Source organism: Erwinia sp. S43, from assembly GCF_016624745.1.
Classification (GTDB): Bacteria; Pseudomonadota; Gammaproteobacteria; order Enterobacterales; family Enterobacteriaceae; genus Erwinia; species Erwinia coffeiphila.
Map to the genome: position 1 here is coordinate 228,935 of NZ_JACVTX010000001.1, position 55,783 is coordinate 284,717.

The window sequence follows — 55,783 nt, forward strand, 5'->3', positions numbered from 1 at the left end:
TTCCGTGATGCGATGGAGATCCAGCAGGTGATTGATGCGGCGATTCGGTCTTCGCGGGAGCAGCGGTGGGTGGCGGTTTGATTTTGGGATGAAGGTATGGCGATGGCTGAAGGGATGGCAGGGCGATCGGCGACGCTGAACGCTGGACGTTTGGCGATCGGCTTGAGCGGCTGTGCCCTCGAACGGGCGGATCCTCGCGCCGCTTCGCGGTTCCCTCACTTCGTTCGTCAGCCTTCAGGACCAGTACAGACGGGGCGTCCTGCCCCGGCTGTACTTTTTGTCCGCGTCCATGCGGCCAAATCCTGGCTTCCTTTCTGCGTTCAGCGCTGCGGATTGCCCGTTCGAGGGCACAGCCGCTCAGCCTGATGGCTCAGCGTTGTCTGCGGGAAGGTCTGGGATTTTTGGTTTTTCCTCTGCGTCCCAGTGGTCAAAGCAAGATTCTAAAAGCGATGAAAATTTCAAAAGGGACAGCCTCTGCTGCTGCGTAAGGGCATCCGCAGCGCTGAGGTGGAGCCATTGAGCCAGGAAACGACAGCAGGGATGCTGGCGTCAGGCCGGGTTTGAACAGGGACGTTCAATCCTGGCCGATCCGTCGGCGCAATGGCGTAACCGAAGGCACCGTGCCACGCACGGCGCGAGGACCGCCCTGGAGCAGCAGCAGAGGCTGAACCTCAAACACCCATTTCACAGCACCCTCTGATTACCAAACTCAAGAGCGATAAAATTATCAAAGGCAGCAGTAAAAGGTGCACCAGGACATCAATTCCCCTGCGCAATCCGCCAGTGGTTCAGCCAGGGTTGTTTCATACCTGTTTCTTCCCATTAGTCGAGGCGCCTTCCAGTTTTAAACTGGCACTCAGCCCGATGAAGATTTAACCTTGTATTTTGTGGTGTTAATAAGGAGAAGTCATGCGCCAGAGGACGATCGTTTGCCCGATTATTCAGAACGAAGGTGAGTATCTGTTATGCAAAATGGCGGCGGACCGCGGAGTTTTTCCCGGCCAGTGGGCGCTTTCCGGTGGTGGAATGGAACCGGGAGAAACGATGGAGACCGCGCTGAGAAGGGAAATTCGTGAAGAGCTGGGGGACGAACTGGAAATCACGGAGGTCAGGCCGTGGGCTTTTCGCGATGACATTCGTACAAAAACCTATGCAGACGGCTCAACCGAAGAGATTTATATGATTTATCTCATCTTTGACTGCATCAGTGCTAACCGCACAATTTCGTTTAATGAAGAGTTTCAGGAAGTCCGCTGGGTGCCTGCGGAGAAGATAGGGGAGCTGGATCTGAATGAGGCCACGCGCGTGACCTTTAGCCAGAAAGGGCTGATTTAAATCGCGAGTCTGGGGTCGGTACCGCGCTATAATTTGCGCACGGGGCTGCTGAAGAAAACGCCGCGGCCATTGATACCGAAAGGGTTACATGCATACAAAACGGTGACACGGAGGAGAGCCTGTTATGTCATATTACATTAAGCCAAACAGGGGTGAGCGACTCGCACCGCTCGACGACGAGAAAACAGTGTTTCAGGCATTAGTTTGTGCGGAGCTGGAAATGTGCTCTGGCAATGCCCAGGAGCGTATAGTTCAGTATAAAGCCAGCCTGGCTAAGGCTGCGAAGCAATCTTCCGCGAGCTTATTAAGACAAAAGCTGAAAGGTTGTCTTGTGCGTGAACGACAGGAAATGTAACCCTGTTTTTGTTGGTACAAAGTTTTGTTGGTACAAAGGCCCATCTGCGGGCCTTTGTTGTTTTTAAATTCGTCTGAGCGAGTGTTGTTTAGCCAGGCATACGCTCAAGAAAGAAGTCGCGCCCTTTTTTAACCATGCGCATGCCTTCGCGGCCAGAAGCGCTGGCGATGCGGAAAAACTCATCACTGCTGATATCCCAGGCCAGACGGACGCGCTCGCCGCCGGACTTAATGAAATTCCTTGCTTCATCCACGTTCAGTGCGTTGGTTTCAATAGCCTGGGTTGAATGACGACTCATAATTCTTCCTTAGTGACGTATGCAATGCCGTTCTCTTCGAGTGGACAGCATCTGATTTAGCTACAGGAAAACGTTTGCTCTGCGCTAACTGTCAATTTCCTGAAACATTTCCTTCATCTTACTCAGAAAATTTATTGCCTCAACTGACGATAACCTGCTGAAACTAAGATTATTCCTACCAGTCTCTGAAAGGGGGTTGCAATGATAAGAGTAGCTCGATCAATTGTTATATTATAACATATCAAAAATTATCATCGCGGGCCGACTTATGCAGCGTATTCCCCTGACCATTCTCAATGGTTTCCTTGGCGCAGGGAAAACCACCTTACTGAAAAGTTTACTGATGCAGGCGCAGAATCAGCGGCTGAACGTTAGCGTAATCGTGAACGATATGAGCGAACTGGATGTTGACGGCGTGCTGATTGCCAACACCGAGCTGGTAGGGAAGCAGCGGCAGAATTTTATCTCCATCTCCGCCGACAGCATCAGCAGCCCGACCGGAGTTAACAAGCTGGCACAGGCACTGGAACAGCTCGCTGCAAATCAGCCTGATATGATCCTGCTGGAAACCTCCGGCAGCAGCCATCCGCTGCCGCTGATTAAGCTGTTGCGCGATCATCCGCTGGTGCAGCTAAAGGGCTTCCTTTCACTAATTGATGCCGTGATGCTGCAAAGCGACTATGACGGCGGTGAACAGCTGATCCCGCGCTGGCAGCGCAACCTTAACCAGGGTCGTGGTGGCGTTGAAAACCTGCTGGCAGGGCAGATCCTGTTTTGCAGTCATCTGATGCTAACCAAAGTCGATCGACTGAATGCCGATGCAGTGCTCGATATAGCTCATGCAGTGCATCCCATTAATCCTGCGGTGGCGGTGATGGCGCTGCCGTGGGGAAATTTGCCGATAAGCGAGCTGTTGGCGTACCCCGAATATGATTTTTATCGCGTGGCAAAACTCGTCGAGGAACTGGAGGAAGAGGTCGAACAGTTCACCGATGACGGCGCACCGTACGACATTGAATCGCGGGTGATTGCGGACGATCGTCCATTCCACCCGCAGCGGCTGTGGGACACTTATCAGCAATTTCTCGGGGCCGGAATCCACCGCAGCAAGGGCTTTTTCTGGCTGCCGGGACGGGACGATCTCGCTCTGCTGTGGAATCAGGCGGCGGGCAGTATCAGCCTGGAATTTATCAGCTACTGGAAAGCAGGCGTACTGCGACATGAAAACAGCCTGCTGAATAGCGAAGAACGACGCATTCTGCAGCAGCAGCTGGATGACATGCCTGGGCGTTTTGGCGATCGGCGATGTCGCCTGACGGTGATTGGTTTGTCCGGGCAGCTCGAGCCCTTTGTCTCGGCGCTGCAACGCTGTTTCCTCAGCGAGGAGGAAATTGACTGGTGGCAGAAGGGCGGCACGTTTGCTGACCCCTGGCCGAAACGCGTTGCCAGACTGAAGTCGTAAACCCGACCTGAATACTCATTATGGAGGCCCGCGTGCCACAGAGCAGTAAAGAAGAGCAGAAGCTGCTGGCGATGTCGCCCGCAGATTATATGAATGCCCAACAGCTGGCGTTTTTTCAGCAGCGTTTATTGCAGGATAAACAGGATCTTTTGGCGCATATCGACCAGCTGAAAGCCAGTTTACAGTGGGGGGATAACCAGGGTGATGAAGCCGATAAGGCAATGCGCGAAGAAGAACTGAGGCTGCTGCTGCGCCAGATCGATCGCGAAAGCCGCCTGCTACCGAAAATCGATGCCGCACTGATCCGTATCAGAAAGGGTGAGTACGGCTACTGTCAGGAGTCCGGCGATCCTATCGGCCTGCCGCGCCTGCTATTGAGGCCAACCGCCGAGCTGAGCATCGACGTGAAAATGACCCACGAAATGAAAGAAACCGCCTGGCGTAAATAGCGTTGGTCGACGGGTTTATTTTTGTGCGCCATCGTGTTCACATCCTGGTGCTGGTGGAACGGATGACTAAAGGCTTAAGGCTTAAGGCTTAAGCCTTCAGCTGCGTGCAGATCATTTCAGCTGCGCCAGATAATTAATCGTCGGGGTCAGCATCTGTCTGACCGCCATTTGTGCCTGCTGCGGATCGCGGGCGGCAATCGCCTCATAAACCGCAGTATGCGCCTGTAAATTGGGCTCGGGGAAAAGGTTCAGTGCCAAAAACTGCTCAATATGATGCCGCACCGAAACGCTGAAGTAGTGGTACAGAACGCGCATGGCTTCGTTGTGAGAAGCCTCAACCAGCGCCTGGTGAAAACGGCTGTCCAGCGTGACAAACTCCGCCATATCTCTGCCCGATGAGTAGTCGCCGCGCAATTTTAAAGCGCGCTTCATCGCGGTTAAATCCTCCCGCGTACGCCGCTCGGCTGCGTATTTAGCCGCTTCAGATTCAATCATGCACTGTAATTCAAAGTGATCGCGCAGGCTGCTTTTGTCGACCTGGCGCATAATTTCCGCCGGGTCCAGCACGCTGCGCACCCAGGTTCCATCCCCCTGGCGCACCTCCAGCATACCGGAGTGGGAGAGAACGCGGACCGCTTCGCGAATCGTATTGCGGCCGACGTTATACAGCTGCGCCAGTTCGCCTTCGGTGGGGATTCGCTCACCAACCGGCCAGCTGCCGTCGCCTATGGCGGCACGTAGCGCGTCGATAACCGTATTGACCAGCGGCTGGCGCATGATTGCCTGGGGTGATTTCATCGTTCGAAGCCTGATTGTTGATAAAAACATTATCCTATCATCCGATCAATTTCAGCACCATGCCGACGTAATCGTTATTAAAAATCATTCTCATTGTTAGTTTAAACATAGGATGATAGGATTTTAAACATCCCATGTTTAAAGGATCGATGACGATCACTTTTGTGATGTCGTCATAAAACATCCCCTTATCCGTTGTTCAACCTCTGTTCTAACGAGCTGAAAACCATGAATGATTTCAGGATTGACCCCGTACGCCGACCAATTGCGGCATTGATTGCCGCAGCGCTGGGCAGCACATTGCTTTCTCCTTTTGCCAACGCCAATAACAACGGCGATGAAACGCTGACGGTCAGCGCCAGCACCGAGGAAAGTGCCTGGGGGCCGAGTGGGAGTCTGGTAGCTAAACGCAGTGCCAGCGCCACTAAAACCGATACGCCGCTGGTAAAAACGCCACAGTCGGTATCGGTGGTTACCCGTGAAGAGCTGGATCTGCTCGATCCGCCCACCGTTAAGGATGCACTGCGGTTTGCACCCGGGGTAATGGTAGAGAGCCGTGGGTCGGTGTCCGGGTTTAACTCGGTGAATATTCGCGGTTTATCGCAGATTTCAGACAATGTCTGGCTGGACGGACTCAAGCTGGCGGGGGAGGGTTACACCAATTTTCAGGTTGATCCCTATCTTCTGGAGCGTGTTGAGCTGCTGCGCGGCCCGGCCTCGGTGCTCTACGGTGCCAGCGATCCGGGCGGTGTGATTGCGCTGGTCAGTAAGCGTCCGACGGCGGAGACGCTGCGTGAAGTGCAGTTCAAGATGGGCAATCATAATCTTTATCAGACCGGGTTCGATTTTGGCGGCGCGGCGGATGACAGCGGCGAATTTCTCTGGCGGCTGACCGGGGTGGCCAGCGATCGCGATGAACAGCAGGTGGGTGAAAAGGCGAAGCGCTATTCGCTGGCTCCATCTCTGACCTGGCAGCCGAACGACAATACGCTTATCACGTTCCTTAGCCAGTTCAGCGATGAACCGGACATTGGCTGGTTCGGCTATCTGCCAGCCGAAGGCACCGTCACCGGCGGGGCAGCGGGCAAACTACCAACGAGCTTTAACGATGGTGAACCGGGATATAACAAAATTTCCCGTAAGCAGATGCTGCTCGGTTATGACGCGGAGCATCAGTTCGGCAATGGCTGGAGCCTGCGGCAAAATCTGCGCTACGCCACCGCAGAAATGGATTATCACACGATCTATGGCAGCAAAATTTCCACCACCGATGCCACACAGCTCACGCGCGGTGCGCTGGAGATGAAAGAGCAGCTCAGCACGTTTTCGGTCGATACGCAGTTGCAAAACCGCTATCGCACCGGCGAGATCGAACACACCAGCCTGCTCGGCGTAGACTATCGCCACCTTCGTAATGATATCTGGCACGCTTTCGGCAGTGCATCAAATCTCAGCCTGACTCAGCCGGTTTACGGCAACACCGACGTGTCGTATTTCAGTCTGAGCAGCCAGGTGGACCATCAGCAGCAAACCGGTGTTTATGTCCAGGATCAGGCACAGTGGCAGCGCTGGATGCTCACGCTGGGCGGGCGCTATGACTGGGCAAAAAGTGATTCAGTGAACCGCTCCGCAAGTAACGCGCTGACTGAACAGAACGACAGCGAATTTTCCTGGCGCGGAGGGCTGAACTATCTGTTTGATAACGGTATTGCACCGTATATCAGCTACAGCGAGTCGTTTTTACCAACCAGCGGGACTGATTATTACGGTCATACTTTCCAGGCCTCCCGCGCGAAACAGTATGAGGCAGGCATCAAGTATATCCCTGCCGAAGGATTGATTTCCGCCAGCGCAGCGGTATATCAGCTGACCAAAGATAAAAATCTCAGCACCGATCTGGACCATATTTACAACTCAATTCAGAACGGCGAAGTCCGCTCGAGGGGGATTGAACTGGAAGCGAAAGCGGCGCTGACCTCCAGCGTCGATGTCATCGCCAGCTACAGCTACACTCAGGCAAAATTCACCCGCGACAGCCAATATCAGGGCAACCAGCCGTATGAAATCCCGAAAAATATGGCCTCGCTGTGGGGAGATTATACCTTCCATAACACTGTACTGAGCGGACTGACGCTCGGCATGGGCGCACGCTACATTGGCTCTACGTGGGGTGATAATGCCAACTCCTTTAAGGCGGGGGCGGTAACGATTTGGAACACCGCGCTGCGCTACGATCTGGCACGGTTCAATCTGCCGGGCTCATCGCTGGGACTTAACGTCAATAACCTGTTTGATAAGCAGTATGTCGCCGGATGTTATGCCACGACGGCCTGCTACTACGGTGCGGAGCGCCAGATTACCGGTACTGCCACCTTCCGTTTCTGAGTCATAAAAGGGAGGAGGCAATCCTCCTCCCCCAAACCGGGACAGATCCTTCATTGGGCAGATCGTCTATGGCGATTTTCTCTGCCCGGCCAGGGTCTGGCAGAGATTATTGCTGTGCCGATAGCAGGCGATCGGCCGTCAACAGCGCCTCCGTTTCGCTGGCGACAATCAGCATAGGATATCCCCAAAACTTGCTGTATCCCACGGCAAACTCCTGGGCCGCGTCGCGCAGGGCGACGTCCGGCTCGATAAAAATAGCCGCCAGTATCCGCTGACGCAGCAGCGCGCGGTGGGTTTTACGCCACTGGGCAACGTACTGCATTTCGTCCTTGCTTTGTGGATAAGCGGAAAAATCCAGTCCTTCGGCATTGAGTAGAACAAAAGATTCACCGCGTTCAAGCAGCTCCAGGTACAAAGCGAATCCTTCTTCCGTCGACTGTGTTTTGTCGATCAGATGCAGCCAGACGCGGGGAAAATGAGAAGCGTTAATTAACATATGGGTAATCCTAATGGCATCAGTTAAGCGCTTTAGTGTAAATCAACGGCTGCTGACCGGCATTGGCGGGTTCGGTCATTCCGTTGCCCGTTTCGGCCATGACACTTGTGTGGCAAGGGGAAGAAGGGATGGCTGATACTCTAATCCGCTCCTCGCCATTAATTTCCGGCGCGGACGGAAGTGCGATAACCGCCTGTGGCGTTACCCGCTGCGATAACGACTGGCGAATCCCTGGGCATCGCCACCGGTTCAGCCAGCTGATTTATGCCCTCAGCGGTGAACTGCGCTGTGAAACGGCGCAGGGGATCTGGTGGGTACCGGCACGCGGTGCGGTATGGATACCGCGCGGTGAGCAACACGCGGCCAGTGGCAGGGGTGAAATGGCCAGCTTTCACCTGTACGCGGACGAGTTGATGCCGCCACACTGCGCGACCCTGCAACTGACAACGCTGCTCGCCGAGCTGCTACATCACGCCGCACAATTTTCGCATCCTGCGTCGTTAAGTGCGCGGCAGGCGCGTCTGCTGGCCACGCTGCGGGATGAGCTGGCGGCCGCCCCGGTTGATGTCTTCCCGCTGCCGCTGCCGTCCGATACCCGACTTAATCGGCTGATCGCGCAACTGATGGCTTCACCGTCCGACAAGACACCGGCGGCAGAGTGGGCCAGGCGCATCGGCATGAGCGAGCGCAATATGTCCCGGCAGCTGCTGCGGGAAACCGGTATGAGCCTGGGCCGCTGGCGACGACAGCTGCACATCGTGCTGGCTTTACGCCAGTTACGGCTCGGTGATGCAGTACAGAATGTCGCGCTGACGCTGGGGTATGAAAACGCCAGCGGATTTATCACCATGTTTCGTAAAATTACCGGAAAATCCCCGGGGAGGTATTTAGCAGAAGAACGGTCGTCTCAATATTACCCGAGCTAACAGGGGGGCAGTGTAATGCTGAATGAACGATGCTTTTCACCGGATAACCGAACCGCAATTTTTAACCCGGCCAGGTATTCTCCTAAACTGTTGGCCATGGCTCTCAGACCTCTGAGAAATAGGAATTTTTACCTTTTACACTATTCGCACTGGCAGTAGATTTCAGCTATCGACAGCGCGGGTCAACACCGGGGATGCTGTCGGGAAAAAAACAATCATAAACACTATTTCTACCTGCCATTGTTGCTAATGGTAATGAGGTTAATCATGCTTTTAAAACGCAGCTTTTCTGTAGCAGTCGTGGTACTGCTGACGCTGTCAATCACTGCCTGTGGACATATGTCTAATCGGGGCAGAAACACGGCGATTGGTGCAGGTATTGGTGCGATTGGCGGTGCGGTACTGACCGGAGGAAGTTCTCTCGGCACCGTAGGCGGCGCGGCGGTGGGGGGCATTATTGGCCATCAGATTAGCCGCTGATTAATTCGCTTTGTCAGTTAGTTTGCAGAAAAAAACTAACCTGCTGGTTAACGCTGGCGGGTTAGGTTGCTAAAACCAGCAGCAGTTCAATTTCCCTTCTTTTTCGCCAGCGCTTCCTCAATAAGTTGATCGATACCGCGAGCAGCGGCCATATCCACCGCTTCGCTGCGGGTAATTTCACAGAGTCTGGAGAGGCGGTTGATTTTGCGCAGCAGCGACATGCGTAGCGAAAGCGATATTGCTTTTTTCTTATCCTTATCGAGAAAGACACGACTGACCGTTTCAGCGGGTTTTGCTTCGGCATTTTCAGCCAACGCTTCATTCATCCGGCGTAGTGCCTTTTTATCCAACTGGCCAATACCGGTTAACTGATAAGAGTGGCCTGCTTTACTGTATTTAATTTCAGCCGCGTAGGATTCGCGCAGTTCTTTCAGCGCACGAGTCAACGTGGGTTCGGAACAGTTCAGGGCAGTAATAATCGTCTCGGCAGCCACCGGTTTTCCAGAACCGAGAAGGATTGCCAGCTTATAAATTCGGGCCTGTCGCGTGCTGAGATGCATAATAAGTCTCTGCCTGGATTCATCATTATAGTTTTATGGCCTGGCAGCATAGCACGGGAAAGGCATTTGCTGGCAGTATCGTCTGAGGATTAGCTCAGCTTTTGGTCAGTGCGGTCATCAGCCTGATCGCATCCTGATTTTTCTCGCTAACAATGCCGTATACCTGGGCACGAGCAAGGATGGCTGAGGCCCAGCGGCGATGGGTGGCCGGTTCGCACATCGCGCCCTGCGACTTAAATACCGCCTGACTGGAATTAAGGATGCGCAATGCATCAGCGTGATCGCTGGCCGACACCATTAGCGCAGCTTCGATGATGCCAATCTGGCTGGGGTGAATGGCGGTTTTACCCACCAGTCCGTGCAGCATATCCAACGCCAGTTCACGATCCATGATTTGCCGATCGTCAATGTGCTCACAAACCGGCGCGGTCAGGGCAAAATCCCGCGTGGCAAAGACTGAAACCAGCATTTTAATCACGTAGCCCATCGGGCCGTCGTACAGGGTGAACTCCCGCGAACGGCGCTGTGAGACGACATTCATTAAATCATTACCGCCGATGCGCAGGGCAATAATACGCTGACGACACGGATGATTCGCCAGTGCAGCAGCCAGCTCTCGCATCTGCACCACGTCGAACACTTCCTCAGTTTCCAGCGTTGGCATCATGCACAAGTGAGAATCCTTGAGCATTGCCCACCAGACAGGCAGGCAGTGGCGCGTGAATTTGGGCAGTACAAGACCATCGACACCGCTCAGGTCCCAGTCGGCGGCCAGTTCCGCCCCCATAGTGATATCGCGCGGGCGGACAAATACCAGCGGCCAGCTTGCGTTACCCTGTAACTTTTTAGCTACTGCAAGGTGCGTCAAAACCTGGCGCAGGTTGCGGCGGGCCAGGGGAATATCGGCGTCGCTGACGGCATCTTCAAGACAGATAACCAGCGAACGCAACCCATCAATCTTATTGTGCAGCACGGCGTCAGCGATATCCGTGCGGGTAGCGGGCATGTACAGCGTTGCGCCCAGGCGCCAGGGAGAAAGCCGTTCGTTCATCAGAGTACCTTCTTGATAATGGTGACCGCCCGATACTGGCCAATGGCCTCGCCCACGGCGGCTACCGCGATGCCTTTCTCATGCGCCAGATGCAGCAGCAGCGCGACATCGGCATCGTCGGTCGAACGCACCAGCACGTGATCCGGCACGCGGCGCAGCACGGCTCGAGTGGCTTCAGCAATACCGGGTTTGATGCGATTAATACTGGTGATGTCGTACTGCTCCGCCAGTTGCTTAATGACCGCTTCACTCTGCTGCCGCAATCCGGCATTCTGCTCGGGATCCCACTCGCAGGCCTTCACCTCACCCAGCAGGCGGCGGCGAGCGGCGACCGTCTCCACCAGATGGCGGCTACATTCGAAGCGTTCGAGATGATGGCAAATCACGCAGCCGTGGAACCCTTCGCTTCGCCAGATCGAGCGTGAAATCATGCCGGAAACCGGCGCGCCCATAATGCCAAACGGAATCAGCCAGTCGTCGTCGCTGGCCGACAGCCAAGAGCGACCACAGGGATCGGCCAGCACCACAAGGCGCGGATAAGCCGGATAGCCAGGGCGATCCTTGAGTGAACGAATTAACTCACCGGTGATAGCCCCTTTGCCGGTCCAGCCGTCAACGAAAACAAGGCCTTCCGTACCGTGACGCTGTTCAATCCAGTCCAGCGCGGCGCTATCAATACCGCGATCGCGGATAATGCTGATACCGTAATGATAAGATTCCTTTCCGCAATCACGTAGCGCCTGCTGCAGCATCACACCCAGCGGCACACCGGCACGCACCAGACTTGCCAGCACTACCGGCGTATCGGGAAAACGCTCAATCAGCGCCTGCGCCAGCATCGCTACTTCTTTTGCCAGCCGCTCCGCTCCGTGCTCAAGCGCGCGGGCAAACAAATCCAGATGCCATTCGGTTGGCTCCGGCTCCTGGCTCAGCATTTCTGAATAGTGCTTCGCCCCGGACTGGATCAGCGCTTCTTTGCGGTCGACCGGCGTCATTTCCATTTCCACCGGCGTCAGCAGAAAATGAACGTCCTGCGGCTGGTAGGAGCCTGAAAACGGCACAAAATCAGTCATGGTCGGCCTCCCTGAACAGCGCCTGGTTAATATGATCTGCAAACTGACTCTGGCTCGGCAGGCCGTACCAGCTGCACAGCTTCATAAAGCGATGATCGCTCAGGCTGTCGCCGAGACCAATCACCGGAAACACGCCGCGCTCGGCGCGCAACCGTTCCAGCAGGAAACTGACCGCCAGCCCTTTTTCCACCACCACCGGCAGCCAGGCCACGTTGTTGCTGTTGCGATGGATATACCAGCCTGAGGTGGGGAACCGCTGCTCGATCTCATCGGCGATGGCGTACAGCTCGTCCAGTTTGGTGCTGTCGCGATGCTTCATGACCAGATAGATCGGCGTCTGCTCGTATTCATAGTTGATACGCGCCCAGCCGTTGATGTTGCGCTCCGCCATCAGCTCGGTGATCTGCTGCTGCATGGTTAGCAGCTGCGCCGCATACGGTGCCAGTTTTGCCAGCATCAGCGCCTGCCATTCGGCATCCGCTTCACCCTGTGGATTAAGGATCACCGCACCGTGGGTAGCAACAGCCCAGGAGCGGAAGGGGATTTCAACGCGGGCGATCTCTTCAGTGCCGCGTGCGGTGACGGGGATTAAGTCGCCGTGTTCCAGCATCCAGTCAACCAGCATTGCCTGTTCTTCGGTCATAAAGCTGCGCGGTTGCAGACTACGGTCCAACGCACCGGTACGAAACGGTTCCAGAGACAGCTCATCGACCATTTTGCGGCGGGTCTGAAACAGCGTGTCGTCAAGATCGGAGAAAATTACCGGCTTATTCATAGCTGAGTACCTCAACCTGAGGCGCAACCCGGGAGAGTGCGGCAATCAGCGCAGGATCGAGGCTATCGGCAGGCGTTTCGCTGCACAGCAGAATGCGGTCAAACTGCTGATGGGCCACGTTGTAAACATAGTTCGGAATGCCCAGGCCATAGTTATCGCTGAAAGCAATTGCCGACTGAATGGCAAATCCGGTCGCTATCGGCGAGCGGGTGGTGGAGCTGTAATTCACCTCGGCCCCCTGACGCTCCAGGCGTTCCGCCAGCAGGAAGGGTTCCCAGATAAACTCGCTGGTGCCGAGCACGAGGATCTTTTCCCCCACGGGCGCGACGATATCTTTGCCGAGATCGCCTGCCGAAGCATCCATGCCCAGACGGCCCCAGTTTTGCCGCCCGGTGACCGGTACGCTGCCGCTGGCGGTTACATTCACCGCCGGCATAATCGGGATCGGCGCATCCGGGTTTTTCTCCCAGTGCCAGTCGCCGCGCACCAGCGCCACGGTGGTCACCGGTAGCGGGCAGGCTCTGGCAATCGCTTCGCCGCTCCAGTCAGTGAGTGTCACGGTGATCACCCGCTCGATACCGGTCAGTCCGGCGTCGTTTCTCAGCGCGGCCAGCAGATTAATAAAGGTGTTGCCGGTGGTGGCTTCATCATCAATCAGTACCAGCGTGCGAGCGTTCTGTACCCGGCGGCGTAACTCAACGTCAACGGGTAAGTAGAGCAGGTGGTCGGTTGCGTGGCTGTGGTCTTCTTTAAACTCGCACAGCAGCTCGCCGCTAACCGGATGGCGCGTTGAACTGAGATAGACCGACTCCGGCGCGCGCTGGCGCATCTCATCAAACACGCCCGCCCCCAGACCCACGGCGGTTTCCGCCATGCCGATAAACAGCACCGGGCCTTCAGGCAGCGCGGGGAACTGCGCGGCAAGCTGGCGATAAACACCGCGCATGGTGGCCGGGCTGACCGGAATATGGCGACCCAGCACTTTACTGACAAACAAAAAAGCTCGTTTCGGATTACGGCGTTCGGCTACGTCGAACAAATCATCCAGCGGGATAGTGTTACCGTTTGGCGTTACGCTCAGCGTGCCGCAGGTTAAGGTTTTGCGCCACAGTGGCGAAGAGGTTGCAGTCATTCTCGTTTCCTTACGGGATCAGGTTGGTCAGCGGTTGATAACGCACGACGTCAGTTATCGATCGCACAGTGGCAGGTGAAAAATCACGGATGGCGCGGTCACGTACCTGCTGTGCGGTCATCAGACCCAGGCGTCGCATGGCGAACAGGCCGGGCAGATTGACGCCGCTAAAGCGGGTGTAGCCGATACCGCCGGAAGGGCGCATGTTGATTTCCAGCAGCAGTGGCTTCCCACTGGCATCATGGCGGGTTTGTACATTCACCAGCCCGTCGGCCTCCATCGCTTCGGCGCAGGCGCGTCCGAGTTCGTAAGCTTCACCACTGTTTTCCAGATGTTGCAGCGCGCCGTCCTTGCGTCGTGCTACCGCCGCCAGCACAGAACCTTTTTCAACCAGCATATCAACGGAATACTCCGGACCGGGCAGCCAGGGCATCAGCACCAGCGGCTCAACGCGATCGGCAGCGTCCAGCGCCTGTAAATAGAAATGCGGATGGACCCGGCGACTATCGGGGTGGGTAAATGCAGCCATCGGCGAGGCAGATTCATCAAAACGCCAGAAACCCATGCCATAAATACCTGTAACCGGCTTCACGCACAGGGGCGCATCGCCAAACGGCGAGTCCAGCAGCATCTGGCGCAGCTGCGATGTGGAGTCAATGCGCATGGAGGGGACGACCGGCAGCCCGCGCTGCGCCATCGACTCAGCAAAGCTGACTTTGTCATCGGCGAGATCCAGCATTTCAACCCGGGTAGCGCCGGTGGTCAGAGTGGCTCCACTGGTTTCAATCTCCGCGCGGCGGGATTCGAACCAGCGGGCATTGCGCCCGGTATGAATCGCCCGAATACCGTGCTGTTCGACCCTGGAAAGAATAAACGCCAGTCGCCGCTCGTCTTCCGCAGGTTCAATCAGAGCAAAGTCGGCCTGAGAAAGAATTTCATTACGTTGATGACGATGTGACGCGAAAACAGAAATCTGCTGCTGCGATGCTTCAGCCGCAGCGGAGATACCCTGAATAATATCGCGCTGTGAGGACAAACCTTCCATCAGCCAAATGTTCATTGTCATTCTGTATTTATCCACCGGGAGAAAAGTTGCACAGCAAATGAGCATCGAGTGTAGGGAGCCAGAAGAATGTTGTCAATCATATTATGATTAACGTAAAGACGTACCAGTTTCATCTAAAGAAGTGTAAATAATACGAGAGTATATTTATTTTTTAATCATTAAAATGATACAAATCAATATGTTAAATTAATGCCATAAATGAACAAAAAAAAGGATCTTGTGCAAGAACATCATCATGATATGATTTTCTACCTCAAGGATTGTGACGTAAAAGTCAGTCGCCTTTTTCATTACTCATCTTAAGGAATTATGACCATGGTTTCATTAAGCAAGAACCAGACTGTATCACTCAGCAAGCAGTCTTCCGCGATTAATAAACTGCATTTCGGCCTCGGCTGGGACCCAGTAAAGAAGAAAGGCCTGTTTGGTAAGATCTTTGGCGGCGATGGCGACATCGACCTCGATGCAGGCTGTGTTTTGCTGGATAAATCAGGTAGCGAAATCGACACCATCTGGTTCCGTAAACTCAAATCCGACTGCGGCTCAGTGGTTCACAGCGGTGACAACCTGACGGGCGAAGGCGACGGCGATGATGAAATCATTAACGTTGATCTGTCTCGTCTGCCTTCCGACGTTGAGTATCTGGCCTTTACCGTTAACAGCTTCCGCGGTCAGTCGTTTAACGATGTTGAAAACGCCTTTTGTCGCGTAGTGGATCAGGCGGGTAAAGAACTGGCGCGTTATCAGCTGACCGAGCAGGGCGCTCATACCGGTATCGTTATCGCCTCTCTGCACCGCAATCACGGCCTGTGGGACTTTACCGCTCACGGTAAAGCGTGCAGCGGCCGCACTATCGATGCGATGCATACCGACATTGTTGCCACAGTGGTGCGCTAATGAATATGACTCCGGGGGGCAATGCCCCCGTTCCCGCTCAGACCCTGACAGTGCGCGTGCTGTCGGGCGCATCGCTAGACGCCTCTGCTTTCCGCCTGTTTGAAAATGGCAAGGTGCAGGGTGACGCCGATATGGTGTTCTACGGCCAGCCTCAAAACAACGATGGCACTATCAGCCTGAATGCGCAGGGTAATAACACCGCTTTCACTGTCGATCTCAGCCGATTGCAGGCTGCCGTGCAGAAAGTGGCGTTTACCGTCACCTGCGACGGCACGCAAACCGTCGCGGGCCTGCAACGTCTGGCGATTCAGGTCGAATCTTCAGGCGAAGTGCTGCTGAACGGCAATGTGGATATCAGCGGACGTCAGGAAGCGGCTCTCATTCTCGGTGAGTTTTATCGCCGCAATGCAGAGTGGAAATTCCGCTTTATCGCCCAGGGCTTTAACGGCGGGCTGAAGCCGCTGGCCGAACATTTTGGCGTGGAAGTGGCGGATACCCCGGCACCAGCACCTGCTGCTGCTCCGGCCCCAACGCCCGCGCCCGCACCGGCCAGTAAAATCAACCTGAGCAAAGTCACGCTGACGAAAGAAAAACCGGCAATCAGTCTGACCAAGCGCGATAACTTCGGTGAGATCCGCATCAACCTGAACTGGCATCGTGCCCCGGCTTCATCGGGTGGACTGAAAGGGTTCTTCGGCGGCAATAAAGGCATCGACCTGGATATCGGCGCGTTTGTTGAGCTAAACGACGGCAGCAAAGGGGTAATTCAGGCGCTGGGCAACACCTTCGGTTCGTTTAACGACAAACCTTACGTGCACCTGAAGGGCGACGACCGCACCGGTTCGATCAGCGACGGCGAATGGATGCATATCAACGGCCGCGAGTGGAAGCATATTCGCGAGGTGCTGATCTATGCCTTCATCTATGAAGGCGTGCCGAGCTGGGATAAAACCGATGGCGTAGTGACGCTGCATATCCCGGACCAGCCGCCGATTGAAACGCGTCTGACCGAAGGGCAGGACCGTCGAAATATGTGTGCGATAGCCCGCCTGGTGAACGAAAACGGCAATATCAAAGTCGAACGTATTAACCAGTTCTTCAAAGGCCACTCCGACATGGATGAAGCCTTCGGCTGGGGATTTCGCTGGAAAGCGGGTTCTAAATAATTATTCACAGAGGAAAGTAGCTATGGGTTTCTTTGACAAGGTAAAAGGGGCGTTTAACGCCAGCCGCGACGAGCTGACCAAACAGGTTGGCCGTTTTAAAAATAAAAAATTCATGCAGGGGACCGTGGCCGTCTGTGCGCGTATTGCGGTTTCCAGCGACGGCGTTAGCGCGGAAGAGAAACAGAAGATGATCGGCTTTCTGCGTGCTTCGGACGAACTGAAAGTGTTCGATACCGCAGAAGTTATCGAGTTCTTCAACAAACTGGTGACCAGCTTCGATTTCGACATTGAGATCGGTAAAGGTGAAACCATGAAGTACATCCTGGCCCTCAAAGACCAGCCGGAAGCAGCCCAGCTTGCGCTGCGCGTGGGTATCGCCGTGGCGAAGAGCGACGGCAACTTTGACCAGGATGAGCAGCACGCCGTTCGCGAAATTGCTCTCGCGCTCGGCTTTGAACCGGCTGAATTCGGCCTTTGATGTCACACCTTTAAGGGTTAACTATGGTATCCACGCATATCGGCTTTCCGACAGAGACAGTCATTGTTTTCGTAGTACTGGCTGTCGGGGCCATTCTTATTGACCTGTTCATGCACCGCGATGACAAGCCAATATCGCTGAAAAGTGCAGCGTTGTGGTCTCTGTTCTGGGTTGCTGTTGCCCTGGGCTTTGCCGGCTTCCTGTACGTGCACCACGGCGCAGAAGTGGCCAGCCTGTTTGTTACCGGTTATGCGCTGGAGAAAGTGCTGTCGGTTGATAACCTGTTCGTGATGATGGCGATTTTCTCGTGGTTTGCCGTACCGGACCGCTACCGTCACCGCGTGCTGTACTGGGGGATCATTGGTGCCATCGTCTTCAGGGGTATCTTTGTGGCGATTGGTACCGGGCTGCTCAGCCTGGGTCCCTACGTTGAGGTTGTCTTTGCCATTATCGTGGCCTGGACCGCGGTCATGATGCTGAAAAGCGGCGATGACAGTGAAGAAATCGAAGACTATTCGCAGCATCTGGCCTACCGCATGGTCAAACGCTTCTTCCCGATCTGGCCGAAAATCAAAGGTAACGCCTTTGTTCTGAGCCAGAAAGAAGTGGATGCCGAACTGGCAAAACCGGAAAACAAAGACGTGACCATTGGTCGCGGTGCAAAAGCCTGGCGCTATGCAACGCCGCTGTTCCTGTGCGTGGCGGTGGTTGAACTTTCCGACGTGATGTTCGCCTTCGACTCTGTACCGGCAATCATCGCCGTCAGCCGCGAGCCGCTGATTGTGTACAGCGCCATGATGTTCGCTATCCTTGGTTTGCGTACTTTGTACTTTGTTCTGGAAGCGTTAAAACAGTATCTGGTACATCTGGAGAAGGCGGTTATTGTCCTGCTGTTCTTTATCGCGGCGAAACTGGGCCTCAATGCCACCGATCATATCTGGCATCATGGTTACAGCATTTCGGCGACAACCAGCCTGTTTGTGGTTCTGGGCGTACTGGCGGTGGGGATTATCCTCAGCGTGATGTTCCCGGGCAAACCCGACGCCGAGGAAGAAAAGTAAGGGCGGTAGTCCACGTCTACTGAAAACGAATTCGAAAATCTAATTATGAGGAAAATATAATGAGCGTTTCTTTATCCAAAGGCGGCAACGTATCCCTGAGTAAAGCAGCACCAACCATGAAAAATGTTCTGGTCGGTCTGGGTTGGGATGCACGTTCTACCGATGGTCAGGACTTCGACCTGGATGCGTCAGCGTTTCTGCTGGCCGCCAGCGGCAAAGTTCGCGGCGATGCTGACTTCATTTTCTACAATAATCTGACGTCTGCCGACGGTTCCGTTAGCCACACCGGCGACAACCGCACCGGCGAAGGCGACGGCGATGACGAATCACTGAAAATCAAACTGGATCTGATCCCGGGCGACGTCGACAAAATCGTCTTCGTGGTCACCATCCACGATGCGCAGGCACGCCGTCAGAGCTTTGGTCAGGTTTCCGGTGCGTTTATCCGCCTGGTTAACGACGACAACCAGACCGAAGTGGCCCGTTACGATCTGACCGAAGATGCCTCTACCGAAACCGCAATGCTGTTCGGCGAGCTGTATCGCCACGGCGCCGAGTGGAAATTCCGCGCGGTCGGTCAGGGTTATGCCGGTGGTCTGGCATCCGTGTGTGCCCAGTACGGTATCAACGCATCCTGATAGTTTTATTCATTGTTCCAACCGGGCAGTAAGACGCTGCCCGAATCACCCATTATCAGCAGGAGCATTAAAATGGCAGTTTCTCTCGTAAAAGGCGGCAACGTATCCCTCACCAAAGAAGCACCAACCATGAACATCGCCATGGCCGGTCTGGGCTGGGATGCTCGCGTAACCGACGGTCAGGACTTTGACCTGGATGCTTCAGTTTTTATGGTTGGCGAAGATGGCAAAGTGCTGAGCGACAGCGGCTTTATCTTCTTCAACAACAAGCTGAGCAGCTGCGGCTCCGTTGAGCACCAGGGCGACAACCGCACCGGTGCGGGTGATGGCGACGATGAGCAGGTGAAAGTTGAACTGAGCAAAATCCCGGCCGACGTGAAAAAGCTGGTCTTCGCGGTTACCATCTATGATGCGGAAGCGCGTAAGCAGAACTTCGGCATGGTCAGCAACAGCTTCATGCGTATCTACAACAACGATAACGGCAGTGAAATCGCCCGTTTCGACCTGTCTGAAGATGCCTCTACCGAAACCGCGATGATCTTCGGTGAGCTGTATCGCCACGGCGCAGAGTGGAAGTTCAAAGCGGTAGGCCAGGGCTTTGCCGGCGGTCTGTCCGCGCTGGCTTCCCAGCACGGCGTTAACGTCTGATAATCAGTTAATAAAAAACCCGGCGAGCCCGGGTTTTTTTTCGTCCGCCTGCGGTCAGGAGCGAGCCTGGTTTTCAGGCGGCGAATGCGGCAGGCAGTGTCACTCAGCGCAAACTTTCCCCCAGCCACGCCGCCAGCTGCAGCAACTCTTCCCGCTGCTGCGGAAACTCAGCAATCAATTCTTCCGCCTGGCGAGAAACGCTCTGCGGCTGATATTTCACGCCCTGTAGCTGCTCCTGCAACGCTTCCAGCGGGGCCGGATTCAGGCTGTCGGTGTAAATCCGGCAGCGCTGAATGATGCCGCGCTCAACGTCAACGTGGATCTCCACGCCGCCCCAGCTGAAGCGGGTATCCAGCTGATGGGCGAAATCCGGGGCCTGGCCAAAGTTCCACTCCCAGCTGCTCTGGCGGGCAAAGGTTTCGGCAAAGCCGGGGAGGTCGGGGAACGCTTCCGGTGAAATCAGCTCCGGCTCACAGCGGTCTCCGTAGTAGTCGAAGAAGGATTGTGTGACAGCGTCACAAATTCGTTCGTAGCTGATATCCGGCTGAAGCTCCTGCAGATTCGCCACGCGGGAACGTACCGAAGTGATGCCCTTGGCCTGTAGCTTTTTCTCGTCAGGGTTCAGGTAGTCGGCCAGCCGCGACAGGTCGGCATTCATCAGCAGGGTGCCGTGATGGAAACCGCGATCGCGGGTTTCACGATAGGCCGAACCGGAGACTTTGCGCATCCCGTCGGCGGTGCTGACCACCAGGTCGTTGCGCCCTGAAGCTTCCGCCGTCATGCCCAATGCTTCCAGCGCGTGCAGGATAATCCCGGTAGACACGCTTTTGTCGTACTCCGGCTTACCGGCCATAAAGGTAAAGCAGCAGTTGCCGAGGTCGTGAAACACCGCGCCACCACCGCTGCTGCGGCGCGCCAGGCGAATGCCATCTTCCTCCATGCGGCGGGTATTGCACTCTTTCCACGCATTCTGCGCCCGGCCAATGACCACCGTTTCCGCATTGCGCCACAGGAACAGCACCCGCTGGGTGGTAGGCATCTGGCGGAAGATGCACTCTTCCACTGCAAGGTTAAACCACGGGTCCCAGGATTCAGATAACAGCAAACGCAGTGAGGACATCAGTAACTCCATTTCCATATTAAGGCCGCCGGGCAGTGCGCGACGGCGGGAGTGCGGCGCAGGGATCATACTCTTGCGGCGACCGGCGTGTCACCTTCGTCCGTATGCCGGGCTGCACTGAAGTGATGCAACCTGCCTGATCGTGAGGCAGAAAAAGATAACTCGCGCGTTCTGATTATCGCAACTCATTGTTTAAAATGGAATTGAACTTCTGGCATAGCTTTTGCCTTTATCTCACTAAGCAGCAGCGTTACCCAGATAACTAATAAAAAATAGCAGGCTAGGGTTCCGGTCCACCAACGTGGATGTCTGGTCCGAGAGCTGGCGACCTCGGTTGAGGTTACACGGCGGGACAAAAGCCCGGGAGACAGCAACACCGCAGGTGTAGCGCTGCTCCCGTATTTTTTCCGCCGACACCGAGGTCCGATATGAAACTATCCCGTTTGCTGGGCGCCTGTCTCCTTACCGCCACCGCGCTTCTCAGCCTGCCGACGCAGGCCGCCGCCAAGAAAGAATTCAACGTCTGCTGGACCATCTATGCAGGCTGGATGCCCTGGGGGCAGATTTCCAGCTCCGGCATCATCGATAAGTGGGCCGCGAAGTACGGCATTAAAATCCACGTCACCCAGCTCAACGACTACATCGAGTCAATCAACCAGTACACCGCCGGGCAGTTTGACGGCTGCACCATGACCAATATGGATGCGCTGACCATTCCTGCTGCCGGCGGCGTGGACAGCACCGCGCTGATCCTCGGCAGCTATTCCGAAGGCAACGACGGCGTGGTGCTGAAGGGCAAAGGCAAAACCCTGAATGACCTGAAAGGCATGAAGGTGTATCTGCCTGAGCTGTCCGTATCGCATTATCTGCTGGTGCGTGGCCTGGAGAAAGCCGGGCTGCAGGAGAAAGACGTCACGGTAGTGAACACCTCCGATGCCGATATCGTTTCCGCCTTCGCCACCCCTGGCGTGCAGGCCGCCGTGGCCTGGAATCCGCAGCTTTCGGTAATCAAAGCCACTCCGGATACCACCGAAGTGTTCGGCTCGCAACAGGTTCCCGGCGAGCTGATCGACATGATGGTGGTGAACACCGCCGTGCTGAAAGACAACCCGGCGCTGGGCAAGGCGCTGACCGGTGCCTGGTTTGAAATGATGGCGCTGATGAAGGCCGGGGATAACAAAGCCCTGACTGAAATGGCGACAGCCTCCGGCACCGATCTGGTGGGCTATCAGGCTCAGCTGAAAACTACCCATCTGTTTTATACCCCGGCCGATAACCTGCAGTTTATAACCGGCAGCGAGCTGGCAAAAACCATGCAGCGCGTGGCGCAGTTCTCCTTTGATAAGGGGCTACTGGGCGACGGCGCGCAGAGTGCGGACTTTATCGGCATGCAGTTCCCCGGCGGCGTGACGCAGGGCGACAGCGGCAACCTGAAACTGCGCTTCGACGACAGCTATCTGCAGATGGCCGCAGACGGCAAGCTGTAACCGATGGCGCAAGGAGTAAACACAATGCGGCAAATTAATCGCAACCCGACGCCAGGCGCGCGCCTGATGCTGATACTGCTGCCGTTTGTGCTGGTGATCGCCGCGTGGCTGATCGGTTCGGCCATCCGTCTGGAGGCCAACCCGCAGGACAAACTTCTGCCGGGTCTGGGACAGATGATCGATGCCGTGCACCGTATGGCCTTCGTAGCGGACAAACGCAGCGGCGATTACCTGTTCTGGACCGATACGCTGGTCAGCCTGGCGCGTCTGCTGGTCGGGCTGAGCATCGCTGCGCTGTTGGGGCTGTGCTTCGGCATTGCCTCCGGGGTTTTCCCCATGCTGCGCGCACCGCTTTCGACCTTTATGACGGTGATTTCGATGGTGCCGCCGCTGGCGATACTGCCGGTGCTGTTTATCGTGTTCGGCCTCGACGAGCTGTCGAAGGTAATGCTGATTGTTATTGGCGTCACGCCGATGCTGGCGCGGGATCTGGAGCAGCGGGCGCGGGAGATCCCGGTAGAAATCCTGATTAAGGCGCAAACGCTGGGGGCCAGCAGCTGGACGCTGGTCCTGCGCGTGGTGCTGCCGCAGCTGCTGTCTCGACTGCTGGTCTCACTGCGGTTAATGCTGGGCGCGGCGTGGCTGTTCCTGATCTCCGCAGAGGCGATTTCCGCCACCGCCGGGCTGGGCTACCGCATTTTTCTGGTGCGCCGCTATATGGCGATGGATGTGATCCTGCCTTATGTGGTGTGGATCACTCTGCTGGCCTGGCTGATGGATCTCGGCCTGCGCTATCTGAATCGTAAATGGTTCCCGTGGTCGACAGGAGCACAGTCATGAGTTTTATCGTCATCGACAACATCTGGCAGGAGTATGGCCGCCATGTGGTGCTGGAGCGCCTGAATCTGCACATTGCCGAAGGGGAGTTCTGCACCATGGTCGGGGCATCAGGCTGCGGAAAATCGACCTTTCTGCGTCTGCTACTGGGCCAGGAAAAGCCCAGTCGAGGGCAGATTCTGCTGGACGGAGAACCGCTCAAACCGGAGCCGGATATCACCCGGGGCGTGGTGTTCCAGCGCTATTCCGTTTTTCCCCATCTCAGCGTGCTGGACAACGTCACCATCGGGCTGGAGCTGCCGCGCTCACGCTGGAGCGGCCGCCTGTTCGGCCAGCAAAAGCGGGAGGCGAGGGAAAAGGCCGCTGCACTGCTGGTACGGGTGGGGCTGGGGCATGCGCTGAACAAATACCCTGCCCAGCTATCGGGCGGCATGCAGCAGCGGCTGGCGATTGCCCAGGCGTTCATTATGCAGCCGCGCGTACTGCTGCTCGACGAGCCTTTTGGCGCACTCGATCCCGGCATCCGTAAAGATATGCACCAGCTGCTACTGGAACTGTGGCAGGAAACCCGCCTGACGGTGTTTATGGTCACTCACGATCTGAGCGAAGGGTTCCATCTGGGCACCCGGCTGCTGGTGTTTGACAAAGTGCGTATCGATCCCCACGAACCGGAAGCGTACGGCGCCCGGATCACCTATGACATCCCGCTGAACGAGCAGCGCCAGCCGCCACGCGATATCGTGACGACCGCTGCGTCGGCTTCAGCCATAAAGGAGCTTTCCCTGTGAACACCATTCAACACAATCATGCCGATACTGAGAGCGAAGTTCTGCCGGGCGGCGGACACACCTCATTTATCCTGCGTCGCGGGCAGGTCCTGCGCATCACCGATACCACCGGCGGTGCCAACGTCAGCCTGATGATGCTGAACGCCGCAGAGAAAAGCGACCGCCTGAATCTGCCGGATACCCTCAAAGCGCAGCACACGGCGAAGCTGACCACCGGCCACTGCCTGTATTCCGATATGGGCCGGGTTCTGGCGGCCATCGTGGCGGATACCTGCGGCTGGCACGACAGCTTTGGCGGCGTGCTCAATGCGGCTGAAACGTTGGAAAAATACGGCCAGGGTCGTTACCAGGAGCTGAGAAACGGCTTTTATCGCAACGGCACCGACAACCTGCTGGTCGAGATGGGTAAATGGGATTTGAACCTGCAGGATCTGCTGATGACCCTGAACCTGTTCAGTAAAGTTACGGTGGATGAGGAGGGCCACTTCCATTTCGAACGCGACTATTCCCGCCCCGGCAGCTATATCGAACTTTACGCGCCGCTCGACGTGCTGGTGATTATGACCGCGCTGCAGCATCCGATGGACCCGGCGACCGAGTATGCTCCGCGCCCGGTCAGCCTGAGCTTCCGGGAGGCGGACGCTCCCGCTGCGCTGCTGTCCTGTACCGAAATCCGCGCTGAGAACGCCCGCGCGCTGATCAACACCACACAGTTTTGCCGCCATGGAGCCCCACTATGAATCCCGTTGCCAGCACCCGAGATATCCGCGATGCGATATACCGCCATACCATTCCGGCGGGCGAACCGTTTCTGTTTGAAGTGCGCCAGGGACAGACGATGCGCCTGCTCGATCTTGAGGGCAATCAGGCGGTGGATACGCTGTTCTACAATGCCCGTAATCCGCGGGAACGCTACGATGCCCAGCGCACGCTGCGCCGCCAGAATAACGTTTACCTCACCACCGGCAGCGTACTTTACTCCAACCTCGGCAACCCGCTGTTGACTATCGTTGCCGATACCTGCGGCCGCCACGATACGCTGGGCGGTGCCTGTTCACAGGAGAGCAACACCGTGCGCTATGCGCTGGATAAACGCCATATGCACAGCTGCCGCGACAACTTCCTCTGCGCCAGTCTGCACGATGGTCGCCTGCAAAAGCGCGACCTCGCTGCGAATATCAACTTCTTTATGAACGTGCCGGTGACCCCGGACGGGGGATTGACCTTTGCCGACGGTATTTCGGCCGCCGGTAAGTACGTTGAACTGCACGCGGAATGCGATGTGATCGTGCTGATCTCTAACTGCCCGCAGTTGAACAATCCCTGCAACGGCTGGAACCCGACCGCGGCTGAGGTACTGATATGGAATTAATTTTTCAGCGCTTGCGATTAGTGATGCCGCTGCGTTTCTGGCAGAAAGCGGGGCTGCTATGCCTGCGGCTGCTGGAAGCCCGCACCGCAAATTATGCGGTGCTGTCCGATCCGTCGGGCCACCTCAGCGGGCGCGCATCATCCCGCTCGCGTTAAGGCGATTTTTCTCCGGTGGACGACCACAGGAGATCGGATTGATGGCGGGACGGCCCGCCAGAGTGTGAGTCTCAACCATGTTTACAAAAGTCCTTATTGCCAACCGTGCCACGCTGGCCTGTCGCATTCTGCGCACGCTGAAATCCATGAACGTCAGCGGCGTTGCGGTGTTTTCCGAAGCGGATGCCGGCAGTCTGCATATCAGCCAGGCCGATGAGGCCATCAGCCTTGGCGACGGGCCTGCGGCGCAAACCTATTTAGTGGTGGATAAAATCATTGCGGCCGCACGTGAAAGCGGAGCACAGGCCATTCACCCTGGTTACGGCTTCCTGTCGGAAAATGCGGCGTTTGCCGACGCCTGCGAAGCGGCAGGTATCACCTTTATCGGCCCGACCCCGGAGCAGCTGCGGCTGTTTGGCCTGAAACATACCGCCCGCGATCTGGCCCGCCGTCAGGGGGTGCCGCTGCTGGAGGGCAGCGATCTGCTGGACAGCGTTGATGATGCGCTAAACACCGCAGAAAAGGTTGGCTATCCGGTGATGTTGAAAAGCACGGCGGGCGGCGGCGGCATTGGTATGCGCGTCTGTGGTGATGCCCGCGAACTGGCCGACGCGTTTGCCACGGTAAAACGACTGGGCGAAAACAACTTCAGCGACGGCGGCGTGTTTATTGAAAAGTACATTACCCGCGCGCGCCATCTGGAGGTCCAGGTCTTCGGTGACGGTGCCGGAGACGCGATCGCTCTTGGCGTACGCGACTGCTCGGTTCAGCGCCGCAATCAGAAAGTCATTGAAGAAACCCCGGCACCGAATCTGCCGGAAGGGATGGCAGACGCGCTGTGCAGCGCTGCCTTACAGTTGGCGAAAGCGGTTAATTATCGCAGCGCGGGCACCGTGGAGTTCGTTTACGACAGTGACGCGCAGCAGTTTTACTTCCTTGAAGTCAATACCCGTCTGCAGGTGGAACACGGCGTAACCGAGCAGGTGTGGGGCGTGGATCTGGTTCGCTGGATGATCGAACTGGCCGCAGGAGCGCTGCCGCCGCTGGCGGAGCTGGCGGCAGGATTGCAGCCGCAGGGGCATTCGATTCAGGCGCGGCTGTATGCCGAAGATCCCGCCCGCCAGTTCCAGCCGTCGCCCGGGCTGCTGACCGAGGTCAGTTTCCCATCGGCAGACGGTCAGCGGTTGCGCATCGACAGTTGGATTGAAGCGGGCTGTGAAATCCCGCCGTTCTTCGATCCGCTGCTGGCAAAAGTCATCACCTGGGCCGACAGCCGTGAAGAAGCGACCGCCGCGCTGAGCGACGCGCTCGGCGACATCCGCCTTTACGGCGTAGAAACCAACCGTCAGTACCTGCAGCAGATCCTGGCCGATCGGCCTTTCGCCAGCGGCCTGCCGTGGACGCGCTGCCTGGAGCAGCTGGTTTATCTGACCGAAACTATCGAAGTACTCCAGCCCGGCACGCAAACCACGGTACAGGATTATCCCGGCAGGCTGGGTTACTGGGCGGTCGGCGTGCCGCCGTCGGGACCGATGGACGACCGTGCGCTAAGGCTGGGCAACCGGCTGCTGGATAACGCACCGACCGATGCGGCGCTGGAAATCACCCTGAGCGGCCCGACGCTGCGCTTTAATACCGCCGCCGTTATCGCCATTACCGGCGCAGAAATCAGCATCGAACTGGACGACGTGCCTCTGCCGATGAATACCACGCTGGCGGTTTCCGCCGGTTCCGTACTGAAGCTAGGCGAGATCGCCAGCGCTGGCGCACGTAGTTATCTGTGCCTGCTCGGCGGTATTGCCGTGCCGGAGTATCTGGGCAGCAAAAGCACCTTTACTCTCGGTCAGTTTGGCGGCCATGCCGGTCGTGCCTTACGTACCGGCGATGTGCTGCATCTTGCTGCCTGCGATGCCTATGCCGATAGCGGTGTCGCTGGAGCCACGCTTCCAGCTGAACTCTGCCCGCCGCTGCCCGATGTCCGGACGCTGCGGGTGATTTATGGCCCACACGGCGCACCGGAATATTTCACCGCCGAGTGGATTGATGTCTTCTTTGCTACCGAGTGGCAGGTTCACTTTAACTCCAGCCGCACCGGCGTGCGGTTGATTGGTCCCAAACCGGAGTGGGTGCGTGAAAGCGGCGGTGAAGCGGGGCTGCATCCGTCAAATATTCACGATAATCCCTATGCGGTGGGCGCGGTGGATTTTACCGGCGATATGCCGGTGATCCTCGGGCCCGACGGCCCAAGCCTGGGCGGATTTGTCTGCCCGGTCACCGTAATTGAGGCGGACCTCTGGCAGCTAGGACAGCTCAAGGCGGGCGATCGCCTGCGCTTTGTACCGGTCGATATCACTACCGCGCGGCGGTTGGTGGCCGAGCGTCGAACCGAACTGGCAACGCTTCAGCCGCAGGAGAACCGCTGGCTGACTGCACCGATTGCGTCCCCGGTGGTGCTGGACTGCGGCCAGGACGATCGTCGGCTGGTCGCCCGCCTGTCCGGCGACACGCATCTGCTGCTGGAAATCGGCGCGGCGGAGCTGGATCTGGTGCTGCGCTTTCGTGCACACGCCCTGATGCAGGCGCTGGAGACACTACAGAATCCGGCGATCATTGACCTCACGCCCGGTATCCGTTCGCTACAAATCCACTACCGCCCGGACGAGCTGTCACTGGAATCGCTGCTGGCGACGATTGCGCCGCTGTGGCAGGACGTCTGCCAGCAGCGGGATCTGCGCGTGCCGTCGCGCGAGGTCTGGCTGCCGCTCTCCTGGGACGATCCGGCGTGCCAGCAGGCGATTGATAAATACATGACCACCGTGCGCCGCGATGCTCCCTGGTGCCCGAGCAACCTGGAGTTTATCCGCCGGATTAACGATCTGCCGGATATCGATGCGGTTTATCGTACGGTGTTTGAAGCCAGCTATCTGGTAATGGGGCTGGGCGACGTTTATCTCGGCGCACCGGTGGCCACGCCGCTCGATCCGCGCCACCGTCTGGTGACCACCAAGTACAATCCGGCACGCACCTGGACTGCCGAAAACTCAGTCGGTATCGGCGGTGCCTATCTGTGCGTTTACGGGATGGAAGGGCCCGGAGGCTATCAGTTTGTTGGCCGCACCCTGCAAATGTGGAACCGCTATCGCAATGTGGCGGACTTTAACGGTAAACCCTGGCTGCTGCGCTTCTTCGACCGCATTCGCTTCTTCCCGGTCAGCGCCGCCGAGCTGGAAACTATCCGCCACGACTTCCCGCTGGGGCGCTATCCGCTAAGAATCGAGCAAAGTGAACTGGCGCTGGCCGACTATCAGGCGTTTCTGACGCAGGAAAGCCAGACTATTTCGGCATTCCGCGATCATCAGCAGTCTGCGTTTGATGCCGAACGCCAGCGCTGGATCGCTTCCGGCCAGGCACACTTCGACAGCCAGGAAGAAGCGGTCGTTGAGGATGAATACCAACCGCTGGCGGCGGGGCATCAGGCGGTGGAAAGCAGTATTGCCGGTAATCTGTGGCAGGTCAGCGCAAATGTGGGTGACGCTGTCACTAAAGGCGAGCCTCTGGTGATTCTGGAATCGATGAAAATGGAGATCCCACTGCTGGCCCCCTGCAACGGTATCGTCCGCGAGGTACGTGCCGCACCGGGTTCCGCCGTCAGGGCCGGGCAGTGCGTGGTGGTCATTGAGCAGGACTGACCGCGCAGGCATCCTGGTACAGGTGCCGTTCTGCGTGGCGCGGGTATTCACGCAGGAACGGCGATCCTGTCCCGTTCTGTCCGTTTGCTGTCCGAAAACGGTATTTCGCCGACGGCAAACGGACGGTATGCTGACTAAAAAACGACGACGAGGATGGGGTAAATGCTGGAACTACGACCGGGATGTGAATACTGCGATATCAACCTGCCGCCGGAATCTCTGGATGCGGTAATCTGTTCGTTTGAATGTACCTTTTGCCGCGACTGCGCAGAGAAACATCTACAGGGCAAATGCCCGAACTGCGGCGGTGAACTGGTGCGCAGACCCATCCGCCCGGCGATCAAGCTGGAGAAGTTCCCGGCTTCTACCGTGCGGGTGCTGAGGGAAGGATAAAGCGAGGAGACCTGTGGCTAAAGACAGCTTACATGATGAGGCCATGATTGAAATTCTGCGCGAAGATCCTAGCTTTGCTCAGGACTATCTTAATCAGGCTTTGCTGGATATTGATGAAGAGGGTGGGCAGGCATTTCTGCTGGCATTACGCCATGTTACAGACGCGCTTAAAAGCGCGGATGCTTATATTTCGGCACGCCGTTGAGCACCAGTCGCCAGGAATCATTCACCAGCTGTTCGACCAGCCCGGCGGTGATTTTCTCGCCCGGATGAACCGAAATCCAGTGGCGTTTATTCATGTGATAGCCCGGGTGGATCGAGTCATAGATCGCCCGGTGCAGCTCGCCCTGTTCCTGCTGGCACTTCAGGGTGATAATTTTTTCCCCGCGCAGCTCGGTAAGCAGCAGAAACATTTTATCCGCCACCTTGAACACCTGATGCTCCGGGCCAAAAGGGTAGCTGCATTCTGAACCGGAGAGCAGTTCAGCGGCCGCAATAGCCGCCGCATGAATTTGTCCACCGTCCATGATTAAGACTTCCGATGCTGTTGGATAACCGCCACGATATCTTCAACGGTGTCCGCCAGACGTTCGCCCTGCTTATAGGAGGACAGGGTGTCTTCATCACCGTTGAGCACCGACTGCGGGCGCTCAATAAAGGTGCCAAGCGGATTCAATTCTGCATCAAGGATTGCCGCAAACGGAATCTTCACTCTTTCCACGCCAAACTGCTGTTGGAACAGCACCGTCGCCTGGTCGCGGGTAATGATACTCATCTTCACATCGGGTGCCAAACGGCACAGCGCCTGAAAAGCAGGCACGTTGCGCAGGCAGTCCGGGCACCACATTTCTGCGGCAACCAGCAGCGTGTAGCTGCCGTCCAGCCGTTCGATTTCGCCTTTCAGCTCGTCAGAGAGAAAGCCGACTCGTTCGGTTTTCGCCTGCTCGCGCAGCAGATGCTGGATCTGCTCATCATTGCCCTGGCGGATAAACTGCGGATAGTCGACGCCAAGTTCGATCAGTGTATTGAAATCTGTCACCTGCTGCTCCCAAAGGTAAATTAGTATGGTATCAACGTGCTGGACCAGGCTGAAATATCAGCCTGGCGTTGGGTATTGCCGTTATGACGCTGCCGTCTCTGAAGATGCCTGTCGCTGAAGCAGGTACACCTGCAAATTGACCCATACCGCATTCAGCAGCGGCGTCGCCAGCTGATGGCGTTGGGCGCGCTGAACCAGATCGCCAATAATCTGATCGGCTTCAATATCATATCCCTGCATTAAATCGCGATACATCGACGATGTCAGCGGGGTATCCGGGTTGCTGAGCCAGGTTAAAATGCCGTCCGTCTGCGCCTGACGATGCTGATAACCTTCAGCAATCAGGGTAGAAAGTACCTCATTAAACAGCCCGGTTAACATGGCCTGACCGCCGCCGGAGGCGACGACCTGGCGGGTATCACCGCGGGCCAGGCAGGTTACCGCCCCCAGGGTACTCAGCAGCAGCCATTTTTCCCACAGCTCACAGGCGATAGCATCGCTGAGGAAGGCGTCAAAGCCGCAGTCACGCAGGGTAGAATCCAGCTGCTGTAGTCTTTCGCCGTTATCGCCGTTGAGCGCGCCGTAATAGAGCTGATGCAGCGGCGAGAGCTGGACAATCTCGCCCTCTGCCCCCAGCGTAGCGTGGATTTTGCACAGTCCGCCGATAACATGACGATCGCCAAAGCGCTGGCGAAGTAAATCGATATGCCGCATGCCGTTGAGGACAGGGAGGATCAGCGTATTCGGACCGACTGCCGGTGCAATATCCTCCATGGCCTGCTGCAAGCCGAAGCCCTTCACCGTCAGCACGATGAGATCGTAAGGGCTGCTGATTTCAGCGGCGAGGAGGGTTACGGGGTTCAGGGTTTCACGCCCCTGCGGGGTTTGCAGGATCAACCCGTTTTTTTGTAGCTGCTGGCTGCGACGCTCGCGCAGCAGGAAGGTGACATCACGCCCGGCCTGCGCCAGCCTTGCACCAAAGTAACCGCCGGTTGCTCCCGCGCCAACAATCAAAATACGCATAATCCACTCCATCGTTGCGAAACATAAAGGTTCAGACTCCGTGAACCGACATGCTATCAATCTCTCGCCGAGATGGGCAACAAAAAAGCCGGTGACATTGCTGTCACCGGCTTTCAGTTAAGTCCCTGAGCGGGCGAAAATTTACGCCGCGATCTGCTCGGCGGTTTTTTCTACCAGCGCCAGCAGCACTTTGATGTCTTCCAGCGTGACCGTCGGGTTAAGCAGCGTCAGCTTCAGGCAGGTTACGCCGTCCGCTTCGGTTACACCGACGTTAGCGCGGCCAGATTCCAGCAGCACATCACCGATTTTCTGGTTGAACAGCGCCAGGGCAGTATCACCCGCGTCAGAGAGCTGCTGCGTACGGTAGCGGAACAGCACGCTGGCCAGCTGCGGCTGCATCACCAGCTCCAGCGCCGGCTGCTCGCTGACGTACTGAGCCACGTCCTGCGCCAGCGTTACGCCGTGATCGATGATCTCCGCGTACTGTTTCTGGCCTAGCGCCTCCAGACCCATCCACAGCTTCAATGCATCGAAGCGGCGGGTGGTTTGCAGCGATTTAGACACCAGGTTTGGTACACCCTGGGCTTCATCAAACTCGGAGTTCAGGTAAGCCGCCTGATAGCGCATCAGCTCGTAGTGGCGCGCTTCCTTCAGCAGGAAAGCACCGCAGCTGATGGTCTGGAAGAACTGCTTGTGGAAGTCCAGAGTAATGGAATCCACCAGCTCCAGGCCGTCCAGGTAGTCGCGATACTTTTCGGACAGCAGCAGCGCACCGCCCCAGGCCGCATCAACGTGAACCCAAATCTGGCGCTCGGCAGCCAGCTCGGCAATCGCCCGCAGCGGATCGATTGCACCCGCGTCGGTAGTACCGGCAGTGGCGACGATAGCCAGAATCTGCTCGCCGTTAGCCTCCGCCTGCGCCAGTTTCTCCTGCAGATCGTTAAGATCCATACGGGAGAAGCGATCGGTTTTCACCAGCGTAACCGACTGATAACCCAGACCCAGCAGCGCCATGTTCTTCTGCACGGAGAAGTGCGCATGCTCGGAGCAGAGAACACGGATTTTCTTCAGGTTGCCAACCAGGCCATCCTGCTGAATTGAGTGTCCCTGGCGGGCAAAGAAGGCATCGCGTGCCAGCATCAGGCCCATCAGATTGCTCTGAGTACCGCCGCTGGTGAATACCCCGGCATCGCCGGGCTGATAGCCAACCTGGGTGCGCAGCCATTCAATCAGCTTCATCTCGATGATGGTCGCTGACGGGCTTTGATCCCATGAGTCCATGCTCTGGTTAGTGGCGTTGATCAGCACTTCCGCCGCCTGGCTTACCACCAGGCTAGGGCAGTGCAGGTGCGCCACGCACTGCGGGTGATGGACCGCAAGGCTGTCTTTCAGGAAGTACTCAATTGCACGCTCAATCGCGGCCTGATTACCCAGCCCCTGCGGATTGAAATCAAGCGTAATTCGCTCGCGCAGTTCGGCAACGGTTTTACCCTGATACATCTCGGGCTGCTGCAGCCACTGGGCTACTGCTTCGCTACTCTGGGCAATCGCCTGGCGATAGGCTTCAGTGCTTTGCGCTGAACCTGCCAGAATCGGGTTTAACCTGGACATCGAATTCACTCCACTCAGACCGGTTTTACGCCGCTGGCAAGCAGGGCGTTTTCAAATTTATCCAGGAACACTTCCAGCTCACTGTCGCTGATCAGCAGGGAAGGCAGCAGGCGCAGTACGCAACCATCGCGTCCACCACGTTCCAGGATCAGACCGTTTTCAAAGCATTTTTTCTGCAGCAGCGCTGACAGCGCGCCGTCAGCCGGGTAGCAACCCATGTGATCCTGCGCTTCATTTGGCTTAACGATCTCAATACCGATCATCATGCCCAGACCGCGAATGTGGCCAATGACCGGGTAACGCTGCTGCATTTCAGCCAGCTTACCTTTCAGCCATTCACCCTGAGCTGCCACTTTACCGGCAATGTTGTGCTCTTTCAGATGCTTCAGCGTGGTCAGGCCGGTGGCCATTGCCAGCTGGTTGCCACGGAAAGTACCGGTGTGGTGGCCAGGAGACCAGGCATCGAACTCTTTCTTAATGCCCAGCACGGCCAGCGGCAGACCGCCGCCAACGGCTTTCGACATCACAATGATGTCTGGCTCAATGCCAGCATGTTCAAAGGCAAACAGCTTACCGGTACGGGCAAAGCCAGCCTGAACTTCATCAAGGATCAGCAGGATGCCGTGCTCGCGGGTCACCTTACGGATACGCTGCAGCCACTCGGCAGGAGCCGGGTTCACGCCGCCTTCACCCTGAACGGCTTCCAGAATCACCGCCGCAGGTTTACGCACGCCGCTTTCAACGTCGTTGATCAGGTTGTCGAAGTAATAGGTCAGTGCTTTAACGCCTGCTTCACCACCGATACCCAGCGGGCAGCGGTATTCGTGAGGGTAAGGCATAAACTGCACTTCCGGCATCATGCCGTTGACCGCTTCTTTCGGTGACAGGTTACCGGTTACCGCCAGCGCACCGTGGGTCATACCGTGGTAACCGCCGGAGAAGCTGATCACGCCGGAACGGCCGGTGACTTTTTTCGCCAGTTTCAGCGCGGCTTCAACGGCATCAGCGCCGGAAGGACCGGTGAACTGCAGGCAGTACTCTTTACCCTGGCCTGGCAGTAAAGAAAGCAGATATTCTGAGAAGCTGTCTTTCAACGGCGTCGTCAGATCGAGTGTATGTAACGGCAAGCCGCTGGTAATGACATTTTGGATGCTTTGCAGGATATCAGGATGGTTGTGGCCCAGAGCCAGCGTTCCCGCACCGGCCAGGCAGTCAAGATATTGATTATTCTCAACATCGGTAATCCACACGCCTTCTGCTTTTGCGATTGCAAACGGCAGCTTACGTGGATAACTCCTAACATTTGACTCAAATTCAGCCTGGCGCGCCAAATAGGTTTCATTGTTTCCTTTTAATGAATCTGCACCGAAAGTATCAATACGGACTTTATCCGTCATCATATCTCTCCTACAACCGTGAGTTTCAGAACGTCACAGTTGAATAAATGAATGAAAAGTTAACTGCTGTGAAAAAACGCGGCCAATATAGGCCATTTTAAGTCGCTACTCAATGATTAATTTTAATTAGTTGCGCTTATGATTTTATCATAGGAATCAATACGTTGTTGATTTGCTGAACAATCGCCTTTCAGGGGATTTGTTCCGGTCGCTTTATGCATAAATTTTCGATTTATGAATATTTAAGGCAATAACGGAGGAGGGGGTATTGTTTGCAAAAACCACAACAAGAGCAAAAAGTGAACAATATCAAGGCGAATTGCTCAGTTAATCAGCAAATAAAGCGCGGGAATTACGTAGATTTACAGATGATGATGTTGCTGGATTTGCATAATCCACAGCACTTTTGCTGTCTCAGAACCGTGATTAAATACGCTATGGGTTAAATGACTTTTAAACTGGAAACTATCGCCCGCCATTAACGTGACACTGTCACCTGATACGGTAAGCGACAGTTCACCTTCCATCAGCAGGCCCGCTTTTTCCCCGTTCCCCATCAGCATTTCCCTGGGGCCGGAGCCGGGTGGAATGGCGATCAGCATAAACTGTAAGTCATGTTCACCGCTTGGCGACAGCAGTTCTTTGGCAACGCCGCTTTCACCAACGTGAAAATGAGGACGGTCCTGTCGCCGCCGCACAAAATGCTCCGGCCCGCCAGCGGGCGGTTCGTCGGCATCCAGCAGGGCGGTCAACGGCACGCCCAGGGCAATACGCAGCTGTTCCAGCATCCGCACCGTGGGATTGGTCTGGTTGCGTTCTATCTGGCTGATGGCTCCGGCTGAAACACCGGCCTTTGCGGCAAGCTCATTAATTGTCAGGCCGCGCTGCTTACGCATCTGCCGCACCCGCAGCCCGATATTGGCCTCAAGGGATAACGTGGGTGACTGACTCTGTTTATTCATTTGACCGAATCCCGTAGCGCATCAGAACTGCGATTGATATTCAGTATAATGAATTAACCCCAGCCTTTGTCAATCCTGAATCGCTTTACCTTCCTTATAATCCACAGATTAAATAATTCATAATAATAAATAGCTTAAATAACTTACGCATGATTCTCCGCGCGGGTTTGAGGGCAATAAGTATTCCCTATGCTCCAGCCTCTGTCGCGCGTTGACATCTTTTTTAGTGAAGCAGATATTCAATATGTTGAATATTTGCTGGCTATTTGAGCGCTAACACTATCGCCGGGGAGAAAGAATGGACTGGAGCAGCGTGCATAATTATCTGCCTTTCTTGCTGAAGGGTGCCGAAATGACCATTACGATTACCGTGCTGGCGCTGATCATCAGTACACCGCTGGGCCTGCTGTGGGCTGCCGGGAAGATGAGCGGGCTGCGTATTATTGTCTGGCCGGTATCGATTATTATTAACATCACCCGCGGTCTGCCAATGATCGTGGTGCTGTTTTATATCTACTTCGTGTTTCCCGATATTGGCATCACGCTGACCGCATTTCAGGCCAGCGTGATCGGTATTGCCTTTTGTTTTTCCTCCTATATTGCCGAAATCTTCCGCGCCGGGATCGAATCCGTCGATCGCGGCCAGCTGGAGGCCGCGCGTTCCATGGGCATGGGATTTGGCAAAGCCATGGTGCGCGTGGTGCTGCCGCAGGCGTTTCACGTCGCGCTGCCGCCGTACAGCAATACGCTGGTAATGATGCTGAAAGACTCCGCCCTGGCTTCCACCATCGCCGTCACCGAGATGACCCGCCAGGGGCAGCTGATGGCCTCATCCACCTTTGATAACACCACCATTTATACGCTGGTCGCCATTCTGTATCTGGCGATGTGTCTGCCGCTGATGGCGCTGACCAAACGCCTGGAAACCCGCCGCCTGAAAGGAGCCTGAGATGATCGAAATTAACGATGTGCATAAACGCTTTGGCCCGGTTGAGGTGCTGAAAGGCGTCAGTTTCAACGTCAAACAGGGGGAAGTCGTCTGCCTTATCGGGCCGTCCGGCTCCGGTAAGTCGACCATTCTGCGCTGCATCAACGGTCTGGAAAGCTATCAGGGCGGCGAGATCCGCGTGCTCGGTCAACGCGTGGATAATCAACAGCGTTCGATTAACGATCTGCGTCGCCAGGTGGGGATGGTGTTTCAGCGCTTCAACCTTTTTCCCCATCGTTCTGTGCTGGAAAACGTGATGGAAGGGCCAATTCACGTCAACGGTGAAGCACGCGCCGTTGCCGAGAAGCGGGCGAAATCGCTGCTTGATCTGGTCGGTCTGGGCGAAAAAATAAACGCCTGGCCGCAGCAGCTCTCCGGCGGTCAGCAGCAGCGCGTAGCCATCGCCCGTACGCTGGCGCTGCAGCCGAAGGCCATTTTGTTTGATGAGCCCACCTCCGCGCTGGACCCGGAACTGGTGGGCGAAGTGCTGCAGGTCATGCGCAACCTCGCGCAGGAGGGGATGACCATGATCGTTGTCACTCACGAAATGCAGTTTGCCAGCGAAGTGGCCGACCGCGTGTGCTTCCTGCACAGCGGCAACATCGTTGAGCAGGGAACCACCGATCGGGTGCTGGGAAATCCGCAGGAGCCGCGCACCCGGGATTTCCTGCGCCGCGTACTGCGCGAACCGGCCATTCATCACTGCGAGCACTGCCGAAAAATTGCCTGACCTTCACTCTCAATGGGACGATAAAAATGAAAATGATCTCCAACCTCAAGCGTTCACGCCTGTCTTCTCTGCTGCTGGCCGGTGCACTGTGCTGCGGAACATTTGCCAGCGTTGCACAGGCCGAAACGCTGAAGCTGCTCGCCGGTTCCACGCCTGCAAGCCGTCCGACCTGCTTTATGGATCTTGAAACCGGTAAGTTCCAGGGCTTTATGCCGGAAGTGGCGGAAGAAGTGGCGAAGCGGGCCGGATTTGAAGTGAGTTTTAACGCTATTCCGTTCTCTGCGCTTTTGCAGTCCCTGCTGTCCGATAAAATCGATATGATCGTGGCGGGCATGTCGCCGACCGACCAGCGTAAAACCAAAGTCGACTTTTCCGAAGGGATCACCGGCATCGGCGAGGGGATTTACGCCCGCGATGATAATAAAAAGGTCTACCGCACGCCTGCCGATTTCAAAGGGGAAACCATTGGCATCATGGCCGGTACCGATTACGGCCGCCGTATTTCTGAAATGAACATCGCGAAAGAGGTGAAATTCTATGAAAATGCGGCGGATCTGGCACGCGATGTGTCACTTGGCCGGGTCAGCATCGGTATGAACGATTATCCCATCCTGAAAGGCCAGGCCAGCATCGGCAATCTGAAGGGCATGCACGTGGTGGAAACCTATCAGGCTACAAAAGTCTCGCCGGTGGCGTTTGCCGTGCGCAAGGGTAATGGTCCGCTGCTGGAAAAAATCAACGCGGCCCTCACCAGCATGAAACAGGACGGCACGCTGGAAAAAATCCTGAATAAGTGGGGCATTCAGTATATCCCGGCCTGATTGGCTGATTGGCTGATTGGCTGATTGGCTGATTGGCTGATTGGCCAGGCTAATGTGTCGGCGCGGGCTTACAGGATTGTTGTCGCCACCTACAGGTGGCAGGCGGCAGGCGGCAGGCGGCAGGCGGCAGGCGGCAGGCGGCAGGGAATCTATCTGCCGCCTCTGGTGGAAGGCAACCGGCAGCGTTAATATGTCCGAAAAAAACGACAGGGTTTTTTATGTCCCGCCCCGAACTGCAAGACAGTCTCAAATTTGCCGAGCATTACACCCATCCTGATTTTCCTTTATATAAGGCAACCTCGCTAAGCGCCGATGCCGACTACAGCGAAGCGATCGCCTTCTTCGTTAATGGCGTTGAGGATGATCCGCTGTGCCAGAACAATCTGGCGATATTTTTCGCCCTCGGCATTCACTATCAGCAGGATCTGGAAAAAGCACGTACGCTGCTTATCTCGGCTATCGAGCTCAAACTGCCGCAGGCGTACTTCAACCTGGGCCTGCTGGAGCACTACCGCCTGATACCGCGCACAGCATCGACGCTACATCGCTTTACCAGCGCGCTGTCACTGGGCATAAAAGAAGCCAGCTATTATCTTGGCCAGCATGAAGAACGGAACATCAGCCATGCGGATTTCGATGGCAATGCCATGGACCGCTCCGAAGCGTTTGGCGATGCGCGAGTCAGATCGTTGAGATACTACGCCGTTGCTGCGGACGTCGGGCACGTTCTGGCGCTGACCCGCATGGGGGATATTTATCATAGCGAAATGGAGGTGAGAGACGATGCGCTGGCGATGAAGTATTACTCGCAGGCGGCGCAGAAGGATCATCTTCCCGCCATGTTTTCGGCGGCAACGTTATTGACCCGTGGCTACAGTCCGCGGCTCAGCGTGACTGAAACGGATAAGTCCGCGTTTTACATCCATGAAGAATGCGACCCGGAGCGCATCACGGCATTACAGGCGATAATTATTGAAAAAACCCGCGATCCAGAGGCTGCAATCACGCTGCTGAACCGAGCCTGGAATATACACCGGTCCGTAGAAGCGCTGGAAATGATGGGGGATATCCGTAAAGAAGAAAAAGACTATCGCGCGGCGGGGGCGTTCTACATGACGGGGATGCATAAAGGCAGTATTCCCTGCCTGGCGAAGTGCGGCGAAATGTTTTTAATCTGTGATGAAATACGCAGTAAAACAATAGCGAGGGATCTGTTTAAACAGTTCAAAACGCGGCTGGCCGAGTCACGAATTCTCAATACTAAGATGCTGGAGCTGACCGAAATGATTAACAGCTATAAGGAAGCGCTGAAGCCAATCCCGAGGAAGAAAAAAACGGTCGACGGAGATCGCGATAACACCGCCGAATGAAGCAATCAAAGGCTCAATCTGGCTATTGATGAGAATAATGCGGCTACTGTTCATGCCGGACAACTTATCACAAGATTCCGGCACATTGAGCTTGGGGATTTTACTCCCCCGGCACAAGTTCTCAGGGCAGCTTTCTGATCAAGCGCGCCGGGTTCCCGGCATAAATCCCTTTTACCGTCACCGGACGGATCACCACGCTACCGGCTCCAATCACCGCACCGCTGCAAATCGAAGTGGTCAGCACGGTAGCACCGCTACCAATGGTGACGTTGTCACCGAGGGTAATGGTGATCCAACTGCTGGCATCCGGGTCCGGCGCGCCGCTGCGGAACAGATCGTTGGCGAAGGTAACGTTATGGCCGATAAAGCAGTTTTCACCCACGGTGACGTTTTCGCAGAGAAAGCTGTGTGACTGGATGCGGCTGCCGCGACCAATCACACAGCCTTTCTGGATCTCAACAAACGGTCCGACAAAAACATCGTCGTCCAGCCGGCACTGGTAAATATTTGACGGGGTGATGATTTTGACGTTTTCCCCGGTTTTGACATCACGAATGCTGCACTCAATGGTTTTCATCTGCATTTCATCCTTAAAACTGCGTTGATACGTTAGCGGTTAAGAAGCCGATACTAACACCATCTGAAGCAGGTCGTCAGGCGCGACCTTTACCCTGCTGGCGCAGCAGATAAATAAACCAGGGGGCACCGATAAAGGTGGTCAGCAGCCCTGCCGGGATCTGGTTAGGGAACATCACGATGCGGCCGCACCAGTCGGCGATCAACATCAGCAGCGCACCGATAATCGCCGCCATCGCCAGCTGCGGCATCGCCCGGCGGAATCCCATAATGCGCGCCATATGCGGCGACATCAGGCCGATAAAACTCAGTGGCCCGACCGTCAGCGTGGCACCCGCGGTCAGTATCGACGCCAGTAGCAAAATTGTCATGCGGGACCCTGCCAGCGGTACGCCTAACGACCTGACCGTATCGTTGCCCAGCGGCAGCATGGCAAGCCAGCGTCGGCAGAGCGGCATCACCACCAGCAGCACCAGAGCGAGCAGCATACTGGAGGCCGCCTGCACAGGCTCCACGCCGTAGGTAGAGCCGGAAATCCAGTTAAGCAGATTGCCCAACCGCGGATCGCCGCTGGCCAGTAGCAGGGAAACGATCGCCGAAAACAGCGTGCCCAATCCCACCCCCGCTAACAGCAGGCGCTGGGAGGAGAAATGCTGCCGCCCGGCGACGAGAAGAATGGTGGCCAGTGTCAGGGCCGCACCGCCGCTCCCGGCGTATAGCAGAGTGGCAAAACCGGCGGCGGGCAGGAAAAACATCACCGCAATAACCGAAGAGGCCGCACCAGCACTGATGCCCAGCACTTCCGGGCTGCCCATCACGTTGGCGGTTAGTTTTTGAATCAACGTGCCGGCGACGGCCAACATAATACCGGCACTTAAGGCAGCAAGCGTGCGCGGCCATCGCCACGGCAGAACGTGCCACAGATTATCACCCGCCCAGCTCAGCCCGTGACTGTTGCGGCCGACCATCAGCACAATGGCTAACGCCAGCAGCAGCAGCCCGGCCGCACCGGCTATCCACAGCCAGGGGCGCGCACGTTCAGCGCCAGGTGCTGAAACCGAAGTGGCAGGCGGGGCGGAATGCCGCAGGCGCGGCAGCAGCCACAGCAGGATCGGCGCACCGATCAGCGCGGTTGCGGCCCCGGTCGGGACCTCCTGCCAGAGCTGCGCCAGCAGCACCATCGACTGATCGGACAGCCACAGCAGCAGCGCCCCGACCAGCGGAGCCAGCAGCAGGCGGGGGATCAGGCGACGCGCACCCAAAAGCCTCGCCAGCAGCGGGGCAAACAGCCCGATAAACCCAATAACGCCAACGGCGTTAACCAGCAGGGCGCTGAGCGTAATAGCCAACCCAAGCGCCATCAGCCGTGCCAGGTTAAGCCCCAGGCCAAGGTTGCGCGAAACGTCATCATCCACACCCAGCAGCGTCAGTGGCCGCACCAGCAGCAGCGCGATTACCAGCGCGATAGACAGGCGGGGAGCCAGTGAAATGACCTGCTGCCAGTCAGTCTGATTCAGCGCACCGCTACTCCATAAAAACAGGCTTTGCAGGTCCTGATAGTGGAACAGCGCCAGCAGGCTGTTTATCGCGCTGCAGTACAGACTGAGAACCAGTCCGGCAAGAATTAATGTCACCGGCGAAAGCCGTTTTCCCCAGGCGGTGCCGAAAACCGCCGCGCCGATAACCAGCGCGCCGAGCAGGGCGGCAACCGGCTGCATCGCCGCGCCGCCGGGTAGCATGCCCAGACTGAAAAGCGTGATTCCCAGCTGCGCGCCGCTGGCCACACCGAGCGTAGCCGGTTCCGCCAGCGGATTGCGCAGCACCTGCTGGAACAGCACACCCGCCAGCGCCAGCCCTGCACCAACCAAAAGCGAAACCGCCACCCGCGGTAGCGTTGTGTAATAAAAAATGATCTGACGGATATCATCGTGGTCAGGATGAAAGAGGGCATCAGACCATAATTGCCGGGGCAGAACCTGCTGCGCGTTATACAGACTGAGCAGCAGCGCAACAAAGCCCACCAGTGCCAGCAGCGAGAGGGATTTGTACTGAATTCTTACCATTGTTTTTCCTGTTGCTGCAGCATCCGGCAGAAACGCAGTGCGGAAAGGGTGGCACCGAAAATCCACAGGGCGGGCACGGTTCTCAGCATCTTTTCCCTGACGAAGGGAATAGCCTGCCACAGCGGTGTGGCGGCTACGCGAGCCCTTGCCTGTTCATCGCGATGGTCCAGACAGATGGCGCGCAGCGGCGCAAGGCTCGCCAGGCGCTCAAGGCCAACCATCGCCGTACCCCAGCCGTTATCATCGCCCTGCCAGGCGTTTTCAATGCCCAGACGGGTCATGACATTACCAAACAGGCTGTTTTTACCGAGGATCATTACGTGGCGATCGTCAACCAGGGTGAACACCAGCAGCGGCTGGCGGCGAAATCCTGCAAGCTGCCCGCGCGCTTCTTCTAACTGGCGATCGAACCAGGCTAAATGATCATGCCCTGCCTGCGTTTTATCCAGCCGATCGGCCAGCTTAAGCAGACCGTCACTGACGGTGCGCAGCGGTTCTCCCCGTTCACTGGTAAAGCTAAATTCCATTGAAGGGGCGATGGCGTTCAGCTGCGATGAGCGTGGCCCGTAGCCTTCGGAAAACAGCAGCAGGTCCGGCTTCAGTTCGGCGATGTATTCCAGGTTGGGTTCGGAACGGCGGCCAATATCCAGCACCGACGCTGGAATAGTCGGCTCACCTACCCAGATGCTGTAATCGTGGGTATCGGCGGCACCTAACGGCGTAACGCCGAGGGCAAACAGCATCTCCAGCGGCAGCCACTCCAGCGCAATAATACGCTGCGGTACGGTGGCGCTTGCTGATGCCAGCGGCAAGAGCGGTAAAAGGGCCAGCGCCGTCAGCAAACGACGGCGCGGCAAATCAACCCAATGCGGAGACTTCCCGGCGAACCGCCGGGAAGAAGAAACATCAGAAGGCATAGGAAACGCTGACCGAGTAGTTACGCGGCGCACCGTACACGGCGTAATCGCTCAGCCAGGAATAGTAGCTGCGGTCGAACAGGTTATTGACGTTGGCCTGCACGGCTACCTGCTTGTTAACCTGGTAGCGGGCAAACAGGTTCGCCAGCGGGTAGCTGCTCTGATAAACGCGGGTGGTTTCGCCGTCCGGCCCTGTCGCATCCTGGAAGGTGCGGCTCTGCCAGTTGACGCCGCCGCCGACGGTCAGCTCACGCAGCATCGGCAGCTGGTAGCGGGTGAACAGTTTGAACGAGGTCTGCGGCATATTACTGTTGAAGCGGCCTTCCGTATCTTTCGCGACATAGCGCGTGGCACCGAAGGTCATTTGCAGATTGTCGGTTACTGCACCGTTGATCTCAAACTCGGCACCCTTGCTGACTGCACCTTTGGTCGAATAGTACGCCTGTTCGCTTGATCCGTTAACGAAGTTGTCGCCGTCGGCCTGCGCGGCGTTTTCCTGCTCGATGCGGAACACGGCGAAGGTGGCGGTCAGACGGCCGTTGTACCAGTCCGATTTCAGGCCGGTTTCATAGTTTTTACCGGTGACCGGCGACAGATACTTACCGTCGCGATCGCGGTAGGTTTGCGGCTGGAAGATCGAGGTATAGCTGGCGTAAGCCGACCAGGTATCGTTAATGTCGTAGACCAGGCCACCGTACGGCGTAATGTTGTTTTTACGTACGTCGCCGCTGCTGCCCATGGTGCTCCATTCGGTATAGCGCGCACCCAGAATCAGCGCTAACGGGTCGGCCAACGAGAAGCGCGCGGCGGTATAGGCAGATTTCTGGCGAACAATGTCATCGGCGTTCTGATACCAGTCGCCCCATTCTGGCTCCTGCGCGCTGCCGTCCCAGCTGTTAAAATCGCCCATCTGGTCATAATCCAGTGAGCCATCGGCGCTGTAGGTGGCATTATGCTGGCGGCTGTAGCTGACGCCTGCCACCAGCTCATGCTGGCGACCGGCCAGTTCAAACGGACCGCTGGCGTAGGTATCCACCGACTCCAGCTTGCGCTTGCCGCGATCCTGGCTACCGAAGCCGGACACGCCCTGGCCGGTGGTCACATCCGGGAATTCCATCACGTACAGCAGTTTATCGTTAAAGGTTTCTTCCGCGTGGGTGGCATTAACGCGGAACGACCAGCCGTTATCAAAGTTATGGCTGACGTTGGCAAAAATTTTACGCGAATCGGTGCTGTAGCGCGTCCAGTCTGCCGCCGGGTTGGTACTACGGTTAAAGTGGGTGCGTGAACCGTCGCTGTACCAGGTCGGCAGACCGCCCCAGGTTGGATTGCCGGTATTACTCTGCTGATAATCGTAGCCGAGCGACAGGGTAGTGTTGTCGGTGACGTCGGCATCAATCACGCCATACAGGAACTTTTTGGTTTTGTGGTAGCGATCCAGCCAGCTGTCCTGATCCTGATAACCGGCTACGATTCTGCCACGTACCGTGCCGGCTTCGTTAAACGGGGAGGAGACATCGGCCACATATCGCTGCTTGTCCCAGCTGCCATAGCTGGCGGTGAGATTGCCGGTAACCTCTTTGCTGTCCGCATGCTTACGTACCATATTCACCGAAGCACCCGGGCTGCCCGCGCCGGTCATCAGCCCGGTCGCACCGCGCACGATTTCAATGCGGTCATAGATTGCGGTGTCTTCAGCGGCATCGCCGTAGTTCCAGGTATCGCTGACCGAGGTAGGAATATCGTCATAGGTGTAGCTGCTGATCTGGAAACCTCGGGCGAAATAGGCTGACCGTTCGCTGTCGATCAGTTCGGTGGCGACACCGGTGGCGTTATCCAGCACGTCGCCCACCGATTGCAGATCCTGATCCTGAAAGCGCTGTTTCGTCACCACGCTAAGCGACTGCGGTACGTCACGCGGTGCCAGCAGCATTTTCGTGCCGGCATGGGTGGTTTTCACCTGATAGTCCTGTTCTTCGCTGGCATCGCCATCGTCTGCCGTCGCCGTTACCACCAGGTCCTGCTGCGCTTTATCCTTTTGCGACGGGGCCGTTGAATCTGCTGCGTACGCCGGGTGGGTCAGCGTATGAATCGCCAGCGCCAGCAGTGAAACGGTAAAAGTATGTTTAACAACCGATGCGCGCTTAGCGGCACCGTTTTCCCTGCCAACAAAAGACATAAAAGCATTCCTCATGCGGAATAGTGGTTTAAATGATTATGATAATCATTTTTCTTTGCAGGCTCATTGTAAAGATTTCATTGTCTTGTGTAAAAAAATATAAAACATTAGATTTCAATGAATTAAAAGACAGTTAAACGAAAACATGCGCCGCACAATGGATGCCAGTGTAAGGCCCCGGATCTGTGGAGTCGGCAAGACATCAAGGATGATTAATTCGCTGATTTCTCTGCAACATTACGATGAAAATCGGAAACAGTAGCGCCGCCACGGCAGCGATAATTAACAGCCTGTCAAGATGCCAGGCTGCCCCGTCTTCACCAAGCAGCAGCGGAACCAAAAAGAATGCAACGGTGGTAGCGAGGTGCATTAATGACGTTTGTAGTGCCACAAATTGGGCACGCTGCCCCTCGGAGGGATACGAAATGGTGACCGCCGATGACACCACCAGACGACTATAGGATGCGGCGAGAAACAGGACAATAAACAGTCCAGACAGCGGGGAACCGGACGCAGCCATGCCGAGACTGAGCAGAAAAATAAGCGTTGAACTAACGGACAGTTGTCGTGAATTAAAGTGCACCAACAGTTTCCCGGTTATTTTGGTGGCCAGCAGGCCTGCAATGCCTCCGGCAAGAAACACCCAGGGTAATAGCGGCAGTGTCAGCCCCATCTGCCGTGTCAGCAACGGAACCAGAATCGGAATAATCAGCATCGGACTGAACTGCACCAGGGCATTTGCTGAGGCAAAGAGCAGTGTATTTTTACTTAACGTCAGCGGAGCAGGAGCATACCCAATCGATGTCTCCGCGGGAACGAAGAGGGTAACCAGTGGAATAGCAAGCAGGCACAGCAAGCCTATGGCGTTCAGTGAAAGATGCCAGCCGAAATGGGTACAAATCAGTAATATCAGCGGCATTCCAGCAATGCTTACCATCGAAAACGCGGCAATGACCGTCGCCAGCATCTTCCCACGCATATCGGGTGGGGTTTGATTGATCAGCAGACCGATGGCAACACCCATCGTTGTACCGCCAGTCATACCGGCTAAGAACCGGAGTATCAGCAGCACGCCGAAACTCTGCGTTAGCGTAGCCATGACCGTCAACGCGCCCAGAAATGCCATATTCAGCATTAAAAAACGTTTTTTATTCACCCGACCCAGCCAGTAAAAAGCGGAGAAGCCGGAAATAACTGCACCTGCGGTATACAAACCCGAGACATAACCTGAGTATGAGACGGGGACGGAGAAATCAGCGGCCATAAATGCGAACAGTGGATTAAAAACCATATATTCCAGCGCATTAGCAAACTGAACAAGTGCGATAACCAGTGCCATATGGCGCAGTTGACGGGGATGAGGATTCGACATGGCAGATAACCTGAATTGAAAGAAGAACCCAGCTTAATCCCTATCAATAATGATTATTAGCCGCTAAAAATTAATCATTGCGTTATCAAAAATGGGATGATGAACGCAAGATTATTACCCGGATGGTGCACGATGCCGCTCGAATTTACACCGTTGAAATGAGCAAAACGAATTCAATTTATGTCAGGCGAAAAACCTGTTTACTGATAATCGGTGAGGGCAACGGGCCACTAAGGGCCCGTATATTCTCAGGCAGAAAGCGTCGCCAGACGGGCAGCGAAGCCCATAAACAGCAGTGCAATAATACCGTTTCCAGCGCGCGAGACATTCTGACGCTGACGGAAAAATGTTGCCATCGCTGCGCCGCCAAATATCAGCAGGGAGAGATAAATAAAGCTGAAGGCTTCCAGGATAGCCGCCAGCAGGAAATAGGACAGGCCGGTATGTGCATAGTTATAATCAATAAACTGCACAAAAAACGAGATATAAAACAGAATAGCTTTAGGGTTGGTCAGGCTCAGGGTCAGCGACTTTCTGAAAACATTTTCCTGACTAAGGCTGACCGTTTCGCTGCGATGACTTTTAGCAAAAAAATTGGCGTGAATAATTCTGACACCAAGGTAGAGCAGATAAAAAGCCCCCAGTAAACGCACCAGGGTAAATAACAGCGGCGACGCTTTGATAATCGAGGCTACGCCGATAAAGGACAGGAAAATCAACAGGGCATCGCCGGTGAACACGCCCAGCGCAGCGCGATATCCGGCGACAACACCTCTGGATGCGGCGGTCTTCAGCACGTAAATCGAGTTCGGGCCTGGCGCAATAATAATTAACAGCAGGCCCGCAATATATGTCCAGAGATTGATAACACCAAATTGTTCCAGTAACACCCCGACCTCCATGATAATCAGACTTGCACAGACCTTTACAGCCAGACGCAGATTGCAGGTCAGTATTCTAGCGCCTGATGTCGTCAGGGTTAACTTCTTTCGCAAAATCAGTGATGCAGCGTGTCAAGATCCTCTGCCATCAGTCCGGTAACGGCAAGAACTGAGTCAGCATCCATTCCACGGATAAGAAGTGAGCGGGCAATGGTCAGTGCGGCTTCACGCTTACCTTTAATCACTCCCTGTTCTTCACCAAGGAGAATACCTTTCTTAACGCCAATCTGTTCAAGCTGTTGGGCAATAGTCATCAGTCCGTCCTTATGCTGAGGCATCCTTTGTGCCAGTTCCCGTACGAAAGCAGACGCATCCGGGGCTTCCCCTGTCTGCACCAGGTAGTTTACCAGCGAAACTAACTGCTGTCCTGTGAGATAGCCTGCAATTAAAACGGTACAAAGCCGATCGAGTAATTCTGTCAGATCGCGCTGGTGGATATGTTTCTGCAACAGTGTCAATGCGGCCATACTGCGGTGGTGCATAATGTCGTCGTCGGGGATTACCGTAACATCAATTAGAGGAAAATCTTCGCGATACAGTTTTTCCGCCAGACCGGGATCGTAAAATTCCTGCAGCCAGTTGGTCGAATACGGATAGGGGCTACGTCTGCCGTTATAAAACAGAAACGGAATAACCAGCGGAAGACGGCTGTGACCTGCATCAAGATGGCGCTGCATTGCCGCGATGGCATAGCGCATCAGACGAAACGCCATATGTCTGTCGGGTGATGATTGATGTTCAATCAGGATATGAATATAACCTTCACCGGAGGTGGTTTTTACGCTGTAAAGCACATCGCTGTAAAAGGCGCGCAGGTTTTCTTCAACAAAGCTGCCTGATTCCAGCTTCAAGGTGCTGAGATCGCAAAGCGCGTAAATTTGCTCAGGCAGGTGCAGCGCGATAAAGTCTCGCGCCGTATCTGGATGGCTTAGGAATGTTTTAAATACCGCATCATGCGGAACGGATGTCGTCCGTGTCATCGTCCTGGTCGCTGGCTGTTGAAATATAAAACTCTACATCAGCGCCAGGCGTGTTTCCGATTGGCTAGTAAATTTCTGGAGGTACCTTCAGAGATTATTTTGTGGATGTAACATTGCCGATATTGGCGCAGGTTTAGTTAAACCCGTTCTCCATAAAATCAACCATCGCACCTTTGTGTGCATCGACATTCCGGATATAACGCATCAGGGTTTCCGGTTTTTTCCACGTGCCTTCCTGCATAATTTGCGGAACGGAATAGCCCTGCCGGGCCATATCCTGGGCGGCCCCGACGCGGGCACTGTGTCCGCTCCATCCCTGATAGCGACCTTTATTTTTCTTCGCGGGCGTAGCCGGACCTACCTCGCGCCACGCCTGCAAAAAAATATTTTCCAGCGCCGGGAGCGTTAACGGCCTGGCACTGTTGATCCTGGCCGAATTAGAACGGTGAACGGGGCAGAACAGGTAAGCATCCGGTTCGGCTGCCAGCCCGGAAATCATCAGCCATTCCGTCAGACGCTGCGAGGAGTGGCTGCTCAGCGCTTTAATCAGCCCGCCGGTCTGAACAATGGTTTTGGTCCACGCCACGTCCAGAATAATTCGTCCATCCTCCGTCCGGCTAATATCGCCCACCCGCAGGCGGGCAAGTTCACTGACGCGCAGCAGGGTGTTGTAGGCAAGATGCAAAAAAGCCAGGTCCCGGACCTGCTGCAGTCGGTCCGATCCTGCCCAGCGTGCATCCAGCCGGGAAAGATCGCTCAGCCGAAAAGGCACGGCCTGGCCGGTGCGTTCGCCGCTGACGACCGCACTGCGGTTAATCTTTTTGAGGGTGCGAAACACCAGCGGCGAAGTGCCGGGAGACACCAGACCCGCATTTCGATGCAGCATAGCGATCAGCGCGGCATGGCTGGCAATAGTTGAAGAAGACCGACCGCTGCTCTGTAGCCAGGACAGGTAGTCACGCAGATCGGCAGGGGAGATCGGGAAAAAAGTTCGGCCATGTTCTTCCGCCCAGCGATAGCAAATGCGCATCACGCTGAGCAACTGCCGCCAGGTGTTTGGCGAGAAGGCATCTTTGTCCTCGACGAATTCTTCAAGCGTTGTTCGCATCGCATCGCCAGCTGTTGAAGAAAGAAAAAAGGACTGATTCTGAATGGGTTTGGTCATTTTACTCTCTGCCTTCCCGTGACGACTTAAGACCGGCCATCCGGTCAAATGTACCGTCACGCAGAACGAACCGGTGGTAAAGCGCCGCCAGAATATGCACGGCCATGATGCCGCAGAGCACCCATGCCAGCAGGGCGTGCAGCGCATTGGCCGGTGCGATCATCCAGCCGATTTCCGTGCCGGTTTCCGGAATGAGGGGCAGTCCCCAGGGGCTCCATCCCTCGCCGCTGCCGTACACGCGCAGAAGAGCAATCGCCGGGATGATAAACATCAGGGCATACAGCATCAGATGAGCGACGTGGGCGGCGGTGCCCATCCATCCCGATGAACGGGGCGGGCGGCGGCGACGGTTGATGACTCCCCATGCGGCACGCACGACGACGAGCGCGATGGTCAGCAGACCAACCGTGCCATGATCGGGACCGAACCTGGCGATGTTTTCGACAGTTTCTGAAGGGCTGAACGCCTTCCAGCTCAACGCCATGATCAACTGCCAGAGAAGCAGGTAAGCCATTCCCCAGTGCAGGATGCGGGTGACCAGGCCGTAACGTTCGGGCGTGTCCATCCACTGGCGGCCGGTACGATTGGAATCTTTCATGCTGCACCTTCCGGGGTAGCGGGGAGAAAAGAGGGCAGGTATTGGATGAATTCTGTCATATTTGCTGAATAAATCGCCTGTCATTACCATCGATCGCGCTACGTGAATTCTGCTGAATCGGCAGAGGGATTATGCGCAATCTTTCACGTAGCGACGCCATTTTTTACTGTAGAATTGCCCGGTTGCAGCCCGGGCAAAATCAGGTGCTCAGACGGACGGCAAAGTCCGATCCCGCAGCGGATCGTATGATAGCGGAATTTTGATCCCAGATCCTGACTTTATATAATGCCTATTATATAAAGTTAGAAAACGATCCGATAGATCTTCTTTATAATTATTGATATTTATCATCAGGTTAGATTGTGAAGGGCGGCTGCGGTTTTATCATCGCGATCCCGTGAACAGAATGCGAATCTGCATTAGCGGAATCCCGAGGGTTCAATACCGTATCGATCGCTGAACTGCCTGCTAAAGCTGGTCACGGAACTGTAGCCGACGCGGCCCGCCACCGTTTTTACCGGAAGATCGGAGGACATCAACAAACGCAGCGCTTCTGCCACGCGGGCCTCGATAATAATCGCCCGCAGGCTGGTGGATTCAGCGGCCAGACGGCGGCGCAGCGTGGCTCCACTAAAACCCAGCTGCTGTTCTATTTCAGCGGCATGCCATAAATGGGCAGGATCTTTTGCTACCATTCGGCGAATCTTCATTGCCAGGCCAGGATCTCGTGCGCGCAGCAATCCGTGGCAGCCCATGGCATAAAGCATCAGCACCACTTCGACCATGGCATGGAGAGAAAGAGGGCGTATACCGCCAGTCATCGCCTTAACCCAGCGCTTAAGCGGTGCAAGCAGATCGCCGACGGACACGGCAACCACATCGCCAATCTCCTGTGGCGCGGGGTCGGCAAGCAGCAGCCGCGCGGCCTCCAGCTGTTCCTCCGCCAGCGACAGGCTCAGCGCAACAAATTCTCCGCTGATTTTGCAGGGGGCATACTCGATGTCCAGGCTTCTGGCATTCGGAACCACCAGCATCTCACCGGGGTGTACGGTTACCCAGTCACCGTTTTCCCGATAGCTGAAAGTGCCCTGAAGTGGAAAAGAGAAGGTCGCGACTTCCGCCTCAAAGCGTTTTACCTGATGGGTTTTCACCGCGCGCAGGCAAACGCAGGGCAACGGCGACTGAGAGCGCGCAAGCTGGAGCAGCTGGTGAAGCAAATGCTGCACCTCAACATCATGGGTTTCAGAAACCTGCATAGGACCGTCAAAAGGGAAATGGAGTTTTTACTATATGCCGCCCGGGTCTGTTTTCTCAAGCGGCCTGTGCTTTCATCGCGTTTTAACCTCAGATCGCTGGCGACCAGAGGTCGTAGTCCAGCGCAAATGTTGCGCCGTCACGTTTTACTTTACCGGTTGTGGGCAGATTAAAATGCATCCCGCTGACCGACAAATTATCACTGACTGCGCGGTCAAGCAGCTGATGACGCACCGCCGATGCTGAAACCGGATCGCTATCGAAGGCAATAGTCACCTCTGGCTGGGCAATCTGAATATGAGGGAAATGCACAATATCTCCCCAAATCAGCAGCGATTCGCGCTCATCTCCCAGTAAATAACCGCTATGGCCCGGCGTGTGACCAAACAGAGGAACTGCCTGAATGCCTGGCAGAATCGCTTCCTGACGGAACGGCACCAGCCGGTCGTCATAGGCGTTAAAGGCGTTTCTTGCCAGATCGATAAACGGGCGTTGGGCGTCCGGCACGCTGGCATAGCGATTTTCATCCCGCCAGAAAGCCAGCTCTTTTTCATGCACAAACAGCTGCTGTACGTTGCGGAAAAGAGGCGTTTGTAATGGACCGGCCAGGCCACCGATATGATCGGGATGGGCGTGTGTCAGCAAAACGGTATCAATCTGCAGCGGATCGATACCCGCGGCGGCCAGCGCCACCTGCAGCCGACCGCCCCAGCCGTTAACGCCACCGGCACCGCTGTCGATCAGAATGGTGCGATCCGGCGTCTGGACAACATAAACGTTGATATTGATACGCGGCACGGCTGGCGCACCGCGCCGTTCCAGCAGCGCTTCAGCACACGAGCCGTCAATGCCGGACAGCAATTCAAACGACACGTCCAGATATCCGTCGCTGAGCATTGTCACCTGCATGTTGCCGATTTTTTTGCGGTTAATGGCCGGTGCCTGCCAGGTAAGCTGAGTCATTGTTTTCTCCGTGAGCCGATTTCATTCAGTCAAATCATGCCGTTAAGCATAGCAAGACCGATCTCATCGTTTCGCTCACTTTGGCTCGCCAAACGCTCAATCCATCGCATTCACTTCATGAATAAGATCAATCAACGCTCGAAGCGCGACTGGAATATGGTGTCTTCCTGCATAGTAAAGTGACAGACCGGGCATCGGCTGTAGCCATGGAGATAACACGCTAACCAGCTCGCCGTTGCGCAGCTCATTTTCGATATACCAGCGTGGTATCTGCGCAATGCCTGAATCATGCCGTACGGCAGAAAGCATCAGCTGCGGGGAATCAAGGATCAGCGGACCAGGCACATGCAGCGTGAAGATTTCCCCTTGACGATGGAACTGCCAGCCAGAAGGCAGCCCGCCGGGCAGGCGTCCGCGAATGCACTGATGATGCATCAGATCTTCCGGCCTTTGCGGCGGGGGATGGCGATCGAAATAAGCCGCAGAAGCCACCACTGCCAGCGGGATTTCACCGGAAATAGGCACCCGGATCATATCCTGCGGCACGCTATGGCTTGACCGTATTCCGGCATCAAATCCTTCACCGATAACATCCACCATCCGTCCATCGGTAACGATATCCAACGTCATTTCCGGATAGCGTTGCAAATAGCGATGCAGAATCGGTGTAAAAATCATCAGTGCGGCACCCAGCGCACAGTTAATCCTTAACGTACCCGACGGCGACAGGCTTCGGCCGCTGGCTTCTTCCATCGCCTGCTGGATCTCGGCCACGGCAGGGCCAATCCGTTCGACAAACTGCTTGCCTGCATCCGTCAGTGAAACGCTGCGGGTAGTGCGGTGAAACAACCTGATGCCCAGTCGGGATTCCAGTCCGGCGACAGTATTACTCACCGCCGAGGTTGACATCGACAGCTCCAGCGCCGCCGCGCGAAATCCCCGCCGCCTGGCCACGGCCAGTACCACATTCAAGTCTGTCACATCTCTGGACATTGTTTCGATTTCCGGGATTCTTCATGCCTGATTAACTATATTATCAAAACAATAAGCCATCGATACACTCCATTCTTCTTCCCCATCAAGACAGAACAGGAGCCATGCCATGTGGTATATCGACAAGGCCTATATAGGCGGTAAATTTGTTGCAGTCAGCGGCAGCAAGGAAATTGAGAGTATTAATCCGGCAAATGAAAAGGTTATTGGCCGCGTGCGTCTGGCGGATCGCAATGATGCCCGGCGGGCGATTATTGCCGCATCACAGGCGCAAAACCGACTACGGGAAACCTCCCGAAAAGATCGTGTTGAGATGCTGATGGCGCTCAAGTCTGCCGTTTTACGCCGGACGGCAGATCTTCAGCAGGCCACTATTGAGGAATATGGCGGGCCGCTTTCTCGTTCACGCTGGGTCAGTCAGTATGCTTCGCAGTGTTTTTCCGATGCTGCGGATACATTACAAAATTACCCCTTTACGAAGAAAATCGGTGCGGCAACGGTGGTCATGGAGCCTGTTGGCGTGTCGGCACTTATCGCACCGTGGAACAGCGTGACGGGCTCGGTATGCAGCAAGCTGGCCTTTTCACTGGCTGCGGGCTGTGCATCGGTGATTAAACCCAGTGAACTGGGGGCGATGCAGACGCAGGTGCTGGCGGAAGCGCTGCACGAGGCCGGTCTGCCCGATGGGGTGTTTAACATTCTGCTGGGCAATGGCGACGATGTTGGCGATGAAATCTGCCGACATCCGCTGATTGCCAGAATCTCTTTCACCGGTTCAACGGCCACCGGTAAAAACATTTCCCGTACGGCCACTGAAACACTAAAACGCGTCACGCTTGGACTGACGGGAAAATCCGCTTCGATTCTGCTGGATGATGCCGATCTTAACGTTGCGATTCCGCTGGCGATAAACGCTGCATTTCTCAATAACGGACAGGCCTGTGTTGCAGGGTCTCGGCTTCTGGTGCCAGAGTCGCTCTTAGAAGACGTCATCACGCGGGTCCGATTGCATGTTTCCACGTTGAAAACGGGGCTGCCGGACGATCCGGCGACGGAGATCGGTCCTCTGGCTAACCAGAGCCAGTACGATCGCATCCAGCGCTACATCCGCCTGGGCATTGAACAGGGCGCGGAGATTATCGTGGGCGGTGAGGGACGACCGGACGGATTGAAAAATGGCTTCTTCGTCAGGCCGACGGTCTTTGCAAAGGTGGAAAACCAGATGGATATCGCCCGTGAAGAGATTTTTGGCCCGGTACTGTCCATCATCAGCTATAGCAATCGGGACGATGCCATCCGTATTGCCAACGACTCGCTCTACGGACTTCAGGCGTATGTGTTTACCTCCAACACAGAAAGAGCGTTACACATTTCCCGCCATCTTCAGGCGGGCAGCGTGCTGATCAATCGCATTACCCCTGAACTTCTGGCCCCATTTGGGGGCGTTAAGCAGTCCGGTATCGGGCGCGAATTTGGTATTTTTGGACTCGAATCCTTCCTGGAAGCCAAGTCCATTGTAACGGGTTAGCGTTCGCGGAAAGGCCACGTCGGTGCCAGAGACATCATTTCGCCGATGCCTCTGGTCGCTGACCTCACTCAGCTACGCGCTTCGCTTAACAGCTGCTGTATAACCTGCTCCTGCTGTTCGTAATCACCTTCGCCAAAAGCGGTATAGCGCAACTGGCCCCTGGCATCAAAAATGTAGTGTGCGGGCCAGTACTGATTACCGAAGCGGTTCCAGATGGCATAGTTGTTATCGGTGACCACGGCGTAGGGCAGTTTCCAGCGGGCGATAGCAGCGGAAACCGCCTGCGCATCGCGCTCCCAGGGATACTCAGGGGTATGAACTCCCACCACCACCAGCCCCTGGCTCTGGTATTTATTGGCCCAGTCGCGTACGTGCGGCAAAGTGTGCTGACAGTTAATGCAGTCAAACGTCCAGAAATCAATCAGTACCACTTTACCCTTGAGCGAATCAGGAGTGAGGGGTTCTCCGTTCAGCCAGCCGGTATCGCCGGTCAGCGATGGCAGTGCGCTGCTGGTTTGCTGAACGGCTACCGGCTGCAGTTTGATCTGCGGCTGCGGGCGGGCAAAGTGCTCGCTCAACCGCTGCTCAAGGCGCTGGGCAAATTCCGGTCCGCTCTGTAGCTGGCTCTGCGCACCGCTGGCAACCAGCGCCACCGACCCGAGCATCAGCCCGCCCGCCAGCTGGCGAAAACGGGTGGTGATCATCATCCCCGGCCGCATCCGAGCCAGCAGTTCACGACCGGCAAACCAGAGCAGAGCCAGCATCGCGGCACATCCGCTGCCGTAAGCGGTCAGCAGCAGTGCAACGGATACCGATGATGTGCCGCTGACCGAAAGGCTGAGGATTGCGCCCAGTATCGGTCCGGCGCAGGGTGACCACAGCAGGCCAATGGCCATCCCGGATAGCAGGGCTGCGGCCAGCCCCTGCTGACGATAGCTTTCAT

Annotated in this window: 57 protein-coding genes, 1 pseudogene and 1 riboswitch (2 of these 59 cut by a window edge); of the genes and pseudogenes, 29 read left to right on the forward strand and 29 right to left on the reverse strand. The window is 56.0% G+C overall.

Going from position 1 to position 55,783, the window contains the following annotated elements; genetic code table 11:
• From IBT47_RS01085 to IBT47_RS01095, 3 genes are all read left to right on the forward strand, one after another.
• Nucleotides 1-81, forward strand: partial view of a Gfo/Idh/MocA family protein gene (locus IBT47_RS01085; RefSeq protein WP_200558777.1) — the end only. Its footprint begins 1,038 nt before the window's first position; the window shows 81 of its 1,119 coding nt (coding positions 1,039-1,119); the start codon falls outside the window, past its left edge; it ends in the stop codon at nt 79-81.
• An 828-nt stretch (nt 82-909) separates the two neighbouring features.
• Nucleotides 910-1,335, forward strand: coding sequence for a nucleoside triphosphatase NudI (nudI, locus tag IBT47_RS01090; protein WP_200558779.1), 426 nt, complete (start codon nt 910-912; stop codon nt 1,333-1,335).
• 124 nt (nt 1,336-1,459) lie between these two features.
• Complete coding sequence (locus tag IBT47_RS01095) at nt 1,460-1,690, forward strand: hypothetical protein (protein ID WP_105595635.1); 231 nt, start codon at nt 1,460-1,462, stop codon at nt 1,688-1,690.
• A gap of 88 nt (nt 1,691-1,778) precedes the next feature.
• Here IBT47_RS01095 and IBT47_RS01100 read toward each other — a convergent pair whose 3' ends face one another.
• A complete protein-coding gene (locus IBT47_RS01100) occupies nt 1,779-1,988 on the reverse strand; it encodes a hypothetical protein (RefSeq protein ID WP_205064639.1) in 210 nt (69 codons plus the stop codon).
• A 268-nt stretch (nt 1,989-2,256) separates the two neighbouring features.
• Here IBT47_RS01100 and IBT47_RS01105 point away from each other — a divergent pair, with 268 nt between their 5' ends.
• A complete protein-coding gene (locus IBT47_RS01105; RefSeq protein WP_200558780.1) occupies nt 2,257-3,450 on the forward strand; it encodes a GTP-binding protein in 1,194 nt (397 codons plus the stop codon).
• Between the two features lie 71 nt (nt 3,451-3,521).
• Entirely contained in the window at nt 3,522-3,899 is a 378-nt protein-coding gene (dksA, locus tag IBT47_RS01110) for an RNA polymerase-binding protein DksA (protein WP_200558979.1), read from the forward strand.
• Nucleotides 3,900-4,010: 111 nt separating this feature from the next.
• On the opposite strand, the gene IBT47_RS01115 is transcribed toward dksA, so the two are convergent.
• Complete coding sequence (locus IBT47_RS01115; RefSeq protein WP_200558782.1) at nt 4,011-4,697, reverse strand: FadR/GntR family transcriptional regulator; 687 nt, start codon at nt 4,695-4,697, stop codon at nt 4,011-4,013.
• Nucleotides 4,698-4,925: 228 nt separating this feature from the next.
• On the opposite strand from IBT47_RS01115, the gene fhuA reads away from it, so the two are divergent.
• Nucleotides 4,926-7,082, forward strand: coding sequence for a ferrichrome porin FhuA (gene fhuA, locus IBT47_RS01120; protein WP_200558784.1), 2,157 nt, complete (start codon nt 4,926-4,928; stop codon nt 7,080-7,082).
• A gap of 106 nt (nt 7,083-7,188) precedes the next feature.
• Here the strand turns inward: fhuA and IBT47_RS01125 are convergent, their stop codons facing one another.
• The gene (locus IBT47_RS01125) at nt 7,189-7,578 is read right to left on the reverse strand and encodes a hypothetical protein (protein ID WP_200558786.1); all 390 of its coding nucleotides are present in this window, start codon (nt 7,576-7,578) and stop codon (nt 7,189-7,191) included.
• 128 nt (nt 7,579-7,706) lie between these two features.
• Here IBT47_RS01125 and IBT47_RS01130 point away from each other — a divergent pair, with 128 nt between their 5' ends.
• Both IBT47_RS01130 and IBT47_RS01135 read left to right on the forward strand, forming a co-directional pair.
• Entirely contained in the window at nt 7,707-8,504 is a 798-nt protein-coding gene (locus tag IBT47_RS01130; RefSeq protein ID WP_200558788.1) for an AraC family transcriptional regulator, read from the forward strand.
• Nucleotides 8,505-8,771: 267 nt separating this feature from the next.
• Entirely contained in the window at nt 8,772-8,984 is a 213-nt protein-coding gene (locus tag IBT47_RS01135) for a glycine zipper 2TM domain-containing protein (RefSeq protein WP_105595629.1), read from the forward strand.
• A gap of 86 nt (nt 8,985-9,070) precedes the next feature.
• On the opposite strand, the gene IBT47_RS01140 is transcribed toward IBT47_RS01135, so the two are convergent.
• The 6 genes from IBT47_RS01140 to IBT47_RS01165 form a co-directional block, all read right to left on the reverse strand.
• Complete coding sequence (locus tag IBT47_RS01140; protein ID WP_105595628.1) at nt 9,071-9,544, reverse strand: tellurium resistance protein TerW; 474 nt, start codon at nt 9,542-9,544, stop codon at nt 9,071-9,073.
• A 94-nt stretch (nt 9,545-9,638) separates the two neighbouring features.
• Complete coding sequence (locus tag IBT47_RS01145) at nt 9,639-10,595, reverse strand: HpcH/HpaI aldolase/citrate lyase family protein (RefSeq protein ID WP_200558789.1); 957 nt, start codon at nt 10,593-10,595, stop codon at nt 9,639-9,641.
• The gene (locus tag IBT47_RS01150) at nt 10,595-11,668 is read right to left on the reverse strand and encodes a cysteine protease StiP family protein (protein ID WP_200558791.1); all 1,074 of its coding nucleotides are present in this window, start codon (nt 11,666-11,668) and stop codon (nt 10,595-10,597) included. Before IBT47_RS01150 ends, IBT47_RS01145 begins: the two co-directional genes overlap by 1 nt.
• Nucleotides 11,661-12,443 carry a hypothetical protein gene (locus tag IBT47_RS01155; RefSeq protein ID WP_200558794.1) on the reverse strand — a complete coding sequence of 261 codons (783 nt, stop codon included), beginning with the start codon at nt 12,441-12,443 and terminating at the stop codon, nt 11,661-11,663. Before IBT47_RS01155 ends, IBT47_RS01150 begins: the two co-directional genes overlap by 8 nt.
• On the reverse strand, nt 12,436-13,575 hold the full coding sequence (locus tag IBT47_RS01160; RefSeq protein ID WP_200558796.1) for a phosphoribosyltransferase domain-containing protein: 1,140 nt from the start codon (nt 13,573-13,575) through the stop codon (nt 12,436-12,438). Before IBT47_RS01160 ends, IBT47_RS01155 begins: the two co-directional genes overlap by 8 nt.
• A gap of 10 nt (nt 13,576-13,585) precedes the next feature.
• The gene (locus IBT47_RS01165; RefSeq protein ID WP_200558798.1) at nt 13,586-14,641 is read right to left on the reverse strand and encodes an ATP-grasp domain-containing protein; all 1,056 of its coding nucleotides are present in this window, start codon (nt 14,639-14,641) and stop codon (nt 13,586-13,588) included.
• Between the two features lie 315 nt (nt 14,642-14,956).
• On the opposite strand from IBT47_RS01165, the gene IBT47_RS01170 reads away from it, so the two are divergent.
• From IBT47_RS01170 to IBT47_RS01195, 6 genes are all read left to right on the forward strand, one after another.
• Nucleotides 14,957-15,538, forward strand: a complete 582-nt coding sequence (locus tag IBT47_RS01170) for a TerD family protein (RefSeq protein WP_105595622.1) — start codon at nt 14,957-14,959, stop codon at nt 15,536-15,538.
• Nucleotides 15,538-16,704 (forward strand): TerD family protein, encoded by a 1,167-nt coding sequence (locus IBT47_RS01175; RefSeq protein ID WP_200558800.1) that lies wholly within the window; start codon nt 15,538-15,540, stop codon nt 16,702-16,704. Before IBT47_RS01170 ends, IBT47_RS01175 begins: the two co-directional genes overlap by 1 nt.
• Nucleotides 16,705-16,726: 22 nt before the next feature.
• Nucleotides 16,727-17,182, forward strand: a complete 456-nt coding sequence (locus IBT47_RS01180; RefSeq protein ID WP_105595620.1) for a tellurite resistance TerB family protein — start codon at nt 16,727-16,729, stop codon at nt 17,180-17,182.
• Nucleotides 17,183-17,205: 23 nt separating this feature from the next.
• Nucleotides 17,206-18,243 carry a TerC/Alx family metal homeostasis membrane protein gene (locus tag IBT47_RS01185; protein ID WP_105595619.1) on the forward strand — a complete coding sequence of 346 codons (1,038 nt, stop codon included), beginning with the start codon at nt 17,206-17,208 and terminating at the stop codon, nt 18,241-18,243.
• A 59-nt stretch (nt 18,244-18,302) separates the two neighbouring features.
• Nucleotides 18,303-18,881 (forward strand): tellurium resistance membrane protein TerD, encoded by a 579-nt coding sequence (gene terD / locus IBT47_RS01190; RefSeq protein ID WP_200558801.1) that lies wholly within the window; start codon nt 18,303-18,305, stop codon nt 18,879-18,881.
• A 72-nt stretch (nt 18,882-18,953) separates the two neighbouring features.
• The gene (locus IBT47_RS01195) at nt 18,954-19,529 is read left to right on the forward strand and encodes a TerD family protein (protein WP_105595617.1); all 576 of its coding nucleotides are present in this window, start codon (nt 18,954-18,956) and stop codon (nt 19,527-19,529) included.
• A 103-nt stretch (nt 19,530-19,632) separates the two neighbouring features.
• On the opposite strand, the gene IBT47_RS01200 is transcribed toward IBT47_RS01195, so the two are convergent.
• Nucleotides 19,633-20,649, reverse strand: coding sequence for a lipoate--protein ligase A (locus IBT47_RS01200; RefSeq protein ID WP_200558802.1), 1,017 nt, complete (start codon nt 20,647-20,649; stop codon nt 19,633-19,635).
• A gap of 269 nt (nt 20,650-20,918) precedes the next feature.
• Nucleotides 20,919-21,018, forward strand: a riboswitch (guanidine-I (ykkC/yxkD leader).
• A gap of 59 nt (nt 21,019-21,077) precedes the next feature.
• Between IBT47_RS01200 and IBT47_RS01205 the strand changes: the two genes are divergently transcribed.
• From IBT47_RS01205 to IBT47_RS01245, 9 genes and pseudogenes are all read left to right on the forward strand, one after another.
• Nucleotides 21,078-22,136 (forward strand): putative urea ABC transporter substrate-binding protein, encoded by a 1,059-nt coding sequence (locus IBT47_RS01205; RefSeq protein ID WP_200558803.1) that lies wholly within the window; start codon nt 21,078-21,080, stop codon nt 22,134-22,136.
• A gap of 24 nt (nt 22,137-22,160) precedes the next feature.
• Entirely contained in the window at nt 22,161-22,976 is an 816-nt protein-coding gene (locus IBT47_RS01210) for an ABC transporter permease (protein WP_200558805.1), read from the forward strand.
• Nucleotides 22,973-23,761, forward strand: a complete 789-nt coding sequence (locus IBT47_RS01215; protein WP_200558807.1) for an ABC transporter ATP-binding protein — start codon at nt 22,973-22,975, stop codon at nt 23,759-23,761. The genes IBT47_RS01210 and IBT47_RS01215 overlap by 4 nt, the downstream gene beginning before the upstream one ends.
• Nucleotides 23,758-24,501 carry an urea amidolyase associated protein UAAP1 gene (locus tag IBT47_RS01220; protein WP_200558809.1) on the forward strand — a complete coding sequence of 248 codons (744 nt, stop codon included), beginning with the start codon at nt 23,758-23,760 and terminating at the stop codon, nt 24,499-24,501. Before IBT47_RS01215 ends, IBT47_RS01220 begins: the two co-directional genes overlap by 4 nt.
• On the forward strand, nt 24,498-25,133 hold the full coding sequence (locus IBT47_RS01225) for an urea amidolyase associated protein UAAP2 (RefSeq protein ID WP_200558811.1): 636 nt from the start codon (nt 24,498-24,500) through the stop codon (nt 25,131-25,133). The genes IBT47_RS01220 and IBT47_RS01225 overlap by 4 nt, the downstream gene beginning before the upstream one ends.
• Nucleotides 25,124-25,288: a hypothetical protein gene (locus IBT47_RS01230; protein ID WP_172606625.1), complete on the forward strand. Its 165-nt coding sequence runs from the start codon at nt 25,124-25,126 to the stop codon at nt 25,286-25,288. Before IBT47_RS01225 ends, IBT47_RS01230 begins: the two co-directional genes overlap by 10 nt.
• A gap of 77 nt (nt 25,289-25,365) precedes the next feature.
• Nucleotides 25,366-28,977 (forward strand): urea carboxylase, encoded by a 3,612-nt coding sequence (gene uca, locus IBT47_RS01235; RefSeq protein WP_200558813.1) that lies wholly within the window; start codon nt 25,366-25,368, stop codon nt 28,975-28,977.
• A gap of 162 nt (nt 28,978-29,139) precedes the next feature.
• Nucleotides 29,140-29,370 carry a DUF1272 domain-containing protein gene (locus IBT47_RS01240; RefSeq protein ID WP_200558815.1) on the forward strand — a complete coding sequence of 77 codons (231 nt, stop codon included), beginning with the start codon at nt 29,140-29,142 and terminating at the stop codon, nt 29,368-29,370.
• Between the two features lie 13 nt (nt 29,371-29,383).
• Nucleotides 29,384-29,536: pseudogene (locus IBT47_RS01245) on the forward strand (DNA-binding protein); the annotation flags it as partial.
• A gap of 1 nt (nt 29,537) precedes the next feature.
• On the opposite strand, the gene IBT47_RS01250 reads toward IBT47_RS01245, so the two are convergent.
• The 6 genes from IBT47_RS01250 to IBT47_RS01275 all read right to left on the reverse strand — a co-directional run bounded on the left by IBT47_RS01250 (nt 29,538) and on the right by IBT47_RS01275 (nt 35,402).
• Nucleotides 29,538-29,897 (reverse strand): MmcQ/YjbR family DNA-binding protein, encoded by a 360-nt coding sequence (locus tag IBT47_RS01250; RefSeq protein ID WP_105593836.1) that lies wholly within the window; start codon nt 29,895-29,897, stop codon nt 29,538-29,540.
• 2 nt (nt 29,898-29,899) lie between these two features.
• Entirely contained in the window at nt 29,900-30,409 is a 510-nt protein-coding gene (locus IBT47_RS01255) for a thioredoxin family protein (RefSeq protein WP_200558817.1), read from the reverse strand.
• An 81-nt stretch (nt 30,410-30,490) separates the two neighbouring features.
• The gene (locus IBT47_RS01260; RefSeq protein ID WP_200558819.1) at nt 30,491-31,432 is read right to left on the reverse strand and encodes a ketopantoate reductase family protein; all 942 of its coding nucleotides are present in this window, start codon (nt 31,430-31,432) and stop codon (nt 30,491-30,493) included.
• Nucleotides 31,433-31,573: 141 nt separating this feature from the next.
• Entirely contained in the window at nt 31,574-33,043 is a 1,470-nt protein-coding gene (locus tag IBT47_RS01265) for an aspartate aminotransferase family protein (protein ID WP_105593833.1), read from the reverse strand.
• A 14-nt stretch (nt 33,044-33,057) separates the two neighbouring features.
• Complete coding sequence (locus IBT47_RS01270; protein WP_200546499.1) at nt 33,058-34,440, reverse strand: diaminobutyrate--2-oxoglutarate transaminase; 1,383 nt, start codon at nt 34,438-34,440, stop codon at nt 33,058-33,060.
• 362 nt (nt 34,441-34,802) lie between these two features.
• Entirely contained in the window at nt 34,803-35,402 is a 600-nt protein-coding gene (locus IBT47_RS01275; RefSeq protein ID WP_200558820.1) for a helix-turn-helix domain-containing protein, read from the reverse strand.
• 298 nt (nt 35,403-35,700) lie between these two features.
• Between IBT47_RS01275 and IBT47_RS01280 the strand changes: the two genes are divergently transcribed.
• Genes IBT47_RS01280 through IBT47_RS01300 form a run of 5 tightly spaced genes read left to right on the forward strand, consistent with a single transcriptional unit; the run spans nt 35,701 to nt 39,311 of the window.
• The gene (locus IBT47_RS01280) at nt 35,701-36,351 is read left to right on the forward strand and encodes an amino acid ABC transporter permease (RefSeq protein WP_105593830.1); all 651 of its coding nucleotides are present in this window, start codon (nt 35,701-35,703) and stop codon (nt 36,349-36,351) included.
• A gap of 1 nt (nt 36,352) precedes the next feature.
• Nucleotides 36,353-37,120 (forward strand): amino acid ABC transporter ATP-binding protein, encoded by a 768-nt coding sequence (locus IBT47_RS01285; protein WP_105593829.1) that lies wholly within the window; start codon nt 36,353-36,355, stop codon nt 37,118-37,120.
• A 26-nt stretch (nt 37,121-37,146) separates the two neighbouring features.
• Entirely contained in the window at nt 37,147-37,941 is a 795-nt protein-coding gene (locus tag IBT47_RS01290; RefSeq protein WP_234471629.1) for an ABC transporter substrate-binding protein, read from the forward strand.
• 24 nt (nt 37,942-37,965) lie between these two features.
• Nucleotides 37,966-38,130: a hypothetical protein gene (locus IBT47_RS01295; RefSeq protein ID WP_200558823.1), complete on the forward strand. Its 165-nt coding sequence runs from the start codon at nt 37,966-37,968 to the stop codon at nt 38,128-38,130.
• 29 nt (nt 38,131-38,159) lie between these two features.
• Entirely contained in the window at nt 38,160-39,311 is a 1,152-nt protein-coding gene (locus IBT47_RS01300) for a tetratricopeptide repeat protein (RefSeq protein ID WP_200558825.1), read from the forward strand.
• A gap of 121 nt (nt 39,312-39,432) precedes the next feature.
• Here the strand turns inward: IBT47_RS01300 and IBT47_RS01305 are convergent, their stop codons facing one another.
• The 12 genes from IBT47_RS01305 to IBT47_RS01360 form a co-directional block, all read right to left on the reverse strand.
• Complete coding sequence (locus IBT47_RS01305) at nt 39,433-39,888, reverse strand: acyltransferase (RefSeq protein ID WP_200558827.1); 456 nt, start codon at nt 39,886-39,888, stop codon at nt 39,433-39,435.
• Between the two features lie 76 nt (nt 39,889-39,964).
• A complete protein-coding gene (gene fhuB / locus IBT47_RS01310) occupies nt 39,965-41,950 on the reverse strand; it encodes a Fe(3+)-hydroxamate ABC transporter permease FhuB (RefSeq protein WP_200558828.1) in 1,986 nt (661 codons plus the stop codon).
• Complete coding sequence (gene fhuD, locus IBT47_RS01315) at nt 41,944-42,867, reverse strand: Fe(3+)-hydroxamate ABC transporter substrate-binding protein FhuD (RefSeq protein ID WP_200558829.1); 924 nt, start codon at nt 42,865-42,867, stop codon at nt 41,944-41,946. Before fhuD ends, fhuB begins: the two co-directional genes overlap by 7 nt.
• Nucleotides 42,857-45,046: a ferric-rhodotorulic acid/ferric-coprogen receptor FhuE gene (gene fhuE, locus IBT47_RS01320; protein ID WP_200558830.1), complete on the reverse strand. Its 2,190-nt coding sequence runs from the start codon at nt 45,044-45,046 to the stop codon at nt 42,857-42,859. The genes fhuD and fhuE overlap by 11 nt, the downstream gene beginning before the upstream one ends.
• A gap of 202 nt (nt 45,047-45,248) precedes the next feature.
• Nucleotides 45,249-46,418, reverse strand: a complete 1,170-nt coding sequence (locus IBT47_RS01325) for an MFS transporter (protein WP_200558831.1) — start codon at nt 46,416-46,418, stop codon at nt 45,249-45,251.
• A gap of 248 nt (nt 46,419-46,666) precedes the next feature.
• Nucleotides 46,667-47,320 carry a leucine efflux protein LeuE gene (gene leuE, locus IBT47_RS01330; RefSeq protein ID WP_200558832.1) on the reverse strand — a complete coding sequence of 218 codons (654 nt, stop codon included), beginning with the start codon at nt 47,318-47,320 and terminating at the stop codon, nt 46,667-46,669.
• Nucleotides 47,321-47,415: 95 nt separating this feature from the next.
• Complete coding sequence (locus IBT47_RS01335) at nt 47,416-48,339, reverse strand: Rpn family recombination-promoting nuclease/putative transposase (protein ID WP_200558833.1); 924 nt, start codon at nt 48,337-48,339, stop codon at nt 47,416-47,418.
• A gap of 133 nt (nt 48,340-48,472) precedes the next feature.
• Nucleotides 48,473-49,447, reverse strand: coding sequence for a tyrosine-type recombinase/integrase (locus IBT47_RS01340; protein WP_234471630.1), 975 nt, complete (start codon nt 49,445-49,447; stop codon nt 48,473-48,475).
• A 58-nt stretch (nt 49,448-49,505) separates the two neighbouring features.
• On the reverse strand, nt 49,506-50,102 hold the full coding sequence (locus IBT47_RS01345; RefSeq protein WP_200558835.1) for a cytochrome b: 597 nt from the start codon (nt 50,100-50,102) through the stop codon (nt 49,506-49,508).
• Nucleotides 50,103-50,521: 419 nt separating this feature from the next.
• Nucleotides 50,522-51,358: a helix-turn-helix transcriptional regulator gene (locus tag IBT47_RS01350; RefSeq protein ID WP_200558836.1), complete on the reverse strand. Its 837-nt coding sequence runs from the start codon at nt 51,356-51,358 to the stop codon at nt 50,522-50,524.
• Between the two features lie 88 nt (nt 51,359-51,446).
• Complete coding sequence (locus tag IBT47_RS01355) at nt 51,447-52,319, reverse strand: MBL fold metallo-hydrolase (protein WP_200558837.1); 873 nt, start codon at nt 52,317-52,319, stop codon at nt 51,447-51,449.
• A gap of 96 nt (nt 52,320-52,415) precedes the next feature.
• A complete protein-coding gene (locus IBT47_RS01360) occupies nt 52,416-53,312 on the reverse strand; it encodes a LysR family transcriptional regulator (RefSeq protein WP_200558838.1) in 897 nt (298 codons plus the stop codon).
• A gap of 109 nt (nt 53,313-53,421) precedes the next feature.
• On the opposite strand from IBT47_RS01360, the gene IBT47_RS01365 reads away from it, so the two are divergent.
• Nucleotides 53,422-54,840 carry an aldehyde dehydrogenase family protein gene (locus tag IBT47_RS01365; RefSeq protein ID WP_200558839.1) on the forward strand — a complete coding sequence of 473 codons (1,419 nt, stop codon included), beginning with the start codon at nt 53,422-53,424 and terminating at the stop codon, nt 54,838-54,840.
• A gap of 68 nt (nt 54,841-54,908) precedes the next feature.
• Here the strand turns inward: IBT47_RS01365 and IBT47_RS01370 are convergent, their stop codons facing one another.
• A protein-coding gene (locus tag IBT47_RS01370) for a cytochrome c biogenesis protein DipZ (RefSeq protein WP_200558840.1) crosses the window boundary here: on the reverse strand, nt 54,909-55,783 show its 3' portion. The gene runs 316 nt beyond the window's last position; the window shows 875 of its 1,191 coding nt (coding positions 317-1,191); its start codon lies off the right edge, out of view; it ends in the stop codon at nt 54,909-54,911.

Bases quoted from the DNA above. Each gene is read 5' to 3' on its own strand.
- nudI (WP_200558779.1), top strand. From the start codon at position 910: ATGCGCCAGAGGACGATCGTTTGCCCGATTATTCAGAACGAAGGTGAG.
- IBT47_RS01095 (WP_105595635.1), top strand. From the start codon at position 1,460: ATGTCATATTACATTAAGCCAAACAGGGGTGAGCGACTCGCACCGCTC.
- IBT47_RS01100 (WP_205064639.1), bottom strand. From the start codon at position 1,988: ATGAGTCGTCATTCAACCCAGGCTATTGAAACCAACGCACTGAACGTG.
- IBT47_RS01105 (WP_200558780.1), top strand. From the start codon at position 2,257: ATGCAGCGTATTCCCCTGACCATTCTCAATGGTTTCCTTGGCGCAGGG.
- dksA (WP_200558979.1), top strand. From the start codon at position 3,522: ATGTCGCCCGCAGATTATATGAATGCCCAACAGCTGGCGTTTTTTCAG.
- IBT47_RS01115 (WP_200558782.1), bottom strand. From the start codon at position 4,697: ATGAAATCACCCCAGGCAATCATGCGCCAGCCGCTGGTCAATACGGTT.
- fhuA (WP_200558784.1), top strand. From the start codon at position 4,926: ATGAATGATTTCAGGATTGACCCCGTACGCCGACCAATTGCGGCATTG.
- IBT47_RS01125 (WP_200558786.1), bottom strand. From the start codon at position 7,578: ATGTTAATTAACGCTTCTCATTTTCCCCGCGTCTGGCTGCATCTGATC.
- IBT47_RS01130 (WP_200558788.1), top strand. From the start codon at position 7,707: ATGGCTGATACTCTAATCCGCTCCTCGCCATTAATTTCCGGCGCGGAC.
- IBT47_RS01135 (WP_105595629.1), top strand. From the start codon at position 8,772: ATGCTTTTAAAACGCAGCTTTTCTGTAGCAGTCGTGGTACTGCTGACG.
- IBT47_RS01140 (WP_105595628.1), bottom strand. From the start codon at position 9,544: ATGCATCTCAGCACGCGACAGGCCCGAATTTATAAGCTGGCAATCCTT.
- IBT47_RS01145 (WP_200558789.1), bottom strand. From the start codon at position 10,595: ATGAACGAACGGCTTTCTCCCTGGCGCCTGGGCGCAACGCTGTACATG.
- IBT47_RS01150 (WP_200558791.1), bottom strand. From the start codon at position 11,668: ATGACTGATTTTGTGCCGTTTTCAGGCTCCTACCAGCCGCAGGACGTT.
- IBT47_RS01155 (WP_200558794.1), bottom strand. From the start codon at position 12,443: ATGAATAAGCCGGTAATTTTCTCCGATCTTGACGACACGCTGTTTCAG.
- IBT47_RS01160 (WP_200558796.1), bottom strand. From the start codon at position 13,575: ATGACTGCAACCTCTTCGCCACTGTGGCGCAAAACCTTAACCTGCGGC.
- IBT47_RS01165 (WP_200558798.1), bottom strand. From the start codon at position 14,641: ATGACAATGAACATTTGGCTGATGGAAGGTTTGTCCTCACAGCGCGAT.
- IBT47_RS01170 (WP_105595622.1), top strand. From the start codon at position 14,957: ATGGTTTCATTAAGCAAGAACCAGACTGTATCACTCAGCAAGCAGTCT.
- IBT47_RS01175 (WP_200558800.1), top strand. From the start codon at position 15,538: ATGAATATGACTCCGGGGGGCAATGCCCCCGTTCCCGCTCAGACCCTG.
- IBT47_RS01180 (WP_105595620.1), top strand. From the start codon at position 16,727: ATGGGTTTCTTTGACAAGGTAAAAGGGGCGTTTAACGCCAGCCGCGAC.
- IBT47_RS01185 (WP_105595619.1), top strand. From the start codon at position 17,206: ATGGTATCCACGCATATCGGCTTTCCGACAGAGACAGTCATTGTTTTC.
- terD (WP_200558801.1), top strand. From the start codon at position 18,303: ATGAGCGTTTCTTTATCCAAAGGCGGCAACGTATCCCTGAGTAAAGCA.
- IBT47_RS01195 (WP_105595617.1), top strand. From the start codon at position 18,954: ATGGCAGTTTCTCTCGTAAAAGGCGGCAACGTATCCCTCACCAAAGAA.
- IBT47_RS01200 (WP_200558802.1), bottom strand. From the start codon at position 20,649: ATGTCCTCACTGCGTTTGCTGTTATCTGAATCCTGGGACCCGTGGTTT.
- IBT47_RS01205 (WP_200558803.1), top strand. From the start codon at position 21,078: ATGAAACTATCCCGTTTGCTGGGCGCCTGTCTCCTTACCGCCACCGCG.
- IBT47_RS01210 (WP_200558805.1), top strand. From the start codon at position 22,161: ATGCGGCAAATTAATCGCAACCCGACGCCAGGCGCGCGCCTGATGCTG.
- IBT47_RS01215 (WP_200558807.1), top strand. From the start codon at position 22,973: ATGAGTTTTATCGTCATCGACAACATCTGGCAGGAGTATGGCCGCCAT.
- IBT47_RS01225 (WP_200558811.1), top strand. From the start codon at position 24,498: ATGAATCCCGTTGCCAGCACCCGAGATATCCGCGATGCGATATACCGC.
- IBT47_RS01230 (WP_172606625.1), top strand. From the start codon at position 25,124: ATGGAATTAATTTTTCAGCGCTTGCGATTAGTGATGCCGCTGCGTTTC.
- uca (WP_200558813.1), top strand. From the start codon at position 25,366: ATGTTTACAAAAGTCCTTATTGCCAACCGTGCCACGCTGGCCTGTCGC.
- IBT47_RS01240 (WP_200558815.1), top strand. From the start codon at position 29,140: ATGCTGGAACTACGACCGGGATGTGAATACTGCGATATCAACCTGCCG.
- IBT47_RS01250 (WP_105593836.1), bottom strand. From the start codon at position 29,897: ATGGACGGTGGACAAATTCATGCGGCGGCTATTGCGGCCGCTGAACTG.
- IBT47_RS01260 (WP_200558819.1), bottom strand. From the start codon at position 31,432: ATGCGTATTTTGATTGTTGGCGCGGGAGCAACCGGCGGTTACTTTGGT.
- IBT47_RS01265 (WP_105593833.1), bottom strand. From the start codon at position 33,043: ATGTCCAGGTTAAACCCGATTCTGGCAGGTTCAGCGCAAAGCACTGAA.
- IBT47_RS01270 (WP_200546499.1), bottom strand. From the start codon at position 34,440: ATGACGGATAAAGTCCGTATTGATACTTTCGGTGCAGATTCATTAAAA.
- IBT47_RS01275 (WP_200558820.1), bottom strand. From the start codon at position 35,402: ATGAATAAACAGAGTCAGTCACCCACGTTATCCCTTGAGGCCAATATC.
- IBT47_RS01280 (WP_105593830.1), top strand. From the start codon at position 35,701: ATGGACTGGAGCAGCGTGCATAATTATCTGCCTTTCTTGCTGAAGGGT.
- IBT47_RS01285 (WP_105593829.1), top strand. From the start codon at position 36,353: ATGATCGAAATTAACGATGTGCATAAACGCTTTGGCCCGGTTGAGGTG.
- IBT47_RS01290 (WP_234471629.1), top strand. From the start codon at position 37,147: ATGAAAATGATCTCCAACCTCAAGCGTTCACGCCTGTCTTCTCTGCTG.
- IBT47_RS01300 (WP_200558825.1), top strand. From the start codon at position 38,160: ATGTCCCGCCCCGAACTGCAAGACAGTCTCAAATTTGCCGAGCATTAC.
- IBT47_RS01305 (WP_200558827.1), bottom strand. From the start codon at position 39,888: ATGAAAACCATTGAGTGCAGCATTCGTGATGTCAAAACCGGGGAAAAC.
- fhuB (WP_200558828.1), bottom strand. From the start codon at position 41,950: ATGGTAAGAATTCAGTACAAATCCCTCTCGCTGCTGGCACTGGTGGGC.
- fhuD (WP_200558829.1), bottom strand. From the start codon at position 42,867: ATGCCTTCTGATGTTTCTTCTTCCCGGCGGTTCGCCGGGAAGTCTCCG.
- fhuE (WP_200558830.1), bottom strand. From the start codon at position 45,046: ATGTCTTTTGTTGGCAGGGAAAACGGTGCCGCTAAGCGCGCATCGGTT.
- IBT47_RS01325 (WP_200558831.1), bottom strand. From the start codon at position 46,418: ATGTCGAATCCTCATCCCCGTCAACTGCGCCATATGGCACTGGTTATC.
- leuE (WP_200558832.1), bottom strand. From the start codon at position 47,320: ATGGAGGTCGGGGTGTTACTGGAACAATTTGGTGTTATCAATCTCTGG.
- IBT47_RS01335 (WP_200558833.1), bottom strand. From the start codon at position 48,339: ATGACACGGACGACATCCGTTCCGCATGATGCGGTATTTAAAACATTC.
- IBT47_RS01340 (WP_234471630.1), bottom strand. From the start codon at position 49,447: ATGCGAACAACGCTTGAAGAATTCGTCGAGGACAAAGATGCCTTCTCG.
- IBT47_RS01345 (WP_200558835.1), bottom strand. From the start codon at position 50,102: ATGAAAGATTCCAATCGTACCGGCCGCCAGTGGATGGACACGCCCGAA.
- IBT47_RS01350 (WP_200558836.1), bottom strand. From the start codon at position 51,358: ATGCAGGTTTCTGAAACCCATGATGTTGAGGTGCAGCATTTGCTTCAC.
- IBT47_RS01355 (WP_200558837.1), bottom strand. From the start codon at position 52,319: ATGACTCAGCTTACCTGGCAGGCACCGGCCATTAACCGCAAAAAAATC.
- IBT47_RS01360 (WP_200558838.1), bottom strand. From the start codon at position 53,312: ATGTCCAGAGATGTGACAGACTTGAATGTGGTACTGGCCGTGGCCAGG.
- IBT47_RS01365 (WP_200558839.1), top strand. From the start codon at position 53,422: ATGTGGTATATCGACAAGGCCTATATAGGCGGTAAATTTGTTGCAGTC.